The organism is Pseudomonas sp. BF-B-30 (assembly GCF_019956305.1).
Taxonomy (GTDB): Bacteria; Pseudomonadota; Gammaproteobacteria; order Pseudomonadales; family Pseudomonadaceae; genus Aquipseudomonas; species Aquipseudomonas jessenii.
Map to the genome: position 1 here is coordinate 1 of NZ_JAHBDG010000024.1, position 57,671 is coordinate 57,671.

Below are 57,671 nucleotides of genomic sequence, written 5' to 3' on the forward strand. Positions count from 1 at the left end.
GCCAGGGTGTTACCGGCAGAGCCGGCACCGATGATGATGTAGTCGAATTCTTGGGACATTGAATGCACCCTCTTTGAAGTTGGTCAGGTCTGGCCTGACGAGTGCTGCGCACTCGATTCGCGAGCAATACAGGTCTCGGTCTTAGAACACCGAGACGTAATCGCCCAGCTCGACCTGTACCGATTTGATGCGGGTGAAGTTGTTCAGCGAACTGATGCCGTTCTCACGGCCGACACCCGACTGCTTGTAGCCACCGACCGGCATCTTCGCGTCGGATTCGCCCCAGGCGTTGATCCAGCAGATACCGGCTTCCAGCTGATGAATCACGCGGTGGGCGCGGTTCAGGTCCTTGGTGACGATACCGGCGGCCAGGCCGAAGTCGGTGTCGTTGGCGCGGCGGATCACTTCTTCTTCGGTTTCGTAGGAGAGGATCGCCATCACCGGGCCAAAGATTTCTTCGCGGACGATGGTCATGTCGTCGGTGCAGTCGGTGAACACGGTCGGCGCCACGAACGCACCCTTGGCGAATTCACCGTCGGTCAGGCGCTCACCGCCGCACAGCAAGCGGGCACCTTCTTCCTTGCCCTTGGCGATGTAGCCCAGCACGCTTTCCATGTGCGCAAAGCTGACCAGCGGACCGAAGTTGGTGTTTTCGTCTTCCGGGTTGCCGATGCGGATGCGCGCAACGCGCTCAGCGATCTTGGCTTCGAAAGCGGCCTTCAGGTGAGCCGGTACGAACACGCGAGTGCCGTTGGTGCAAACCTGACCGGAGCTGTAGAAGTTGGCCATCATCGCGGTGTCGGCGGCGCGATCGAGGTCGGCGTCGTCGCAGATGATCAGCGGCGACTTGCCACCCAGTTCCATGGTCACGTCCTTGAGCGAAGAGCTCGAAGCGCTGGCCATGACTTTCTTGCCGGTATCGGTGCCGCCGGTGAACGAGACTTTCTCGATGCGCGGGTGTTCGGTCAGCCAGGTGCCGACTTCACGGCCACTGCCGGTCAGGACGTTGAACACGCCGTTTGGCACGCCGGCTTCGGTGTAGATCTCGGCCAGTTTCAGGGTGGTCAGCGAGGTGACTTCGCTTGGCTTGAAGATCATCGCGTTACCGGCCGCCAGGGCTGGTGCGGATTTCCACAGGGCGATCTGGATCGGGTAGTTCCACGCGCCGATACCGGCCACGACGCCCAGCGGCTCGCGACGGGTGTAGACGAACGAAGTGGTGCGCAGCGGAATCTGCTCGCCTTCGATGGCCGGTACCAGGCCTGCGTAGTACTCCAGCACGTCAGCGCCGGTGACGATGTCGACGTAGCGGGTTTCGGAGTAGGCCTTGCCGGTGTCCAGGGTTTCCAGGGCGGCCAGTTCGTCGTTGCGCTCGCGCAGGATTTCCACGGCACGACGCAGGATGCGCGAACGCTCCATGGCGGTCATGGCGGCCCAGATCTTCTGGCCCTTTTCGGCGCTGACGACGGCGCGTTCGACGTCTTCCTTGGTAGCACGTTGCACTTTTGCGAGGACTTCACCGTTAGCCGGGTTGATGGCTTCGAAAGTGGCGTCGCTGCTGGCGTCGCTGTACGCGCCATCGATGTAGAGTTTTTGCAGTTCGAAACGGGCCATAAAGTCCTCGCAAGAGCATTAAGTGGCTGGCGCGGTTCGGTGGTTGAGCGTTTATGTGTGCTCTAACTCACCCGCTTGGCCAGTTGGGTATCCATGTATTCGTAAGCAATCTGTTGCGCCTGCTCGGTGTCGAAAGCATCTCCCGACAACGCGCCGCGCAACCACAGGCCGTCGATCAACGCTGCCAGGCCTCGGGCGGCACTGCGCGCATCATTGAGCGGCAGCACGCGGCGAAACTGGCAGCACAGGTTGGAATACAGACGGTGATCGTTGATCCGCTGCAACCTGTGCAAAGACGGCTGGTGCATGCTGGTGGCCCAGAAGGCCAGCCAGGTTTTCATTGCCGGGCCATTGACCTGGCTGGCGTCGAAGTTGCCTTCGATGATCACCTGCAGATGAGCCCTCGGGCTGTCATCTGTCAGCGCCTGTCGGCGCAGGGTGACGTTCTCGCTCAGGACGGTCATCAGGTACCCCATGGTGGCGGCGATCAGGCCATTCTTGTCCTGAAAGTAGTGACTGATGATGCCATTCGAGACACCGGCCAAACGGGCGATCAGCGCAATGCTGGCGTCCCCCATTCCGACCTGATCGACGGCCTGCAAAGTGGCTTCGATCAATTGCTGGCGGCGGATGGGTTGCATACCGACCTTGGGCATCTTGCACATCTCCTTAGGCCTTCCCGCAGACGCAGAACGTCCATCGGCTTGAGGGCCAGTCTATTTTGTTTTGATTGAACGTTCAATCAACAAAGAATAAGATCTGCGACAAATCGTCGCTGCTTACAGATTTTTCCTACATGTAAATGGCGGCAAACTGACATCCGAAATAGCTCGAAGCCTATACGCCACGGCGTCTCAAGGGCTTCGGGCTTTTTTCGGGCTGTCTTTATATCACCCGCCGGTCGGCTGCCCACTAACCGATTGGTCGGGTAACTCGTTTGTCTTGCGTTCTTCTCTCGCACTGCCCGGAGCATCTGTGCCATGAGTTCTGCCTCGCTAATAAAGACCCCACCCGAGAAGGTGACGGTCAACGGTTGGGTGTTCTACACCTCTACCGCGTTGATTCTGTTGTTGACCGCCATTCTGATCATCGCCCCGCAAGAGGCCGGCAGAATGCTGGGTACGGCGCAAGCCTGGCTGTCCCGCAGCTTCGGCTGGTACTACATGGTGGTGATCGCCGCCTACCTGATTTTTGTCGTTGGTCTGGCGTTTTCGTCCTACGGCAAATTGAAACTGGGCAGCAAGGACGACACCCCGGACTTCAGCTACGGTGCCTGGGCGGGGATGCTGTTCTCCTCGGGTATCGGTATTTCGCTGCTGTACTTCGGCGCGTCCGAGCCGCTGGACCACTACTTCAACCCGCCGGAAGGCGTTGCTGGCAGCAACCTGGCGGCTCGTCAGGCGGTGCAGCTGACCTTCCTGCACTGGGGCTTGCATGGCTGGGCGATCTACGCGCTGGTCGGCCTGGCCGTGGCGTACTTTGCCTACCGGCACAACCAGCCGCTGGCGTTGCGTTCGGCGTTGTATCCGCTGGTGGGAGAGCGTTGGGTCAAGGGCGCGGCCGGGCACGCGGTGGACGGCTTCGGCATGTTCGTGACCCTGCTGGGGCTGGTGACGAACCTGGGGATCGGTTCGCTGCAAGTGTCGTCGGGGCTGGAAAACCTGTTCGGCATGGAGCACAGCAACACCAACCTGCTGATCGTGATCATCGTGATGAGCACCGTGGCGACCATCGCTGCCGTGTCGGGCGTGGAAAACGGCATCCGCCGTCTGTCCAACCTCAACATCGTGCTGTTCAGCGGCCTGCTGATTTTCGTCCTGTTGTTCGGCCCGACCTTGCACCTGCTCAACGGTTTCGTACAGAACGTCGGTGACTACCTGAACGGCGTGGTGCTGAAGACTTTCGATCTGTATGTGTACGAAGGCGACAGTGAGAAGTCCGACCGCTGGCTGGGCCTGTGGACCCTGTTCTACTGGGCCTGGTGGATTTCCTGGGCTCCATTCGTGGGCATGTTCATCGCGCGTATTTCCCGTGGTCGCACCGTGCGCGAACTGGTGGCCGGTGTGCTGCTGATTCCGCTGGGCTTCACCCTGGCGTGGCTGTCGATCTTCGGTAACTCTGCCCTGGACCTGGTGATGAACCATGGGGCGGTGGAGCTCGGGAAGACGGCGCTGGAACAGCCGTCCATGGCGATCTACCAGTTGCTAGAGCATTACCCGGCGTCGAAGGTTGTGATCGGCGTGTCGATCTTTGTCGGTTTCGTGCTGTTCCTGACCCCGGCGGACTCCGGCGCGGTGATGATGGCCAACCTTTCGTGCAAGGGCGGCAATGTCGACGAAGACGCGCCGCACTGGCTGCGGATCTTCTGGTCGGCGGTGATCACCCTGGTGACCATCGGCCTGCTGTTCGCCGGCAACTTCGAAGCCATGCAAACCATGGTGGTGCTGGCCGGTCTGCCGTTCTCGGTGGTGCTGGTGTTCTTCATGTTCGGCTTGCACAAGGCCATGCGCCAGGACGTGCAGATCGAACAGGAGCAAGCGGAACTGGCGGCACGTGGTCGCCGTGGTTTCACTGAGCGTTTGACCCAGTTGGACCTGCAACCGAGCCAGTCGGTGGTCCAGCGCTTCATGGACAAGCACGTGACTCCGGCGCTGGAAGATGCGACGGCGCAAATGCGTGCTCAAGGTCTGGAGGTTCAGACGCTGCTGGGCAAGTCCAAGCGTTGCATGGGCGTACGGGTCGAGATGGAAGAGGGCAACCCGTTTGTCTACGAAGTCAGCCTGGATGGCTACCTGGCCACGCCAACCGATTCGGCTCAGTCCGATGAGGCGCGTCAGCGTTACTATCGTGCCGAGGTGTATCTGCACAACGGTAGCCAGGACTACGACTTGATGGGCTTCACCCAGGATCAGATCACCCGTGACGTGCTCGATCAGTTTGAAAGCCATCGGCAGCTCCTTGGCCGCGTCTATAGCTGAGTTGTGAAGTGATGCGGTGTTTCTGTCTGAGGCACCGCATCGCATTCTTCGCGAGCAAGCCCGCTCCCACATTGGATTTGTGAACACCGCAGATCAAATGTGGGAGCGGGCTTGCTCGCGAAGGGGCAATCAGCCGCAAAGCTGAATGTCCCTATACCCCACAAACAAAAACGCCGCGATACTCTCGCGGCGTTTTTGTGTCTGTTGCCTTACCCCAGGTTCTTGCCGAGCAGTGCGTGATACAGCTCGCTGTCGCCAAGAATCCCCACTACATGGTTGTTATCGTGCAGCACCAGTTTGTTGCCGGTCTGATAACGAATCTGCAGCGCATCGCGCATGCCGATGTTCGAGTCCACCAGGGTTGGTCGACGACCCAGGCCTTCAACAGCCTGACCCGGTACCCAGTTCTGCAGATCCAGAGCAGAACCGTTTTGACGCGCCCCTTTGATAGTGTTGCCTTCCGCCAGGTCCAGCCACGAATCGCCGCCCGGATCGAGGCATACCGAACCGTTGATGCGTTTGCAGTTGTCCAGGGTGCGCATCAGGCTGCGGCCGCACAGTACGTTCAGCGGGTTGGTGTGGGCCACGAAGGTCCGCACGTAGTCGTCCGCCGGGTTCAGCACGATCTCTTCCGGCACACTGTACTGGATGATCCGGCCGTCTTTCATGATCGCGATACGGCTGCCAAGTTTCAGGGCTTCATCGAGGTCGTGGCTTACGAATACGATGGTCTTGCTCAGCTTGCGTTGCAGTTCCAGCAGCTCGTCTTGCAGACCCTGGCGGATCAGTGGGTCGAGCGCCGAGAACGGTTCGTCCATCAACAGAATGTCGGCGTCCATCGCCAAGGCACGGGCCAGGCCCACGCGTTGTTGCATACCACCGGACAGCTCGTTGGGTTTCTTGTTGCGCCACTGGGTCAGGCCCACCAGCTCCAGCTTGTCGTCCACCAGCTTGCGGCGTTCCTTCTCGGGACGACCCTGCATCTCCAGACCGAAGCTGATGTTCTCGCGAACGGTCAGCCAGGGCATCAGGGCGAACTTCTGGAACACCATCGCAATGCGCTTGGTGCGCATCATTTTCAGTTCTGCCGGGGTGCAGGAGGCAATGTCGATCTGCTTGCCTTCGTGCTCGACGAACAGCTTGCCGCGGCTGACGGTGTTGAGGCCGTTGATGCAACGCAGCAGGCTGGATTTACCGGAGCCGGACAGGCCCATCAGTACGCAGATCTCACCTTTTTCGATGTCCAGGCTGGCTTTTTCAACACCTACAATCTGCCCGGTCTTTTTCAGGATCTCGTTACGGGTCATGCCTTGATCCAGCAGCTTGAGTGCCTCGCGTGGATCCTTGGAGAAGATAACGTCAACGTTATCGAAGCGAATAATGCTCATGCGTCACCCCCTACTTTGGCGTCGGGTTGTTTGCAGATACGGTCGAGCATGATCGCCAGCAGTACGATCGCCAGACCTGCTTCGAAGCCCAGGGCGATATCAGCGGTATTCAGTGCGTTGACCACGGGTTTGCCCAAACCGTCGGCGCCAACCAGTGCCGCGATCACCACCATCGACAACGACAGCATGATGCACTGGGTGATGCCGGCCGCGATGCTTGGCATGGCATGAGGCAGTTCAATTCGCGAGAGCAATTGACGGCGCGAGCAGCCAAAGGCCTTGCCGGCGTCCATCAATTCTTCCGGGACATCGCGAATACCCAGGTAGGTCAGGCGGATGGGCGCGGCAATCGCGAACACCACCGTGGAGATCAGACCCGGGACCACACCCAGCCCGAAGAGGGTCAGGGTAGGAATGAGGTACACGAACGTCGGTACGGTCTGCATCAGATCGAGTACCGGACGCATTAAAGTATAGAACATCGGTTTGTGCGCGGCGACGATGCCCAGCGGCACGCCGATGATCACGCAGACCAGGGTGGCGAACAACACCTGGGCGAGGGTTTCCATGGTCTCCTGCCAGTACCCCAGATTGAGGATCAGCAGAAAGGAGGCAACGACAAACGCTGTCAGGCCCCATTTGCGTTGAATGAAGTGTGCCAGTAGTGCGATTACGCCGATCAGTACCAGCGGGTTGAACCAGGTCAGCGCAAACGTCACGCCGTGGATCATCGTTTCCAGTGACACGGCGATGGCGTCGAAGGTGTTGGCGCCGTGTTGCGTCAACCATTCAACGAAGCCCGCGATGTACTGGCCTAAGGGGATTTTCTGATCAATCAGCATGGTATTGAACGTCCGCATGCAAGGAAATAAACAGCCCGGACGGCCGAGGCCGCCCGGCATAAGCGATTACTTGGCCAGTTTGGCTTTCACGGCCTCCAGGCCTGGTTTACCGTCAATGGTTGTCACGCCAGCGAGCCAGGTATCGAGCACCTGTGGATTGTTTTTCAGCCAGGCCTTGGCGGCCGCGTCAGGCTTCATCTTGTCGTCCAGGATGTTGCCCATCAGTTCGCTTTCCATGTCGACGGTGAACTCCAGGTTCTTCAGCAACTGACCAACGTTGCTGCACTCCTGCGCGTAACCCTTGCGGGTGTTGGTCGCCACGGTGGCGGCACCGAAGTCGGGGCCGAAGAAGTCATCGCCACCGGTCAGGTATTGAATTTTGAAGCGCTTGTTCATCGGGTGCGGCGCCCAGCCGAGGAACACCACGGCGGTGTCGCGTTTCTGTGCGCGGTCGACCTGCGACAGCATGCCTGCTTCGGAGGATTCGACGACTTTGAAACCGGCGGTCTTCAGGCCGAAGGCATCCTTGTCGATCATGCTCTGGATCAGACGATTACCGTCGTTGCCAGGCTCGATGCCGTAGATTTTGCCGTCGAGCTCTTTCTTGAATTTGGCGATGTCGGCGAAGTCATGCAGGCCCTTGTCGTACAGCGCCTGAGGGACGGCGAGGGTGTACTTGGCGCCCTTGAGGTTGGTGCGTACGGTTTCCACGGTGCCGGCATCGCGGTAGGCCTTGATGTCGTTTTCCATGGTCGGCATCCAGTTGCCCAGAAACACGTCCATGTTCTTGCCGTCGGCCAGGGACTTGTAGGTCACGGGCACGGAAATCATGGTGGTCTTGGTTTTGTAGCCGAGGGCGTTGAGCACGACGCTGGTGGTCGCGGTAGTCGCGGTGATGTCGGTCCAGCCGACATCGGAGAAGTTTACGGTACTGCACTGCGCCGGTTCTGCGGCTTGCGCCAGAACCGGCAGACTAAGCATGGCGGCCAACAACAACGACGGGGAACCTTTCATGGATGGACTCCTTGGTGTTTTTTTTGGCAGTGTTCCGACTGGACCACCGCACTTATAGGTTGCGGTTGGATGGCGTTCTGGAGACAGCTCTACCGCAGCGCCTTGCAATCGAGTCGATATGATCATGTACCAGTGAAAATCTGACGCCTACAGGGTGCGTCGTATCCAGTACAGGGATGGTCGCATCCAGTGTCGGTGACGTCGTTTACAGATTTTTTCAGGCCCTTTTCCTCTTCTGAACCGCAAAAAAACGGCGAAAACACGGCGTAAAAGACACGCGGCGCTGGTGGGCATGAGTGCGTCGGTTAGAGACGTCGAACAACACGATAAAAGCTTGATGATGCGGTCATCTCGGCGGATTGCAGCTTGAGCGTAGCAGCTCCGTCACCGTGCGTTTTTGCGTGCGCAGTGGGCCCATCCAGGAGTTCGGCAGTAATGGCTATCAGTGTTTTCGACCTGTTCAAAATCGGCATCGGCCCATCCAGTTCGCACACCGTGGGGCCCATGCGGGCGGCGGCGTTGTTTGTGCAGGGCCTGCGCGAGCGTGGGTTGCTTGAGCAGGTGCGGCGTGTCGAAGTCCAGCTGTTTGGCTCGTTGTCAGCCACTGGTATCGGCCACGGCAGCGACAATGCAGTGATCATGGGGCTGATGGGCGAGTGGCCGGATGCGATTGATCCGTCGCAAATCGGCATCCGTATCGCCAACCTGCGCGAGACCGACACGCTGCTGCTCGACGGTCGCTTGCCGGTGCCCTTCATCTGGGGCCGGGACATGCGCCTGATCGACGAGAACCTGCCATTCCATCCCAACGCCATGACCCTGATTGTCGAGGGTGATGACGGCGAGTTGCATCGCGACACCTACTATTCGGTCGGCGGCGGTTTTGTCGTCGATGAAGCGCAGGCCTCCAGCGGTGTCGTCGACCTCGACAGCACTGTGTTGCCTTATGATTTTTCCAGCGCCGCCGAGCTGCTGGAACTGTGTAAAAAACACAACCTGCGCGTGGCTGAGTTAATGATGGCCAACGAGAGGGTGTGGCGCAGCGAGGATGAAATCCGCAGCGGCCTGATGAAGCTCTGGCGCGCCATGCAGGATTGCGTTGAGCAGGGCCTCAAACACGAAGGCATCCTGCCCGGCGGGTTGAACGTGCGCCGCCGCGCGGCCAAGCTGCATCGCAGCCTGCAGGAACTGAACAAACCCAACGTGATCGGCTCGACCTTGAGCGCCATGGAATGGGTCAACCTGTTCGCCCTGGCGGTCAACGAGGAAAACGCCGCTGGCGGGCGCATGGTCACGGCACCGACCAACGGCGCGGCGGGGATCATTCCGGCGGTGCTGCACTACTTCATGAAATTCAGCGAGGCCGTGACCGACGCCAATGTCGTCGACTACTTCCTCGGCGCGGCGGCGGTGGGAATCCTGTGCAAGAAGAACGCCTCGATCTCCGGTGCCGAAGTCGGTTGCCAGGGCGAAGTCGGTTCGGCCTGCGCCATGGCGGCGGCGGGGCTGGCGGAAATCCTTGGCGCCACGCCAGAGCAACTGTGCAACGCGGCGGAGATCGGTCTGGAGCACAACCTCGGCCTGACCTGCGACCCGGTGGGTGGGCTGGTCCAGGTGCCGTGCATCGAGCGCAACGCAATTGCCGCGGTGAAGGCGATCAACGCCGCGCAAATGGCATTGCGCGGTGATGGTCAGCACTTCATTTCGCTGGATCGGGTGATCCGCACCATGCGCGATACCGGTGCCGACATGCATGACAAATATAAGGAGACATCGCGGGGTGGGTTGGCGGTGAGTGCGGTGGAGTGTTGAGACAATAAAACCGAGTCGCCTGCTTCGCGAGCAAGCCCGCTCCCACATTTGATCTCCGTCGTTCACAAATCCAATGTGGGAGCGGGCTTGCTCGCGAAGGCGGCAGACCAGTCAAAACTGCGCACCAAGTGAACACCCGCTCGAAGTCGCGCCATCTTTTAGTGCGTCGCTCACAGATAAATCGCCTTGCCACTGATCGAGGGCCAGCCAGCCTTCGACCGCCCGTCACCCGTGCTTGCGGTGACACTCCTCTGCGATGCGGCGAAACGCCGTTCCCACAAGTGCTACCGAATTGCTCACAGCTTGTGGGCCAGGGCGCTTGCCAGCCCTGATGGCCATTTAAATCCCCACTCCCTGCGCGTCACATATAGACACATTCCGACGTCGTTTTTAGGAGTTATTGAACGCGCATTCAAATTTAGGCATGGCAATTGCTCTGTCATTACAAAGCCCGTCTCCCACGCGAGAACGATGGCAATAAAAAGAGCCTCCGCCTGAGGCCATCACCCGCTTTGTGTGAGGAGATACCGCGATGACGACGTTCAACTCCGGGGCCCAACCCCAGAACCGTGCGCCTCAATCCATCGGCTTTCTGCTGCTGGACAATTTCACGCTGATTTCTCTGGCCTCCGCAGTGGAACCGCTGCGCATGGCCAACCAGTTGTCCGGTCGCGAGCTTTATCGCTGGACCACCCTCACCGTCGATGGCGGCCAGGTCTGGGCCAGTGACGGCCTGCAAATCACCCCCGACGCTTCCATGCACAAAGCCCCGCCGATGGACACCGTCATCGTGTGCGGCGGCATCGGCATCCAGCGCACCGTTACCCGGGAACACGTGTCATGGCTGCAAAGCCAGGCTCGCCAGTCCCGCCGCCTCGGCGCGGTGTGCACCGGCAGCTGGGCCCTGGCCTGCGCCGGCCTGCTCGATGGTTTCGATTGCAGCGTGCACTGGGAATGCCTGGCGGCGATGCAGGAAGCTTTCCCGCGTGTAGCGATGAGCACCCGCTTGTTCACCCTCGACCGTAACCGTTTCACCAGCTCCGGCGGCACCGCGCCGCTGGACATGATGCTGCACCTGATCAGCCGTGATCACGGGCGTGAACTGTCGGCCGCGATCTCGGAAATGTTTGTCTACGAGCGCATCCGCAACGAGCAGGATCACCAGCGTGTGCCGCTCAAGCACATGCTCGGCACCAACCAGCCGAAGTTGCAGGAAATCGTCGCGTTGATGGAGGCCAATCTTGAAGAGCCGATCGACCTGGACGAACTGGCGGTGTATGTCGCGGTGTCCCGTCGTCAGCTCGAACGCCTGTTCCAGAAGTACCTGCACTGCTCGCCGTCGCGTTACTACCTGAAACTGCGCCTGATCCGCGCGCGTCAGCTGCTCAAGCAAACGCCGATGTCGATCATCGAAGTGGCTTCGGTGTGCGGGTTTGTGTCCACGCCGCACTTCTCCAAGTGCTACCGCGAATACTTCGGCATTCCGCCACGTGACGAGCGTGTAGGGTCCAACACCACCCAGCAGGTGGCGATGATGCCGTTGCCTCAAGCGCTGGTGCTGTCGCCGTTGTCCGGGCCGTTGTCGGCGCTGAGCCAGGCGCGTAATGAGTCTACGTTTGCCAGTGTAAGGCTCTAGACCGAGGCGCCTTCATCGCGAGCAAGCTCGCTCCCACAGGTTTTCGGATTGTTCACACATTTTGTGTTCAACCCCGATTTCCTGTGGGAGCGGGCTTGCTCGCGAAGGCTGTTTATCGGCCTGTATGGCTCTGCTGATACTCCGCCAGCGCCGGCAACAACTGCTTGTCGATCGCCTGGCGTACCGCCGGCAGGATGGTCGCGCTGCTGGTGTACATCTGTTTGACCATGGTCCGCAGGGTCATCGCCCGTACATCGTTCAAACCTCGTACCGCACACTCGCAGGCTTGCTCGGCGGTGGCGCCGGTGGGCACCTCGAAGCCCAACGACTTGAGCTGGCCCAACAGGTCTTCCTGGTCTATCAAATCGGCGTGCATCATGACGCAATCCTTCTTCAGGGAACGGTGTCTTGGTTCGATTCTGGTAGGGGTGCCGGGTGTCGGCAAGGGCGAATTGTCGCAATGGCAGCATTGGCTATGAACAGGTCGTTTTCGGGCAACTTGCCGGCCAAAGGAGGGGGCACACTGGACTCAGCTCGCTTCACGAAGGTTTGGTCACCCTCGCACGGCAGCTCCTCAACAGTACCCTCTGCCTCGATCCTGTCACGGCTTGATCGGGGTTTTTTTTGCCTGTGAATCAGTGGATTTTGTGTTGATTGATATACCGTCTTCGCGAGCAAGCCCGCTCCCACATTCGACCTAGTCCTTTCAGAGAAACGCGGTTAAATGTGGGAGCGGGCTTGCTCGCGAAGAACGATGACGCGGTCTATCGCTGTAACACGAGGATGCGCGACAACAACTCATCCCGGTCGACATAGCAGCCCTGGAAATGCCGGGCGCCGGTGGCGGGGTCGAAGGCGTTGCGGGCGTGCAGGGTGCGACGGTTGTCGAAGCACCACAGCTCACCGGGATTGAGCCGCTGCATCAACCTGAATCGAGGCTCGCGGGTCATCGCGATAAAGCGCCGGTAGGCCTGATACAACTTGGGCATCTGCTCCACCGAAGCATCGAAGGGGCCGCGCAGAAAGTTGGCCATGCGGATTTCCGACACCTGCCCCAACGTATCCAGGGCAATGATCGGTGCCAGGCAGCGGTAGTCGCTGTGACGGTCCTTGTTGCGAAACTCCACGGGGATTTCGCAGAGGCTTTTGAAAGATTCGGGGTCTTCCCGGCGCAAGGCGTCGGCAATGGCAAAGCCGTCGACAAAAATGCTCTCGCCACCCTCGGCGTCATTGACCAGGCAATGCAGGAATTGCAGCCCCGGTTGCAACTCCCGGGTTGGCAAATCGCTGTGCAGCGGCAGGTTGAACGCGGTGTAGGCGTTGCTGTCGGCGTCGGCCTTGGATTGCACGTTGAACAGCACGCCGAAATTGCTCTCGCGGATGAAGGAAATCCGTTGGGCGATCAGTTTCAGAGAGTCGGGCTCGGTGGGCATGCCACGGACTTGGGTCAATCCGACATCCCGTACCGCCAACAACCATTGCAACAAAGCGTCGGAGTCGTTCATCAGCGCCTGATACTCGAATACCGGCAACTGAACATTACTGTGCCAAAGCCTGGCTTTTGGCTTGCGTGCCTGGCGCTCGGCGCGGGACTCGTCGTCATAGGCGTGGGCGCGCAGCCAGCCGGGGTCGAAGCGGCTGCTGTGGCCGTCCTGCCAATCAACCGACAGGCAACCTTCGGTGTCGATGTGCACTTGGTCAAGGATCAAGTCTTGAGCTACATCGACGATTTCCAGCACTTGCTCGCGGGTCACGGTGTAGACGCACTGCGGGCACGGGCAATTGTCCCGTAGCCATTGATGGTGGAAGGGGCTGACGCGATCGTCGGCCCAGCTCACCAGAACACGGTCCGCCAGAGTCTGCACGCCAGCCAGCGCGCTGATCAACGGATAGGTACGAAAGTCGGCAAAGGCAGCGGCGGTGTTCATGGCGATCTCCTTGTTATTTTTTTTGGGGTAATGCGATCACTCGGCCAATGTACTCGGGCGCTGGCAGGTCTGCCTGTTCGGCGACGATGGCTTGCAGCTGGCTCAAGGACTGCTCGCTGAACGGTGCCGAACGCGGCCCGGCGAGGTCCACGTGCAGCAGCATCTGTTCATTGCCAGCCAGTTCCCGGGCATCACCCACCAGATGCAGGCTGTGATAGAGGTGCACGCGCTTGTTGTCGTGGGCGATGATTTGGGTGTGCACTTCGACCTGGGCGTCGAGCTTCACCTCGTGCAGGTAATTGAGGTGCAGTTCGAGGGTGAACAGCGAGTTGCCGCTGGCCTCGCGGCTGTTGCTGTCCAGGCCCAGGCGATCCATCAGGGCATCGGTGGCGTAGCTGAAAATCAGCAGGTAGAAGGCGTCGCGCAGGTGGCCGTTGTAGTCGACCCAGTCGGGGATGATGGTGGTTTGGTAGGTGGTGAGGGTGGGCATGGTTTAACTTCCAATATGTGTGGTGACGGTACCGTCGCTTTCGCGAGCAAGCCCGCTCCCACAGGTGACCGAGTTGTATCAGGCACCTGCGATCAAATGTGGGAGCGGGCTTGCTCGCGAAGGGGGCAGACCTGCTGGCCCATTAGCTTGAGGTTTACTCGCTGAAGGTCATCCCATGCTTCTCTTTGGTGGTCTTCACTGCCTCCAGCACCGCCAGCAGGCAGTCATCACGATAGCGCTCCAGCGCCGAAATGCTGTGTTTACCCAGTTGATCGCTGGTGCCATCGACCACATCATCGATCAGTTTGTCGGTCAGCTCCGGCGCCGGCAGGTAGGTCCACGGCAATTGCAACGCCGGGCCGAACTGCGCCATGAAGTGACGCATGCCGGCATCGCCGCCGGCCAGGGTGTAGGTCAGGAAGGTGCCCATGAACGACCAGCGCAAACCCGCGCCGAAGCGGATGGCGTCGTCGATTTCGCCGGTGGTCGCCACGCCGTCGTTGACCAGGTGCAGCGCCTCACGCCACAGTGCTTCGAGCAGGCGGTCGGCGATGAACCCCGGCACTTCCTTGCGCACGTGCAGCGGGCGCATCCCCAGGGATTCATAGACCTTCATGGCCGCTTGCACCGCTTCAGGGGCGGTGTTTTTACCGCCGACCACTTCCACCAGTGGCAGCAGGTAAACCGGGTTGAACGGGTGACCGACCACACAGCGTTCCGGGTGCATGGCGCTCTCGTAGAACTCGCTCGGCAACAGGCCAGAGGTGCTGGAACCGATCAGCGCATTGGGCTTGGCTGCCGCGCTGATTTTGCTGTGCAGGTCCAGTTTCAGCTCCAGCCGTTCCGGGGCGCTCTCCTGGATGAAATCGGCATCGCGCACGCACTCTTCGATGGTTGCGACAAATCGCAGGCGATCTTGCGATGCACCCGGCGCCAAACCTTGTTTTTCCAGTGCGCCCCAAGCGTTGGCGACACGCTTGCGCAGGGCCGCTTCGGCACCGGGGGCCGGGTCCCAGGCCACTACATCCAGGCCATGGGCGAGGGCGCGGGATACCCAGCCGCTGCCGATGACACCGCTGCCTAACGCTGCGAAGGTTTTGATTTCGGTGATAAAGCTCATGGTCACGTCCTAAAGAGTTCAGAGATTTCTTGTGGGAGCGGGCTTGCTCGCGAAAGCGGTGGTTCTACCGCTGAAGATGTGCCGGATGCACCGGCCTCTTCGCGAGCAAGCCCGCTCCCACAGGGGTATGCGTAGGTGTGATTAACCGCGCTTGGTCAGGCCCATTTTTGCTCGGCCTTCAGCCGGGGTCAGGACGCGGGCACCGAGGCGGCTGAGGATTTCCGAGGCGCGCTCGACCAGTTGGCCGTTGGTCGCCAGTACGCCCTTGTCCAGCCACAGGTTGTCTTCCAGCCCGACTCGCACGTTGCCGCCGAGCAACACTGCTTGTGCCGCCATCGGCATCTGCATGCGACCGATACCGAAACCGGCCCAGACCGCGTCGGCCGGCAGGTTGTCGACCATGGCTTTCATGGTGGTGGTGTCCGCCGGTGCGCCCCAAGGGATGCCCAGGCACAGCTGGAACAACGGGTTGTCGAGCAGGCCTTCCTTGATCATCTGCTTGGCGAACCACAGGTGGCCGGTGTCGAAGATCTCCAGCTCGGCTTTCACGCCCAGCTCCTGGATGCGTTTGGCGCCAGCGCGCAGTTGGGCCGGGGTGGAGACGTAAATGGTGTCGCCGTCGCCGAAGTTCAGGGTGCCGCAGTCGAGGGTGCAGATTTCCGGCAGCAGTTCTTCGACGTGGGCCAGGCGGGTCAGCGGGCCGACCAGATCGGTGTTCGGGCCGAATTCCATCGGGTTCTCGCCCGCGCCGATTTCCAGGTCGCCGCCCATGCCGGCGGTGAGGTTGACGATGATGTCCACGTCCGCTTCGCGGATGCGCTCCATCACTTCACGGTACAGCGCCACGTCACGGCTGAACTTGCCGGTTTGCGGGTCACGCACATGGCAGTGAACCACGGTGGCACCGGCCTTGGCGGCTTCCACGGCGGCAGCCGCGATTTGTTTCGGGGTGACCGGCACGTGTGGGCTCTTGGCGGTCGTGTCGCCAGCACCGGTGAGTGCGCAGGTGATGATGACGTCGTGGTTCATTTGGCGGTTCCTTACAGGCGAGTTTTTGGTTTTGGCCAGGCGTGGTGATCCCGTTCGCAGCCCGTTGGGGCTGCGAGTCGGTGGTTCATTCGGTTTATTTACTGGTCAGTTGCAGGTTTTCAGCGGCCGGTTTGCCATCGAAGGTGGTGACGCCTTCAAGCCAGCGTTTTTTGTCCTGCGGGTGATCCTTGAGCCATTGTTTGGCCGACTCGAAAGCGTCCTTGTGATCCAGCAGCGGCTGCATCATCCGGCTCTCGTCTTCGGCGGTGAACGTCAGGTTGCTCAGCAGGCGACCGATGTTCGGGCATTGTTCGGCGTAGGTCGGTGCGGTGACGGTCCATACGGTGGCCTTGCCTTCGTTCGGGCCGAGGGCGTTATCGCTGCCGGTGAGGTAGGTCATTTTCACGTTGACGTTCATTGGGTGCGGCGCCCAGCCGAAGAACACCACGGCTTCGTTGCGACGCACGGCGCGATCCACCGCGGCGAGCATGCCGGCTTCGCTGGATTCGACCAGCTGGAACTTGCCGAGGCCGAACTGGTTCTTGGAGATCATCGCCTTGATCTGGGTGTTGGCGCCCGAGCCAGGCTCGATGCCGTAGATTTTGCCGCCCAGTTCTTTTTCGAATTTGGCGATGTCAGCGAAGGTTTTCAGGCCCTTGTCGGCTAGGTAGGTCGGCACGGCGAGGGTCGCGCGGGCGTCCTGCAGGCTTGGCGCATCAAGCACCTTGACCTGTTTGGCGTCGACGAACGGGGTGATGGTCTGGGTCATCAGCGGGTTCCAGTAGCCGAGGAACAGGTCCAGACGCTGGTCGCGGATCCCGGCGAAGATGATTTGCTGGGAGGCGCTGGTCTGTTTGGTGCTGTAGCCGAGGCCGTCGAGCAATACCTGGGTCATGGCACTGGTGGCGATCACGTCGGTCCAGTTCACTACACCCATGCGCACGTTCTGGCACGCGGCGGGTTCGGCGGCCATGACACTGGCGCTCAGTAACGCGGTACCACTGAGTGCAAGAACACAGCTGCTGATCAGTCGTTTCATCTCAGGTTCCTCGGCAGTTCGTTATTGTGAGTTCCGGTGTCTGATGCGCCGGTGATGCCAAGTTACGCAGCAAAGCACCGATGAAAGCGCACTGCGGCGACCAGCTCTTGCACTGCAGCGACCTGTGCTCTTGAATGCCGCTCGCAACTGGCGTATCAACATCCCTACGCTGCCCGCCCTCTCGTTACCTGGCCTCTTGTTACCTGCTAAGCGAGTGCGCTCCATGTCCCAGGATTTCTACTTCTTGTTGATGCCGGGTTTCTCGGCCATCGGATTTATCTCGGCCATCGAGCCGTTACGGGTGGCCAATCGCTTTCGTGGCGAGCTATATCGCTGGCATGTGCTGAGCGCCGATGGCGGGGCGGTGCTGGCCAGCAACGGTATGTCGGTCAACGCCGATGCGGCGCTGGAGCCGCTGAAGAAAGGCGCGACGCTGCTGGTGGTCGCCGGGTTCGAGCCCCTGAAATTCACCACCCCGGCGCTGGAACACTGGCTGCGCCGCCTGGACCACGAAGGCGTGACCCTCGGCGGCATCGACACCGGCAGCTTCATCCTCGCCGAGGCGGGTTTGCTCGACGGCCATCGCCTGACCCTGCACTGGGAAGCCATCGACGCGTTCAAGGAATCTTATCCACAGCTCAGCGTCACCCAGGAACTGTTCGAGATCGACCGCCGTCGCATCACCTCTGCTGGCGGCACCGCCTCTATTGATTTAATGCTGGATCTGATCTCCCAGGCCCATGGCCCGGAGCTGGCGATCCAGGTCAGCGAGCAATTCGTGCTTGGCCGCATCCGCCCGCGCAAAGACCATCAGCGCATGGAAGTCGCCACCCGTTATGGCATCAGCAACAAGAAGCTGGTTCACGTGATCGGCGAGATGGAGCAGCACAGCGAACCGCCGCTGAGCACGCTGGAACTGGCGGAATCGATCAAGGTGACGCGGCGGCAGCTGGAGCGCCTGTTTCGCCTGCATCTGAACGACACGCCGAGCAATTTCTACCTGCGATTGAGGCTGGAGAAAGCCCGGCAGTTGCTGCGCCAGACCGACATGAGCGTGCTGGAAGTGAGCATTGCCTGCGGGTTTGAATCGCCGTCGTATTTCACCCGCAGTTATCGAGCGAAGTATGAGCGGTGCCCGCGGGAGGATCGACGCACCGCCAAGGCATAAACCCCCGAGAAACCTGTGGGAGCGGGCTTGCTCGCGAAAGCGGTGTGTCAATCGGCACAGATGTCAGCTGACAGACTGCATTCGCGAGCAAGCCCGCTCCCACATTTGATCACCAGTGTCTGGAGGGGCGGTTACTTCTTCAGTAACGCCGAACATGCCGCCTTGTACGCCTCATGCTGATACTTGTTCAGCGTCCCCGGCAGCTCGAAATTGTGCTTTTTGGCTTGGGCATTGATGGTCTGCGGCGACAGCAAGGTCACCTCGCAATTCTCCAACAACTGGAAAACCCCCTCGATCTTGAAGGTCGTTGGCCCGCCAGCGAACTCGCCTTTCTTGCTGCGTTTCTTGATCGCAATGCGGTCGATGGAATTCTCACGGACAAACGAAGCGACCTGAGCGGCAAACACTTTGACGTTGGCGGCTTCGTCATCATCGTCCAGGGCAATTTTCTTGGTGGCGAGCGCGACATGGCTCAGCGCCTGACCGTCCAGCGTGGCCACGGCGATGATCGCTTCGCTGCCTTTGATTTCGATGCCGCAGACTTTCATGTTCAATCCCATTAGTGACAGAGGGTGTGCAGCTTACAGCTCAAGCTGGCTGGGGAACGGATCACTCCTGCCCAATCGACTCCAAAAACTCCGACCGCTCGTCGCTCATCCGTGCAATGCAATCGTTCTGGGCAATGGTGAGCGCCTTGCTGCCACTGGTGGCCGGGAAGGCTTCGACGGCGCAGTCTGCGTCGCGGGTCTTCAGCCATTGCTGTTGGGCGGCTTTGATCTTGGCGGTGATGTCGGCCAGTTGCGACGGGTTTTTGCCGTACTGCGACTGCATGCGCTCGGTCAGGCCCTGGAGGTTTTCCTTGAGCAGGTCTTCGGCGGAGGTTTTGCTGAAGGCCGAGCACTCGAGGGTCTGGATGTCGTTTTCGACTTTGTCGCAGGGATTGTCGTCGGCCACCTCCGCTGCGTGTACGCCGGTCGCAATCAGTGCCATTGCCAGAATGATCGATTTCATTATCGTCGCCGCTCTTGTCCAGTGAAGCATCCAGTGATGCGGCGAATTCTGGCCCAAGCCAGGGGCCTTGAACAGGTCGATGATTGTGCCTGGCGACGACCCTTTGTCGCGGATTGACGCTTTCGGCAAACCCCCTGTCGTTTTTGCACCCGGCTGCCCCTGCACCGAGGCATATGCTGGCCCCAAAGCGCCGGCACACGATTCGGCGCATGAATCGCTAACAAGGGGACAGCCTGATGAGCCCAGCCGAATTGCACGCCGACAGCATCGTTATCGACGGGCTGATTATCGCCAAGTGGAACCGTGAACTGTTCGAAGACATGCGCAAGGGCGGTCTGACGGCGGCTAACTGCACCGTGTCGGTGTGGGAGGGCTTTCAGGCCACCGTCAACAACATCGCCGCGAGCCAGAAGCTGATTCGCGAGAACAGCGACCTGGTGATCCCGGTGCGCACCACCGCCGACATCCGTAAAGCCAAGGAGCAGGGCAAGACCGGCATCCTGTTCGGCTTCCAGAACGCTCACGCCTTCGAAGACCAGATCGGCTATGTCGAGGTCTTCAAGCAGCTGGGCGTCGGCATTGTGCAGATGTGCTACAACACCCAGAACCTGGTGGGCACCGGCTGTTACGAGCGTGACGGAGGCCTGTCGGGCTTTGGTCGCGAAATCGTCGCCGAGATGAACCGCGTTGGTGTGATGTGCGACCTGTCCCACGTCGGTTCCAAGACTTCCGAAGAAGTCATCCTCGAGTCGAAGAAACCGGTCTGCTACTCCCACTGCCTGCCATCGGGGCTCAAGGAGCACCCGCGCAACAAGTCCGATGAAGAACTGAAGTTCATCGCCGACCACGGCGGCTTTGTCGGCGTGACCATGTTCGCGCCGTTCCTGGCCAAGGGCATCGATTCGACCATCGACGACTACGCCGAAGCCATCGAGTACGTGATGAACATCGTCGGCGAAGACGCCATCGGCATCGGCACCGACTTCACCCAGGGCCATGGCCAGGACTTCTTCGAATACCTGACCCACGACAAGGGCTACGCCCGCCGCCTGACCAGCTTCGGCAAGATCATCAACCCGCTGGGCATCCGCACCGTGGGCGAGTTCCCGAACCTGACCGAGACCCTGCTCAAGCGCGGCCACTCCGAGCGCGTGGTACGCAAGATCATGGGCGAGAACTGGGTCAACGTCTTGAAAGATGTCTGGGGCGAATAAGCCGCTGCACCTCTGAATCCTTTCCCCCGGCCGCCCGCGCCGGGGGCAACACCAAAATTTTTCTGGAGTTAAGTTTCCATGGCCAAGATCGCCCCGCAATTGCCAATCGAAGTCGACAGCGAAACCGGTGTCTGGACCTCCGACGCCCTGCCGATGCTGTACGTGCCGCGCCATTTCTTCGTCAACAACCACATGGGCATCGAGGAAGTGCTGGGCGCTGAAGCCTATGCCGAAATCCTCTACAAGGCCGGCTACAAGTCCGCCTGGCACTGGTGTGAAAAAGAAGCCGAATGCCACGGCCTGGAAGGCGTCGCGGTGTTCGAGCACTACATGAAGCGCCTGTCGCAGCGCGGCTGGGGCCTGTTCAAGATCCAGGACATCGACCTCGACAAAGGCACCGCCAGCGTCAAGCTCGAACACTCGGCATTCGTCTACGTGTACGGCAAGGTCGGGCGCAAGGTCGACTACATGTTCACTGGCTGGTTTGCAGGGGCCATGGATCAGATCCTCGCCGCTCGCGGCAGCAAGATCCGCACCGTGGCCGAACAAGTCTACGGTGGCTCCGAAGAGGGCCACGAAGACGGCTTGTTCACCGTCAAGCCGTTGTAAGTCGAGGAACCCGCCATGGCTTTCGAAGCAATGTTCCAGCCGATCCAGATCGGCAAACTGACCATCCGCAACCGCGTGCTCAGCACCGCGCACGCCGAGGTCTATGCCACCGACGGCGGCATGACCACCGACCGGTACGTCAAGTATTACGAAGAGAAAGCCAAGGGCGGTATCGGCCTGGCGATTTGTGGCGGTTCGTCCGTGGTGGCCATCGACAGCCCGCAGGAATGGTGGAGTTCGGTGAACCTGTCCACCGACCGCATCATTCCGCACTTCCAGAATCTTGCCGACGCCATGCACAAGCACGGCGCCAAGATCATGATCCAGATTACCCACATGGGCCGTCGCTCGCGTTGGGACGGTTTCAACTGGCCGACGCTGATGTCGCCGTCAGGCGTGCGCGAGCCGGTGCACCGTGCCACTTGCAAAACCATCGAGCCGGAAGAGATCTGGCGGGTGATCGGCAACTACGCTCAAGCGGCCCGCCGCGCCAAGGCCGGTGGCCTGGACGGTGTCGAACTGTCGGCGGTGCATCAGCACATGATCGACCAGTTCTGGAGCCCACGGGTCAACAAGCGTACCGACGAATGGGGCGGCACCTTCGAAGGCCGCATGAAGTTCGGTCTGGAAGTGCTCAAGGCCGTGCGCGCCGAGGTTGGTGACGATTTCTGCGTGGGCATGCGCATCTGCGGTGACGAGTTCCACCCGGATGGTCTTTCCCACGAAGACATGAAGCAGATCGCCAAGTATTACGACGATACCGGCATGCTCGACTTCATTGGCGTCGTGGGTTCGGGTTGCGACACCCACAACACCCTGGCCAACGTGATTCCGAACATGAGTTATCCGCCGGAGCCGTTCCTGCATCTGGCTGCCGGCATCAAGGAAGTGGTCAAGGTTCCAGTGCTGCACGCGCAGAACATCAAGGACCCTAACCAGGCCACACGTATCCTGGAAGGCGGTTACGTCGACATGGTCGGCATGACCCGCGCGCACATCGCCGACCCGCACCTGATCGCCAAGATCAAAATGGGCCAGATCGACCAGATCAAACAATGCGTCGGTGCCAACTACTGCATCGACCGTCAGTATCAGGGTCTGGATGTGCTGTGCATTCAGAACGCCGCGACTTCTCGTGAATACATGGGCTTGCCGCACATCATCGAAAAAACCACTGGCGTGAAACGCAAGGTGGTGGTGGTCGGCGCCGGTCCCGCCGGGATGGAAGCCGCCCGCGTGGCCGCCGAGCGTGGCCACGACGTGACCCTGTTCGAGAAAAAGGAATTCATCGGCGGGCAGATCACCACCGCATCGAAAGCCCCGCAACGGGACCAGATCGCCGGTATCACCCGCTGGTATCAACTGGAACTGGCGCGGTTGAAAGTCGACCTGCGCCTGGGCACCGCGGCTGACGCGCCAACCATCATGGACCTGCGTCCGGACGTGGTGGTGCTGGCCGTCGGCGGTCATCCGTTCATCGAGCAGAACGAACACTGGGGCGCGGCTGAAGGCCTGGTGGTCAGCAGCTGGGACATCCTCGACGGCAAGGTGGCACCGGGCAAGAACGTGCTGGTCTACGACACCATTTGCGAGTTCACCGGCATGTCGACCGCCGACTTCCTCGCCGACAAGGGCAGTCAGGTCGAGATCGTCACCGACGACATCAAGCCTGGTGTGGCGATTGGCGGTACGTCGTTCCCGACTTACTACCGCAGCATGTACCCGAAAGAAGTGATCATGACCGGCGACATGATGCTGGAGAAGGTCTACCGCGAAGGCGACAAGCTCGTAGCGGTACTGGAAAACGAATACACCGGCGCCAAAGAGGAGCGGGTGGTTGACCAGGTGGTCGTGGAAAACGGCGTGCGTCCGGACGAAGAAATCTACTACGCGCTGAAGGAAGGCTCGCGCAACAAAGGCCAGATCGACGTCGAAGCCTTGTTCGCGATCAAGCCGCAACCTTGCCTGGAACAGAGCGGCGACGGCTACCTTCTGTTCCGCATCGGCGACTGCGTGGCCCAGCGTAACGTGCACGCGGCGATCTACGACGCGTTGCGGCTGTGCAAGGATTTCTAAAACCACACCGAACCAATGTGGGAGCGGGCTTGCTCGCGAAGAACGATAACGCGGTACACCTGATACACCGCGTCGCCTGATTCGCGAGCAAGCCCGCTCCCACATGAGACCCCGAGGTCTTTGGGAGCTTCACCATGTTGAACACCCTTCTTCCAATCCTGTTGTTCGCCGCCCTGGGCCTTGGTGTCCTGGGCGCGTTGCGGCGGGTGGCCATGTGGCGCCGGGGCCGAGCCTCCAAGGTCGACCTGATCGGCGGCCTGTTCGCCATGCCCAAGCGCTACATGGTCGACTTGCACCATGTGGTAGCGCGGGACAAATACATTGCCAACACCCACGTCGCCACGGCTGGCGGTGCGGTGGCGTCCATCGTGCTGGCGATTCTGGTGCATGGTTTCGGCCTGCATAACCGCTTCCTCGGCTATGCGTTGCTGCTGATGTCGGCGGTGATGTTCGTCGGCGCGATCTTCGTTTACCTGCGTCGGCGCAATCCGCCGGCGCGCCTGTCGAAAGGCCCGTGGATGCGTCTGCCGAAAAGCCTGCTGGCGTTCTCGGCCTCGTTCTTCCTGTTGACCCTGCCGGTGGCGGGCATCCTGCCGGAAAATTTCGGTGGCTGGCTGTTGGCGGCGATTCTCGGGGTTGGCGTGTTGTGGGGTGTGTCGGAACTGTTCTTCGGCATGACCTGGGGCGGGCCGATGAAACACGCCTTTGCCGGTGCCCTGCACCTGGCCTGGCACCGCCGCGCCGAACGCTTTGGTGGTGGTCGTTCCACGGGGTTGAAACCGCTGGATCTTAGCGACTTGACCGCGCCACTGGGTGTGGAAAAACCCAAGGATTTCACCTGGAACCAGTTGCTCGGCTTCGACGCCTGCGTGCAGTGCGGTAAATGCGAAGCAGCGTGCCCGGCCTTCGCCGCCGGTCAGCCGCTGAACCCGAAAAAACTGATTCAGGACATGGTCGTCGGCCTGGCCGGTGGCACCGATGCCAAGTTCGCCGGCAGCCCGTACCCAGGCAAAGCCATTGGCGAGCACGCGGGCAATCCGCATCAGCCGATCGTCAACGGTCTGGTAGATGCCGAGACGCTGTGGTCGTGCACCACTTGCCGCGCTTGCGTCGAGGAATGCCCGATGATGATCGAGCACGTCGATGCCATCGTCGACATGCGCCGTCATCTGACCCTGGAAAAAGGCGCGACCCCGAACAAGGGTGCCGAAGTCCTGGAAAACCTGATCGCCACCGACAACCCTGGCGGTTTCGCGCCGGGCGGGCGGATGAACTGGGCAGCGGACCTGAACCTCAACCTGCTTAGCGAAAAGAAATCCACCGACGTGCTGTTCTGGGTCGGCGATGGCGCCTTCGACATGCGTAACCAGCGCACCCTGCGCGCCTTCGTCAAAGTGCTCAAGGCGGCGAAAATCGACTTCGCCGTGCTCGGCCTCGAAGAGCGCGACAGCGGTGACGTGGCCCGGCGCCTGGGCGACGAAGCAACCTTCCAGCTGTTGGCCAAGCGCAACATCCAGACCCTGGCCAAATACAGTTTCAACCGTATCGTCACCTGCGATCCGCACAGTTTCCACGTGCTGAAAAACGAGTACGGCGCCTTCGATGGTAACTACCTGGTGCAGCACCACAGCACCTACATGGCGGAAATCATCGATGCTGGCGCGCTCAATCTTGGCCAGCACAAAGGCGATAGCGTGACCTATCACGATCCGTGCTACCTCGGCCGTTACAACGGCGAATACGAGGCACCGCGCCAGGTTCTGCGCGCGCTCGGGATTGAAGTGAAAGAAATGCAGCGTTCCGGCTTCCGCTCCCGCTGCTGCGGCGGTGGCGGCGGCGCGCCGATCACCGACATTCCCGGCAAGCAGCGCATTCCCGACATGCGCATGGAAGACATCCGCGAAACCGGCGCCGAACTGGTGGCCGTGGGTTGTCCACAGTGCACCGCGATGCTTGAAGGCGTGGTCGAACCACGTCCGCTGATCAAGGACATCGCCGAACTGGTGGCTGATGCGTTGCTCGAAGACGCCGCGCCGGGAAAGCCTTCGGCACCGGCCAAACGTGAACCTGCGGAGGTGCATTGATGAGTGACATTATCCGCCGCGACCCTCGCGCCGAATGGATCGCCCGCAACCGTCTGCACCCGCTGCACGCGGCCATGCAGCCAGCGCAACACAGCTGGATGGGGCCTAACGGCGTCATCCGCAAGAATCCTCACGGGATCGGTTTTATCGGTCCCAATGGGATCAAACGGATCGACCGCAGTGGCGCTCAGCAAGGCGGGACGACTAAACGTTCGGCCGCGGTTGAAGTGCAGTTGCCGCTGCATCAAGTGACTGCGCCCGCGTTTTACATCAGCGTGGTGCCGGACATGGTCGGCGGTCGCTTGAGCAGTCACGACCGCGATCTGCTGGGCCTGGCCCATCAACTGGCCGGCAAGGACGGCGCTGTATTGGCCGTGGTGTTCGGCGAGCACAAGGAAAGCGCTTTCGCCACGGCGGGCGTTGACCGCTTGCTGGTACTGGAAGGTGACGAATTCAGCGGTTATGCACCGGAACAACGGGTCCAGGGCCTGCGGGCTGTGGATAACCAGTTCAGCCCGCGTCACTGGTTGCTGCCGGACAGCCGCAGCGGTGGCGGCGAGCTGGGGCGGCGCTTTGCTGCTGCACTGGGCGAACGCCCGGCCACGCGGGTCTGGCAGGTCAAGGATCAGGAGTGCATCGGCCGCGCCGGCGCGGGTCTGCAAGACCTTGCCCGTCCACTGGCGCGACTGATCCTGGCGGCTGCCGAGTGCGCCGAACCGGTCAGCGAAACCCGTCACGAAGCGCTGCCCGTGGAGTTATCCACAACCGTGGCCCGCAGCCTGTCGCGGATCGAAGACCTGGGTGCGGTGGCAGTCGATCCGGCGGCCATCCCCATGGCCGAAGCCGAATTCATTTTCTCCGGCGGCAACGGGGTCAAGGACTGGGGACTTTTCCACCGGACCGCAGAGGCCCTCGGCGCGACCGAAGGCGCATCGCGGGTGGCGGTGGACGATGGGTTCATGGCCCGCGACCGTCAGGTCGGGGCATCCGGCACCTGGGTCACCGCGCGGGTCTATGTGGCGGTGGGGATTTCCGGAGCGATCCAGCACCTGCAAGGCATTGGTGCCTGCGACAAGGTGGTGGCGATCAACCTCGACCCTGGTTGCGACATGATCAAACGGGCCGACCTGTCGGTGATTGGCGAAAGTGCCGAGATTCTTCAAGCCTTGATCGAGGCGGTAGAGGCTTACCGCAACGACGCCAAGCGCGATGCGGCTTAAGGGAAGGAAAGGGTTATGAGCACGAAAATCATCAGCCTGGTGTCCATCGGCGCCCACCCGACATCCGGTCGGCCGCGTCGCGCGGAACAGGATGCGCGGGCGGTGGAACTGGGCCTGCAATTGGCTGGGGATAACTTGCAGGTGCTGCATGCCGGCGACATCACCGAGCCTGCATTGCGCGCGTATCTGGGCATGGGCCTGGAACAACTGCACGTGCTGGAACAACCACAAGGCGCCGACGCGCTGCCGGCGCTGACCGATTATCTGCGCGATGCCGGGGCCCAGGTGGTGTTGACCGGCAGCCAGGCGGAAACCGGCGAAGGATCGGGCATGTTGCCATTCCTCCTCGCTGAAAACCTGGGCTGGCCGCTGGTGGTGGGGTTGGCGCAAGTCGAGTCCATCGATGGCGGTTCGGCGCTGGTGCTGCAAGCGTTGCCGCGTGGTCAGCGTCGTCGCTTGAAGGTTCGCTTGCCGTTCCTGGCAACTGTGGATAACGCCGCGCCCAAGCCACGGCAGAGTGCCTACGGCCCGGCCCGACGCGGCGTGCTGCAAGCACAGGACGTCGAGGTCATCGACGATGAACTGCTCGCGGTCGCCACCCTGCAGCCGGCCAAGCCACGGCCCAAGCGCCTGAAGGTGATCAAGGCCAAGAGCGGCGCCGATCGCATGAAAGCCGCGACGGCCAAGGCCAGCGGTGGCGGTGGGCAAGTGCTCAAGGGCGTTACGGCGCAAGCGGGGGCAGAAGCGATCCTCAAGCTGCTGATTGAAGAGGGTGTGGTCCGCTAATCACATAGTCACCGCAAGTCCACTGTGGGAGCGGGCTTGCTCGCGAAGGCGTCGTGTCAGTCGAGATTCTGATTGCCTGACACACCGCTTTCGCGAGCAAGCCCGCTCCCACATTGGGTTGTGTTAACCCCCCAGATTGTGAGGAAACGATGGCTGTTGAATTTCGTTCGGCGGTCCGCGCGGATGCGCGTGAGATTGCGCGGTTGTTCCAGATTTCATCCGAAGGCGCTTCAGACTACATCTGGAGCCAGATCGCGGAGCCCGGCCAGGATCTGTTGGACGTCGGCACCATTCGGTATGCCCGGGACGACGTGGATTTCTCCTACCAGAATTGCCTGATTGCCGAGGCCGGTGGCCAGGTCATTGGCATGATGCACAGCTACGTGATGCGCCACGATCCACTGGCGGAGCCGACGACTGACCCGGTACTGGCGCCTTACGCCGACATGGAAGTGCCCGACACGCTCTATATCTCCAGCCTTGCCCTGCACGAGGGCTGGCGCAACAGGGGCCTGGGCGTGCAGTTTCTCGCCCATGCTCAAGAGCGTGCCGACCAACTGGGGCTCAATGGCCTGAGCCTGATCGACTATGCCGCCAACACTGGCGCCCGGCGCTTTTACGAGCGGCACGGTTTCGAGATCATCAAAACCTGCCAGGTCACCCCTCATCCCATGATCCGCGTCACCGGTGACGCCTATCTTATGCACAGGCCCTGAGTCTGCGGGGGTTCTAACCAGCGAAGGTTATCCACAACGCCACGCGCCCTCGTCCCACGTTGACGAGGGCGATGAGCTACAGTTTTCTATGCGCTGATCAAGAGTGCGACACGCTTTCGGGAGTTTTCAGACGTTCAGCGCTGACTCATGAAATCCGGTTTTTATGACTGGCTTGAACATGAAGACTTTCGCTCTTCCGGCGCTTTTTGCATCGACCCTGTGGATATCCACCGGCTTGCTGTCTGCTGTCCCGGCAAACGTGCCCGTGGCTGATCAGGACTTTTATCAATGGCTGGAGACCGGGCAGGGGCGCGACGCGTCCCTGGCGCAGCTACGGCAGCAGTGCGACAAGGTACTGGATGCCGATAAGCACCTCAGCTGTTCAGTGACGGTCCTGGCCAGAATGCTCGAAGCCAAGGCCGCCAACCAAATCCCCGAATACTATCTGGCCATCAAGGGTAAGCATGCCCGGGCGATTGCGGTCGATGCCGACCTGAATGCCCTGTTCTCCATGTTTGGCAGCGAATCATTGGCTATTCTGACGAGGGCTGGCAATTTCTCGGTCAAGGGATCTGCCCGACATGAGGTGCTGCAGCTCCATCCGTATGCCAATGACTTCTACATCGCTGAACAATCGCTGCCATTTATCGAGGTCGGAACGGCCAACGGTGTCTCGGCGCGTTTTGTACTGGACACGGGGGCACCGCAAACCCGGGTCAACATTGAAACTGCGAAACAGATGGGGATCAGGATGTTGCCCGATGCTCATTATCGCTACAGCACGTTTTATGGCGAAAGGGGCCTGGCCGCGAGGTTGGGAATTCTCGGGTCACTGAGAGTCGGCACCCGTGAGTTCAGGAACGTCCTGGTCTTTGTCAGCGACCGGGATAATTTGTTGGGGCTGGATCTGATCAGCAAGCTGGGGCGCTTGAAGATAACCAGGAGAACACTGGAACTTAATCCGCCGCCTGCCCGGCGCTGTGATGCGCCAATTGTCTTGAGCCGCCTGGATCTCAACCAACGGCTGGTAGTTGCCGCACAGCTGGATCGTCGGACAACGCAAGCCATCATCGATACGGGAAATGTCGACTACCTGACGGCCGCGTCGCCCGGCAGGCAAGTCAGCGTGGCGCAGGCGCTGACACCGGGAGGCTCGAACGTTTACACCGGCGACAATAAGCACTTTCAACGCTTCACCGGCGTATTGGCCCTGCAAGGCGACACCTTGGTGGTCAGCTACAAATACTACCCGGGCTTTACCATCCCGCCGTCGTTGGTGGACGGACAATACGTGCCGTCGATATTACTCGGATGGCGCGCCTTCAAAGACTTTGAATTGAACCTGGATCTCGATTCAGGTCGCTCATGCCTCAATAGAGTCTGAACAGCTTGGACGGTTACCCACAATCCCTGTTGGTGGTTCTGTGGATAACATGTTCGCCCCTCGCTACACCCCATACAAATCAAGCCTTGCATGGTGTCGATCAAAAAACACCCAGTCTGGTTCGTGGTTTTTCCATGCATTTTCAAGAGGATATGTGCTGCTGTCGATGCAAAATTGCCCCCAATCTCTGTTGGCGCTTCTGTGGATAAGATGTTTGCTATCGGCTGCAGGCCTTATAAACAGCGGCGTGTAGGCTTTTGATTATAAAATGATCAAAAGCCCGTTTAGCGCCGTGAACCTCCGCGCAAACGCCGAGTTCCTGCGGGTTTTAGCGGTTTTCCACAGCCCCTGCGAAGTTAACCCCAAAGTCTGTTGGCGCTTCTGTGGATAAGGTGTTTGCCATCCTCTGAAAGCCTTGCAGTCCGTGACTTTCAGGCTTCTGGTTAAAAAATGACCAGCGCGCCAGTGGAAGCATGCTTCTGGATAAGTCACGTTTTTTCTTTGGTTTTTGTGAAGATATTTTGCAGTCTTTCCACAGTTGTCCCCAATAGCTGTGGGTGGAGATGTGGATAACTTGTTTGCGGAAGGCTGGGAGGCGTGCGCAGCATAGCTCTGAACGAAATAGATCATATTTCGTACAGTTCTAAAGATAGAGGAATGTGTAGCGGGGAGAAAACCTGTTGCGAGCAAGCCCCTTGTAGGAGCGAGCTTGCTCGCGATGGTCGTGAACGATGACGCGAAAAGACAGATGACCCGCGGTGCCCCTGGATTTTTCGCGAGCAAGCTCGCTCCTACAGGGACATGCTTCAGCCTTGAACCGGAACCCCTTTGAGGTAAGGCGCAGGCTCGGCACCCAAGTTGCTCAGCAGGCGCTCGCTGTACCAGTCCACAAAGTTCACCACACCGAACTCATAGGTCTTGGAGTACGGACCAGGCTGGTACGCGGTGGAGTTGATGCCGCGCTGGTTTTCTTCGGCCAGGCGACGGTCCTGGTCGTTGGTGGCGTCCCAGACCTGGCGCATGCGCTCCACGTCGTAGTCCACGCCTTCGACCGCGTCCTTGTGCACGATCCACTTGGTGGTGACCATGGTTTCCTGGGCGCTGATCGGCCACACGGTGAACACGATGATGTGGTCGCCCATGCAGTGGTTCCAGGAGTGCGGCAGGTGCAGGATGCGCATCGAGCCCAGGTCCGGGTTCTTGATGCGACCCATCAGCTTGGCGCAGCCCTGCTTGCCGTCCATGGTCATCGACACGGTGCCCTTGAGCAGCGGCATGCGCACGATGCGGTTGCGCAGGCCGAAGCTGGCGTGGGCGTAAGGGATCTTCTCGGCTTCCCAGGCAGCGGCGGAGGCGGCTACGTGGTCCTTGAAGGCCTGGTCGGCGCGCGGGTCGGTGACGTCGTCCCACTCCAGCAGGGTTTTCAACAGTTCCGGGTGCGACGCGTTGCAGTGGTAGCACTCGCGGTTGTTTTCCAGCACCAGTTTCCAGTTGGCCTTTTCCATCAAGGTGGTTTGCACCGCCACCTTGGTGTTCTCCATGTCGTACGGTTCCATGTAGTGGTTGAGCGTCGACAGGAAGTCATCGATGGCCGGCGGGTTCTCCGCCAGGCTGATGAAGATGTAGCCGCCGGCGGTCTTCACGTTCACCGGCTTGAGGCCGTACTGGTTCATGTCGAAGTCGGCGCCCATTTCGGTGCCGGCGAACAGCAGGCGGCCGTCGAGTTCGTAGGTCCACTGGTGATAGTGGCAAACCAGCTTGGCGACCTTGCCCTTGTCGCTGGTGCACAGGCGCGAGCCACGGTGGCGGCAGACGTTGTGGAACGCGTGCACCACGCCTTCGGCGCCACGGATCACGATGATCGGGTTCTTGCCGATCTGCAGGGTCAGGTAGTTGCCCTTGGTAGGGATCTCGCAGGTCATGCCGGCGATCAACCACTCTTTCTGAAAGATTTCCTGCATGTCGATATCAAACAGGCGCTCGTCGGAGTAAAACGGCTGCGGCAGCGAGAACGTGCGCTCGCGCTCTTGCAGCATCTGCGCGGTGGCCTTGCGTGCGGGTTCCAGCGGATCGCCCAGGCTCAGGGTAGTAGTGACGTCCATCGTGTATTTCCTCAAGGCCATCTGCGTGGCCGCGAAAGTGGCTGATCAGGGTTGCTACGCAAGGTGTAAAGAATGTGTCTTGGTATGGGGCGAGTGTGGGGCCGGCGCAGGCCAGAACCTTATCCATGGGCGACATGGTGCAATCTGTTCCCGACGCGCAAGCCCCAGTCGTTGGGGGCTGGTCGCGATAAGCATGTCAATGTCGCAGATAGGTAAATGGGTGATCTGCGCTATACGCAGAATCGCCAACATGAAGGCCGGCAGTCGGCCGTGGAGATCAGCATGTCCAATAGTTTCCTGAATCCGGTAACCACCCAGACCTGGGCCAATGGTCGGCACATCGTCCGTTGCGTCAAAGTCATCCAGGAAACCTGGGATGTGCGCACCTTCTGCTTCATGGCCGATCAGCCGATCATGTTCTTCTTCAAACCGGGGCAGTTTGTCACCCTGGAGCTGGAGATTGAAGGCCAGCCGATCATGCGTTCGTACACCATTTCCAGCTCGCCATCGGTGCCGTACAGCTTTTCGGTGACCATCAAGCGCGTACCGGGTGGCAAGGTCTCCAACTGGCTGCACGACACTCTGCACGAAGGCCAGGAGCTGGCGGTGCACGGACCGGTCGGGCTGTTCAATGCCATGGACTTCACCGCGCCAAAGGTGCTTTACCTCAGCGGCGGCGTCGGTATCACGCCGGTCATGTCCATGGCGCGCTGGTTCTACGACACCAACGGCAATGTCGACATGGTGTTTATCCACAGCGCCCGTTCGCCCAAGGACATCATTTACCACCGTGAGCTGGAACACATGGCGTCGCGGATCGACAACTTCAGCCTGCACCTGATCTGCGAGAAGCACGGTATGGGTGAGCCCTGGGCCGGTTATCGCGGTTACCTGAACCACAGAATGCTTGAATTGATGGCGCCGGACTTCCTTGAGCGCGAAGTGTTCTGCTGCGGCCCGACACCGTATATGAATGCGGTCAAGCGCTTGCTGGAAGCCGCTGGCTTCGACATGTCGCGTTATCACGAAGAATCCTTCGGTGCGACCCCGCCAGAGGCGCGCGCCGACGCCGTGGAACACGCCGAGCAAGCGGCCGAGGCACCGGAAGTCGACGTGGCGGATCTGCACGAGGTGGAGTTCACGGCGTCCGGCAAGAGCATCCGCGTGGCCCCGGGCGAGACCGTGCATGCGGCGGCGGCCAAGGTCGGCCTGATGATTCCGAAAGCGTGCGGCATGGGTATCTGCGGCACCTGCAAGGTGTTGAAGCTGGGTGGTGAAGTGGAAATGGACCACAACGGCGGGATCACCGAGGAAGATGAAGCTGAAGGGTTCATTCTTTCGTGCTGCAGCGTGCCTAAAGGCGACGTGCGCATCGAATTCTAATGGTTGCGCAATAGTCCCTGTAGGAGCGAGCCTGCTCGCGATGGACGTCAACGATAACGCTGACAACCTGACCCCCGCGGTGTTCTCAGGTTCATCGCGAGCAGGCTCGCTCCTACAGGGGAGGGTGTTTAGTCGATAAACAAGTCGGTCATCAGCTTGTCGTTGCTGTCCGGCGCGAACCGATAGTGTTCGAACTCCGTCACACCGCTTTCCCGCAGAATCTCCTCATCAATCAACAAGCGCCCGGTCAGGCTGCGGTTTGCGCTGCTCAGAATCACATGCGCCGCATCCGCCATGATCGCAGGCAGGCGCGCATGCTTGAACGATTCCCTCGACCCCAACTGAAACTCGATGGCAGCGGTGGCGATCATCGTCTGTGGCCATAGCGAGTTGACGCTGATCCCGTAATTCCTGAATTCCTCGCTCATGCCCAGGGTCAGCATGCTCATGCCGTACTTGGTCACGGTATAGGGGCTGTATTGGGCGAACCACTTGGCGGCCAGGTTCAGCGGCGGCGAGAGGTTGAGGATATGGCCGCTGGACTTCTTCAGGTACGGCAACGCTGCCTGGCTGCACAGCAATACGGCGCGGGTGTTGATCTGGTGCATCAGGTCAAAGCGCTTGAGTTCGAGATGTTGAACCCCGGTGAGCTTGATCGCCCCGGCATTGTTGATCAGTGCATCGATGCCACCGAAATGTTCGTTGGCCTGGGCCAGGGCCTGATGCACGGCATCTTCATCGCGCACATCCACTTGCAGGGCCAGTGCCTTGCCGCCTGCGGCTTCGACTTCCTGGGCCACGCTGAAAATCGTGCCGGGTAATTTGGGGTGTGGCGACGCACTTTTCGCCGCAATCACAATGTTGGCCCCGTCGCGTGCGGCCCGCAGCGCGATCTCGCGACCAATGCCGCGGCTGGCGCCGGTGATGAACAGGGTTTTGCCTTGCAATGACATGCGTACGCTCCTGATTGTTGTTATCTGTACGGATCGACAGACAATGTAGACCAAGACTTCAGGTGCGAACGGTCAGGCTGTGGGGCTTTTTGTAGGAGCGAGCTTGCTCGCGATGGACTTGAAGGCGCTGCGTTTATCCAGAAAGCACGCGTTTTCGTTAGCGCCCATCGCGAGCAGGCTCGCTCCTACAGGGGGAGGTTAGTGAGACATCACTTCGCGAATGTCCTTCGCCAATTCACGCACGCGCTCTTGCTCGGTGTCCCACGAGCACATGAAGCGTGCGCCGCCGTTGCCGATGAAGGTGTAGAAGCGCCAGCCCTTGGCGGTCAGTGCGGCGATGGCCGGTTCCGACAGTTGCAGGAACACGCCGTTTGCCTGTACCGGGAACATCAGCTCCACGCCGGGGATGTCGCTGACCAGTTCGGCCAGCAACTGCGCGCAGTGGTTGGCGTGGTTGGCGTATTTGAGCCAGGCGTCGTTTTCCAGGATCCCGACCCACGGCGCCGACAGGAAGCGCATTTTTGAAGCAAGCTGTCCGGCCTGTTTGCAGCGGTAATCGAAGTCTTCGGCCAGTTTGTGGTTGAAGAACAGAATCGCCTCGCCCACGGCCATGCCGTTCTTCGTGCCGCCGAAGCACAGCACGTCGACGCCGGCCTTCCAGGTCAGGTCAGCCGGGGTGCAGCCGAGGAAGGCGCAGGCGTTGGAGAATCGTGCGCCGTCCATGTGCAGGTTCAGGCCCAGTTCCTTGCAGGTGGCGCTGATGGCGCTGATTTCGTCCGGGGTGTAGACGCTGCCGACTTCGGTGGCCTGGGTCAGGGTCACCACACGGGGTTTCGGGTAGTGGATGTCCTGGCGCTTGAGCGCGACCTCGCGGATCGATTCCGGGGTCAACTTGCCGTTTTCAGTACGGGCGATCAGCAGTTTGGAGCCGTTGGAGAAGAATTCCGGGGCGCCGCATTCGTCGGTTTCGACGTGGGCAGTTTCCGAGCAGATCACGCTGTGGTAACTCTGGCACAACGACGACAGCGCCAACGAGTTGGCGGCGGTGCCGTTGAAGGCAAAAAACACTTCGCAGTCGGTTTCGAACAGTTTGCGGAATCCGTCGGAGGCGCGGGCGGTCCACTCGTCGTCGCCGTATGCGCGCTGGTGGCCGTGGTTGGCCTGCTCCATGGCGGCCCAGGCTTCAGGGCAGATGCCGGAATAGTTGTCGCTGGCGAATTGTTGGCTCTTGTCGGTCATGGCCTGCTTCCGTGGTCGAGATGCCTATGGTGAAGCGTCCCGTGGTCAATGAGGGTGCGCACTGTACCCAAGATCGTCAGGTGGAGCGCACAGGATGTCGCTGTCGGGAACATACACAGTCGAAGGGCAATTATGCACGTGACGATGCACAAGGCCATGCACTTAAAGCAGCGCGACGGGGCACTGGATCTGCTCAAGTGGCTGGCGCTTTTAAGCATGGTGCTCGATCACCTGCGATATGTCGGTTATTCCGCCGATCTGTTGTATGTGCCGGGGCGGCTGGCATTCCCGTGGTTCTGCCTGGCGATGGCGGCCAATCTGTCACGAAAGCCTGTTGTGGTGGACGGTGGGCAATGGCGCTATCTGGGCTGGTTGTTGCTGTTTAGCGCGGTGAGTGAAATTCCTTACCGGATGTATATTCACAATCCCGACACCTTGAACGTGTTGCCCACCCTTGCGCTGGGCTTGCTGGTGATTCGTGGCTGGCAGCAGCCGGTGCTTGCGCCGCGCCTGCTGGCCGTCGGTGCGTTGCTGCTGGCGGGGTTTTTCTCCCAGCGATTGATGTTCGGTTTCTTTGGCGTTCTGTTGCCGCTGGCCTTGCTGCTGGTACTTCAACGACCCTGGTATTTCGCGCTATTGGCGGGGCTGGTCTGTCTGGCGGCCAATCAATGGCAGGTGCTGTATCACGCCGCTCGCCTGGGCAATGTCGCGGCGTTTCCGGCCATCGTCACGTGCCTGATTGCGCCATGGCTCGGGCTGTTCTTGTTGCGACACGCAAAGGGCGTAAATCCACCACCGATGCGGCGTTGGGCGTATGCCCTGTATCCCGCGCATTTCGTCGCTTTGCTGACTTTGCGTCAGGTGCTCGCATAACCCTGTGGCAGCGGGCTTGCTCGCGAAAGCGGGGTGTCAGTCACTTCAATACTTACTGATACGCAGAATTCGCGAGCAAGCCCGCTCCCACAAGGGATCCAGGCTGATTTGAGGTTTGCTTGCGGCTTGCCATTTCCCGCCATGTCGTAAACGCACCTTTGCGTGGCGCCCGTAGGCATTTGACGACTCCAAGCCAGTCATACCATCGCTACCAAAGGGCACTGCCGAAAAGCCAGTGCCTCACCGAGACGAATGGCGCACCGCCGCCGCTGGGAGAGACGCGATGTTCAGCAAGCAAGACAAGATCCAGGGTTACGACGATGCACTGCTGGCGGCGATGAATGCCGAGGAGCAACGTCAGGAAGATCACATCGAGCTGATCGCGTCAGAGAACTACACCAGCAAGCGCGTCATGGAAGCGCAAGGCAGTGGCCTGACCAACAAATACGCCGAAGGTTATCCGGGCAAGCGCTACTACGGTGGCTGCGAACATGTCGACAAGGTTGAGGCGCTGGCCATCGAGCGCGCCAAGCAACTGTTCGGTGCCGATTACGCCAACGTCCAGCCGCACTCCGGCTCCTCGGCCAACAGCGCCGTGTACCTGGCCCTGCTGCAAGCCGGCGACACCATTCTCGGCATGAGCCTGGCCCACGGCGGTCACCTGACCCACGGCGCCAAAGTGTCGTCCTCGGGCAAGTTGTACAACGCCGTGCAGTACGGCATCGACACCAACACCGGCCTGATCGATTACGACGAAGTCGAGCGCCTGGCCGTCGAGCACAAGCCGAAGATGATCGTCGCCGGCTTCTCGGCCTACTCCAAGACCCTCGACTTCCCGCGCTTCCGCCAGATCGCCGACAAGGTCGGTGCGCTGCTGTTCGTCGACATGGCCCACGTGGCCGGTCTGGTTGCCGCTGGTCTGTACCCGAACCCGCTGCCTTACGCCGATGTGGTCACCACCACTACCCACAAGACCCTGCGCGGTCCGCGTGGCGGCCTGATCCTGGCCAAGTCCAACGAAGAAATCGAGAAGAAGCTCAACGCAGCAGTTTTCCCCGGTGCCCAGGGCGGCCCGCTGATGCACGTGATCGCCGGTAAGGCGGTGTGCTTCAAGGAAGCGCTGGAGCCTGGCTTCAAGGCTTATCAGCAGCAAGTGATCGACAACGCCCAGGCCATGGCCGGCGTGTTTATCAAACGCGGCTACGATGTAGTGTCCGGCGGTACCGACAACCACCTGTTCCTGGTCAGCCTGATCCGTCAGGGCCTCACCGGCAAAGAGGCGGATGCAGCACTCGGTCGCGCCCACATCACTGTGAACAAGAACGCTGTCCCGAACGATCCACAGTCGCCGTTCGTGACCTCTGGCCTGCGCATCGGCACCCCGGCGGTCACCACTCGCGGCTTCAAGGTGACCCAGTGCGTCACGCTGGCCGGCTGGATCTGCGACATCCTCGACAACCTCGGCGACGCCGATGTCGAGGCCAATGTCGCCGAGCAAGTGGCAGCCCTGTGCGCGGACTTCCCGGTTTATCGCTGAGTGCGGTTTTGGAGTAAATGACTATGCAACGCTACTCGGGCTTCGGCCTCTTCAAACACTCTCTCAGCCATCATGAAAACTGGCAGAAAATGTGGCGCACGCCGACCCCTAAAAAGGTCTACGACGTGGTCATCGTCGGTGGTGGCGGGCATGGTCTGGCCACGGCCTACTACCTGGCCAAGGAACACGGCATCACCAACGTGGCCGTGGTCGAGAAAGGCTGGCTGGGCGGCGGTAACACCGCGCGCAACACCACCATCGTTCGCTCCAACTACCTGTGGGACGAGTCGGCGCACCTGTACGAACACGCGATGAAACTGTGGGAAGGTCTGTCCCAGGACCTCAACTACAACGTGATGTTCTCCCAGCGTGGCGTCTACAACCTGTGCCACACCCTGCAGGACATTCGTGATTCCGAGCGTCGGGTCAGCGCCAACCGCCTCAACGGCGTGGACGGTGAACTGCTCGATGCCAAGCAGGTTGCCGACGAGATTCCGTACCTCGACTGCTCCAAGAACACCCGCTACCCGGTGATGGGCGCCACCGTCCAGCGTCGCGGCGGCGTGGCCCGTCACGATGCCGTGGCCTGGGGCTTTGCCCGGGCCGCCGATGCATTGGGCGTGGACCTGATCCAGCAGACCGAAGTGATCGGTTTCCGCAAGGAAAACGGCGTGTGCATCGGCGTTGAAACCAACAAGGGCTTCATCGGCGCCAAGCGCGTCGGCGTCGTGACCGCCGGTAACTCCGGGCACATGGCCAAGCTCGCCGGTTTCCGCCTGCCGATCGAATCCCACCCGCTGCAAGCGCTGGTGTCCGAGCCGATCAAGCCGATTATCGACAGCGTGATCATGTCCAACGCCGTACACGGTTACATCAGCCAGTCCGACAAGGGCGACCTGGTGATCGGCGCCGGTATCGACGGCTACAACGGCTACGGCCAGCGTGGTTCGTACCCGGTGATCGAACACACCATCCAGGCCATCGTCGAGATGTTCCCGGTGCTGTCGCGGGTACGCATGAACCGTCAGTGGGGCGGCATCGTCGACACCACGCCGGATGCCTGCCCGATCATTTCGAAAACCCCGGTACCGAACATGTTCTTCAACTGCGGTTGGGGCACCGGTGGCTTCAAGGCTACACCTGGCTCGGGCAACGTATTTGCCGCAAGCCTGGCCAAGGGTGAAATGCACCCACTGGCCGCACCTTTCTCCATCGACCGTTTCCACAGCGGTGCGTTGATCGACGAACACGGCGCTGCAGCAGTCGCCCACTAACAGGAGAAATCCCTATGTTGCATATCTTCTGTCCTCACTGCGGCGAACTGCGCTCCGAAGAGGAATTCCATGCATCCGGCCAGGCGCACATCCCGCGCCCACTGGACCCGAGCAGTTGCACCGACGAGGAGTGGGGCGACTACATGTTCTTCCGCGATAACCCGCGCGGTCTGCACCACGAGCTGTGGGATCACGTTGCCGGTTGCCGTCAGTACTTCAACGTCACCCGCGACACCGTGACCTACGAGATTCTCGAAACCTACAAGATCGGCACCAAGCCACAATTCACCGACAAGACCGATAGCCCGAAAGCGGCCAGCACGGCTCTGGGAGAGAAGGTATGAGCCAGATCAATCGCCTGTCCAACGGCGGACGGATCGACCGCAACAAAGTCTTGACCTTCACCTTCAACGGCCAGAACTACAAAGGCTTCGAAGGCGATTCCCTGGCCGCTGCACTGCTGGCCAACGGCGTCGATATCATCGGTCGCAGCTTCAAGTATTCTCGTCCGCGCGGCATCTTCGCCGCCGGTGCCGAAGAGCCGAACGCGGTGCTGCAGATCGGCGCCACCGAAGCCACGCAGATCCCGAACGTGCGTGCTACGCAACAGGCGCTGTATCAGGGCCTGGTCGCCACCAGCACCAACGGCTGGCCGAGCGTGAACAACGACATGATGGGGATTCTCGGCAAGGTCGGCGGCAAGCTGATGCCACCGGGCTTCTACTACAAAACCTTCATGTACCCGCAATCGTTCTGGATGACCTACGAGAAGTACATTCGTAAGGCCGCCGGTCTTGGTCGCTCGCCGACCGAAAACGATCCGGACACCTACGACTACATGAACCAGCACTGCGACGTGCTGATCGTCGGTGCCGGCCCTGCTGGCCTGGCGGCTGCCCTGGCGGCTGCGCGCAGCGGTGCCCGGGTGATCCTCGCCGATGAACAGGAAGAGTTCGGCGGCAGCCTGCTCGATTCCCGCGAAAGCCTCGACGGCAAGCCTGCGATGGAGTGGGTGGCCAGCGTCATCGACGAGCTGAAGAACACCCCGGACGTGCTGCTGTTGCCGCGCGCCACCGTCAACGGCTACCACGACCACAACTTCCTGACCATTCACGAGCGCCTGACCGATCACCTCGGCGACCGCGCACCGATTGGCCAGGTGCGTCAGCGCATTCACCGGGTCCGCGCCAATCGCGTGGTACTGGCAACCGGCGCTCACGAGCGTCCATTGGTCTACGGCAACAACGACGTGCCGGGCAACATGCTCGCCGGCGCCATCTCGACCTACGTGCGTCGTTACGGCGTGGCACCGGGCAAGAAGCTGGTGCTGTCGACCAACAACGACCACGCCTACCGCGTTGCCCTGGATTGGCTCGATGCCAGCCTGCAAGTGGTGGCCATCGCCGACGCCCGCAGCAATCCGCGTGGTGCGCTGGTGGAAGAAGCCCGCGCCAAAGGCATCCGCATCCTCACCGGCAGTGCCGTGATCGAGGCTCGTGGCAGCAAGCACGTGACCGCTGCCCGTGTGGCCGCCATCGACGTCAAAGCCCACACCGTGACCAGCCCTGGCGAATGGCTCGACTGCGACGTCGTCGCCAGCTCCGGTGGCTACAGCCCGGTGGTTCACTTGGCTTCGCACCTGGGTGGCAAGCCGATCTGGCGTGAAGACATCCTCGGTTTCGTACCGGGCGAAGCACCGCAGAAACGCGTGTGTGTCGGCGGCATCAACGGCGTCTACGGCCTTGGCGATTCCCTGGCCGACGGTTTTGAAGGTGGCGCTCGCGCCGCTGCTGAAGCCGGATTCCAGACGGTTGAAGGCGTACTGCCGAAAGCCCTGAGCCGTCTCGAAGAGCCGACCCTGGCGCTGTTCCAGGTGCCCCATGAAAAGAGCACCGCACGGGCACCGAAGCAATTCGTCGACTTGCAAAACGATGTCACCGCCGCCGCCATCGAACTGGCGACCCGCGAGGGCTTCGAGTCGGTCGAGCACGTCAAGCGCTACACCGCACTGGGCTTCGGCACCGATCAGGGCAAGCTCGGCAACGTCAACGGTCTGGCCATCGCTGCCCGCTCGCTGAACGTGACCATCCCGCAGATGGGCACCACCATGTTCCGTCCGAACTACACGCCGGTGACTTTCGGCGCCGTGGCCGGTCGTCACTGCGGACACATCTTCGAGCCGGTGCGTTACACCGCACTGCATCAATGGCACCTGAAAAACGGCGCCGAGTTCGAAGACGTCGGCCAGTGGAAGCGTCCTTGGTACTTCCCGAAATCCGGTGAAGACCTGCATGCCGCGGTGAAGCGCGAATGCAAAGCCGTGCGCGACAGCGTCGGCCTGCTCGATGCTTCGACCCTGGGCAAGATCGACATCCAGGGCCCGGATGCGCGTGAGTTCCTCAACCGCGTCTACACCAACGCCTGGACCAAGCTCGATGTGGGCAAGGCCCGTTACGGCCTGATGTGCAAAGAAGACGGCATGGTCTTCGACGACGGCGTGACGGCTTGCCTGGCCGACAACCATTTCGTCATGACCACCACCACCGGCGGCGCGGCTCGTGTGCTGCAGTGGCTGGAGCTGTACCACCAGACCGAATGGCCGGACATGAAGGTGTACTTCACCTCCGTCACCGACCACTGGGCGACCATGACCCTGTCCGGGCCGAACAGCCGCAAGCTGCTTGCTGAAGTCACCGACATCGACCTGAGCAGCGAAGCCTTCCCGTTCATGACCTGGAAAGAAGGTCTGGTCGGTGGTGTGCCGGCGCGGGTGTTCCGGATTTCGTTTACCGGTGAACTGTCGTACGAAGTCAACGTGCAAGCCGACTACGCCATGGGCGTGCTGGAAAAAATCGTCGACGCCGGCAAGAAGTACAACCTGACGCCGTACGGCACAGAAACCATGCACGTGCTGCGGGCCGAGAAGGGCTTCATCATCGTCGGTCAGGACACTGACAGCTCGATGACCCCGGACGACCTGAACATGGGCTGGTGTGTCGGTCGCACCAAACCGTTCTCGTGGATCGGCTGGCGTGGCATGAACCGTGAAGACTGCGTGCGTGATCAGCGCAAACAGCTGGTTGGCCTGAAGCCGATCGATCCGACCAAGTGGCTGCCGGAAGGTGCGCAACTGGTGTTCAACACCAAGCAAGCCATCCCGATGACCATGGTGGGTCACGTGACTTCCAGTTACCTGCACAACTCCCTGGGCTATTCGTTTGCCATGGGCGTGGTCAAGGGCGGGTTGCAGCGGATGGGCGAGCGAGTGTTCGCACCGCTGGCCGACGGCAGCGTGATCGAGGCGGAAATCGTTTCTTCGGTGTTCTTTGATCCGAAGGGTGAGCGCCAGAACGTTTAATGGCCTTGGATCCTGTGGTGAGCCTGCTGCCGCTTTCGCGAGCAAGCCCGCTCCCACAGGACCGAAGTCGACAAGGGAATATGAGTCAGGCATCAATCAATGTGGGAGCGGGCTTGCTCGCGAAGGCGGCAGAACAGTCTCCACAGAAGCCAACAGAATTTAGAGCAGGTGCTTTATGACCGCAGCCAATGTTTACCAACAACGCCCAACCTCCGGGGCCAAGGCCGAGTCGTCGCTGCATCACGCCGACCTCGCCAGCCTGGTGGGCAAGGGTCGCAAGAACGCCGGCGTGACCGTGCGCGAGAAAAAACTCCTCGGCCACCTGACCATCCGCGGCGATGGCCACGATGCCGCGTTTGCCGCGGGCGTGCACAAGGCCCTGGGCATCGAGTTGCCGGGCGCGCTGAGCGTCATCGTCAAAGGCGAAACCAGTCTGCAATGGATGGGGCCGGATGAGTGGCTGCTGATCGTGCCGACCGGTGAAGAACTTGCCGCCGAGCAAAAACTGCGTGCAGCACTGGGCGATTTGCACATTGCAATCGTCAACGTCAGCGGCGGCCAGCAACTCCTCGAACTGAGCGGCCCGAACGTGCGCCAGGTACTGATGAAGTCCACCAGCTACGACGTGCACCCGAACAACTTCCCGGTGGGCAAAGCCGTCGGCACGGTGTTCGCCAAGTCGCAATTGATGATCCGTCACACCGCCGAAGACACCTGGGAACTGCTGATTCGTCGCAGCTTCTCGGATTACTGGTGGCTGTGGTTGCAGGATGCTTCTGCCGAATTCGGCCTCAGCGTTCAAGCTTGATCACCACCCGCCATGGAGGCGATCACTTGTGGGAGCGAGCTTGCTCGCGATGGACTTGAGGGCGACGCGTTGATCCAGTAAGTACGCGTTATCGTTGACGCCCATCGCGAGCAAGCTCGCTCCCACAAGATGCAGCGTCATCTTTAGATATCACAGGAGTCACCGCACCATGAGCCGCGCCCCAGACACATGGATTCTGACCGCCGACTGCCCCAGCGTCCTCGGCACCGTGGACGCGGTGACCCGCTTTCTGTTCGAGCAGGGCTGCTACGTCACCGAGCACCATTCCTTCGATGACCGACTCTCGGGCCGTTTCTTCATTCGTGTGGAATTCCGCCAGCCTGACGGTTTCGATGAGCAGTCCTTCCGCGCGGGCCTCGCCGAGCGCGGTGAAGCCTTCGGCATGATCTTCGAACTGACCGCGCCGAACTACCGGCCGAAAGTGGTGATCATGGTTTCCAAGGCCGATCACTGCCTCAACGATTTGCTCTATCGCCAGCGCATCGGCCAGTTGTCGATGGACGTGGCCGCCGTGGTCTCCAACCACCCGGACCTCAAGCCACTGGCTGACTGGCACCAGATTCCGTACTACCACTTCCCGCTGGATCCGAACGACAAGCCGGCGCAGGAGCGTCAGGTTTGGCAGATCATTGAAGAGTCCGGTGCGGAACTGGTGATCCTTGCGCGCTACATGCAAGTGCTGTCGCCGGAGCTATGCCGCAAGCTCGATGGCAAGGCGATCAACATCCACCACTCCCTGCTGCCCGGTTTCAAGGGCGCCAAGCCCTACCACCAGGCCTACAACAAGGGCGTGAAACTGGTGGGCGCCACCGCGCATTACATTAACAACGACCTGGATGAAGGCCCGATCATTGCCCAGGGTGTGGAGGCAGTGGACCACAGCCATTATCCGGAAGACCTGATCGCCAAGGGGCGGGATATCGAAGGGCTGACACTGGCGCGGGCCGTCGGGTATCACATTGAGAGAAGGGTGTTTTTGAACGCCAATCGTACGGTCGTTCTTTAAATCGCCATCGCGAGCAAGCTCGCTCCCACAGTGGATCGGGGGCGGACACAAGATTTGTGAACGACACAAAAACCTGTGGGAGCGAGCTTGCTCGCGATGAGGCCCTTATAAGCAACACAAATGACAACGGCAATAACCCGAGCATTTAACGCGCTGCCTGCCTGGGCAACGCGGTTCCATAAAAACAACAGCGAGGTGAAAGCATGTCTGGCAATCGTGGTGTGGTGTATCTCGGCGCTGGCAAGGTCGAAGTGCAGAGTATTGATTATCCGAAAATGCAGGACCCGCGTGGCAGGAAAATTAACCACGCGGTCATCCTGCGCGTGGTTTCCACCAATATCTGTGGTTCCGACCAGCACATGGTGCGCGGCCGTACCACCGCTCAAACCGGCCTGGTCCTGGGTCACGAGATCACCGGTGAAGTGATCGAAAAGGGCAGCGACGTCGAGAACCTGCAGATCGGTGATCTGGTGTCCGTACCGTTCAACGTGGCTTGCGGGCGCTGCCGTTCCTGCAAAGAAATGCACACAGGCGTCTGCCTGAGCGTCAACCCGGCGCGTCCGGGCGGTGCTTATGGTTACGTCGACATGGGCGACTGGACCGGTGGCCAGGCCGAATACGCCATGGTGCCGTACGCCGACTTCAACCTGCTGAAACTGCCGGATCGCGACCGGGCGATGGAAAAAATCCGCGACCTGACCTGCCTCTCCGACATCCTGCCGACCGGCTATCACGGCGCCGTGACCGCTGGCGTCGGCCCGGGCAGCACCGTGTACATCGCCGGTGCCGGTCCGGTCGGCCTCGCGGCGGCTGCTTCGGCCCGTCTGTTGGGCGCGGCTGTGGTGATCATCGGTGACGTCAACACCGTGCGCCTGGCCCACGCCAAGGCTCAGGGCTTCGAGATCGCCGACTTGTCCCTGGACACACCGCTGCACGAACAGATCGCTGCACTGCTGGGCGAGCCGGAAGTGGATTGCGCCATCGACGCCGTTGGTTTCGAAGCCCGTGGCCATGGCCATGATGGTGTGAAACACGAAGCACCTGCCACCGTACTCAACTCGCTGATGGGCGTGGTGCGTGTGGCAGGCAAGATCGGCATCCCCGGCCTCTACGTGACCGAAGACCCGGGCGCTGTCGACGCTGCCGCGAAAATGGGCAGCCTGAGCATCCGCTTCGGCCTGGGATGGGCCAAGTCCCACAGCTTCCACACCGGCCAGACCCCGGTGATGAAGTACAACCGCGCGCTTATGCAAGCGATCATGTGGGACCGTATCAACATCGCCGAAGTGGTGGGCGTTCAGGTGATCAGCCTGGATCAGGCTCCGCAGGGTTATGGCGAGTTTGACGCGGGCGTGCCGAAGAAGTTTGTGATTGATCCGCATAAGATGTTTAGTGCGGCGTAAGGGTCTTTAAGAAAAGGAAAAGGGTGACTTAATGTCACCCTTTTTCGTTGCGAATAATGTCTCTTGTTTGGGCGGATATCTGGGGGTTGGGGGTGGTTCTTAAAGTGTGTTCTAGTTTCAATATTCTCTGGTCTATTACGCCGATTGCAATGAGATTAAGTTCTGATTGATTGGCGTTTTTTGAGGCTGCATTCGAGCTGATCAGCTGTTTAATTGCTCTTTGTTCACTTGTTATTAATTCTTGAACGGCCGATTTGAAGGAGGCATCAGCCTGATCGGTTGCTGAAGAGGTGTGAAGGGTAGTTGAACTTGTATCATCGAAGAGATCGTCGATGCTTTTTAATGTACGTTGTTTATCGAGTCGCAGATGCGCTGGGCTCCTTCGATCGGCTGTGATTTGTTCGGTTCTTTTATACGTCCCTACAAGCGAGTCTACCGTCGCAGGTGTATTTCTGGATTTTTTGATCGTCTGAGCTGACTTCCAGAACTTAAATTTCTTAATGGTAAATAAATTAAATGCATGCCCGCTCGGATCGTTTCTGCTTACCGGATCTCCCGCGCAATACCCATACGCATTAATCCCCCCCTCCCCAAACGGGCTCCAACTATCCGGGCTGGTAAACCGCATCATCACCGGGTTAAACGCCCGATAACCATTCCCCAATAAATAGCACCCCGTCACCGGATCCGGTCTTTCACCATTGAAGCCAAGCAGGCTGAGTAAGCCGTTCCCCGCCGGGCGATGGCCATAAGGTGAGTAGGCGAGGGGATGTGGCCGAACTACATCAAGTACATTCAAAACCGAACGCTGTTGATCAGTGGCAAGCAAATGCGCCGCCACTGCCCCACTCTGACGCTGCTGCTGCGCCAGCAGTTGATCCTCGTGCTGCATGATCGAACGCTGCACCGCGTCTTGAATCTCGGTGGCCAGACGATCTTTCAGGTAAAAGCGTCGGGTGGGGGGCTGCGCAGAGGGCGTGCAATCAACCAGACGATCCAGCGGGTCGTAGCGGTAACTGCAGAGCCGCGTTTCTCGATTGGGGAGCATGGCCGGGTTCCTGAATGAGTTTGTCGATCCAGGGTTTTACTGTGGTGCATTCGAACAGAGCCGCCTACTGGCAGCTCTGATAGAGCTGCAGACTGATGATGGTTTGTGAGGTAGTAAGCTTTGTTAAAGGTTCTTAAGGTTCGCTTGCCAAAATAGCCTGTCGAAAAATTTCAGGCGTCGCGGATGATGCTTCTTACTTTTTCAGGAAGATCTTCTAAATTTATACTTTGGATACTATTGTTCTTAAGTTCTTCAATGAAGCTTGGAAAGTATTGTTTGGAATTAAGCTGCTTGTGGAGGCTTTCTATGGATTTTGTTTGCTGCGTCGGATTTAATTTAATTGCCTGTCCGGTAGTGATGGATCTATATAGGTGCGAGTTTGTGGCCAAAGGTGCTTTTATTGAGTGTCCAATATTTTTGTGTTGGTCAAGTACGAGTTGAGATAGATTGATTTGGCTATTTTTAATCGCTGTTAGCAGTTTTTGTTGAACGTCAAATTTGAAGTCGGTGGGTGTTGGGGAAAACGCAGGTCTGTTTTCTACTGGGACTGCACTTTCATAGCTGGGAGGGAAAGTATCGGCGTAACTTGGAGGAGGGGGGGTGCTAGCGCGGGGTGTATTCTCAATTGCTCCGCTTGTATTGATACCGTTTCTAGAGGTCCTGGTCTTCCGAGAAATCAATTTTTTGAGCGAACCCATAAATGGAATTTTATCACTTTTCAAAATGCTGATTAGCTTTCGTGCAACATGCCCAGTCTGATCGCTTTGATTGATGGGGTCTCCACTGCAATACGCATACCCATTCAACCCACCCTTCCCAAACGGACTCCAACTATCCGGACTGTTAAACCGCATCAACACAGGGTTAAACGCCCGATACCCGTTCCCCAACAAATAACACCCCGTCACCGGGTCAAGCCGTTCGCCGTTGAAACCCAGCAGGCTGAGCAAGCCACTTTCCGCAGGGCGATGACCATAGGGTGAGTAGGCGAGGGGGTGTTGCCGAGCGACATCAAGTACATTCAAAACCGAACGCTGTTGATCAGTGGCAAGCAAGCGCGCTTCCACGGCCCCGCTCTGACGCTGCTGCTGCGCCAGCAGTTGATCCTCATGCTGCATGATCGAACGCTGCACCGCGTCTTGAATCTCTGTGGCCAGACGATCTTTCAAGTAAAAGCGTCGGGTGGGGGGACTGCGCAGAGGGAGTGCAATCAACCAGACGATCCAGCGGGTCGTAGCGGTAACTGCAGAGCGTTTCTCGAGTGGGGAGCATGGCCGGGTTCCTGAATGAGTTTGTCGATCCAGGGTTTTACTGTGTCGCATTCGAACAGATCCGCCTACTGGCAGATCTGATAGTGCCGCAGACTTCGGGGCTGCTTTGTGACGAGCGGATAGGAAATGGGTGGAAACCTGAGGAACATGCCCGCGTCTGCCCGGTCAAATCGGCAGCATTGCGCCCGTAAGCCGGGCGTTTTTCATGACGCAGAGGATGTCTGAATGAAGATTTCACGCGGTTTTGCACTGGCATCACTCCTGACCCTGGCAGCCAGCCCGGTCTTCGCACAGTTCAATTTGGGCGATGCGGTCAATGCCATTGCCGGCATGAAGGGCGATGACGCGGCCGCGACTGCTGCACCGACACCGCAGACCGCCAACCTGCTGAGCACCCTCAGTGAATTGGACATCACCCCAGAGCAAGCCGTTGGCGGTGCCGGGGCGATGCTGGGGCTGGCGAAGAACCAGTTGAGCTCGACCGACTACTCGGAATTGGCCAAAAGCGTGCCGGGCATCGACATGCTCTCGGGCGGCGGGGAATTGGGGGCACTGGCCGGTCTGCTCGGCTCCAGCGGCAAAGCAGCAGGGCTGGACAACGCCTTGGGCAACGTCAAGGACACCAACGACCTGAACAACGCCTTCAGCGCCCTGGGCATGGACAGCGGCATGATCGGCCAGTTTGCCCCGGTACTCCTGCAATACTTCGGTCAGCAGGGCGTCGGCGGTTCGCTGCTGAGCAGCCTGGGCAGCATCTGGGGCACCGACACCGGTAGCTGATTCAGCGGCTCCCGGCGCGTAACGCCTCGATGCGCCGATCCTTCTCGATCCAGAGCCGGTTGACCCAGTTCTGGACCTTCTCGCGAAACGCAGGGTCGTTTTCGTAATCGCCCTGCCACAGCGCCGGGTCGAGTTCGCGAGTCTTGATGTCGATGATGACCCGCGGAACATTGCCGCTGATCAAGTCCCAGAACCCCGGAATCGTCTGCTGCGGGAAAACCACTGTCACATCGAGGATCGCGTCCAGCTGCTCACCCATCGCCGCCAGCACAAAGGCCACCCCGCCGGCCTTGGGCTTGAGCAGGTGATTGAACGGTGACTGTTGCTGGGCACATTTAGCCGCCGTGAAGCGGGTGCCTTCGAGGTAGTTGACCACCGTCACCGGTTGGCGCTTGAACAATTCGCAGGCCTGTTTGGTGATTTCCAGATCCTTGCCGGCCAGTTCCGGGTATTTGGCCAGGAACGCCTTGCTGTAGCGCTTCATGAACGGGTAATCCAGCGCCCACCACGCCAGGCCCAGGAAGGGCACCCAGATCAGCTCTTTCTTGAGGAAGAATTTGAAGAACGGCGTGCGCCGGTTCAGCGTCTGGATCAGCGCCGGGATGTCGACCCAGGATTGATGGTTGCTGATCACCAGGTATGAAGTGTCGCGACGCAGATCGTCACCGCCACGGATGTCCCATTGGGTAGGGATGCAGACACGGAAGATCAGCTTGTCGATCTCGGACCAGGTCTCGGCGATCCACATCACCGACCATGAGGCGTAATCGCGAAAACGGCCGGGCAGGATCAGTTTGAGCAGGGCAAACACCATCAACGGTCCGATCAGGATCAGGGTGTTGAGCAGGAGCAGCAGGGTCACGAAACAGCCGGTGAGCAGGCGGCGCATAAGTCACTCGTGGAAGCGGTTGGGCGCGCAATGATAAGCAGCTTCGGGCGACAGGCCAAATCGGTGCTGACGAATGTTTCACCATTGGATGGGTAGGCTGGGTTGGAGTATCCGGTCACATTACTGTGGCGATTGTACCGGCCTCTTCGCGGGCAAGCCCGCTCCCACAGTGGATTGGGGGTGTACACAAGATGTGTGAACGACACAAAACCCTGTGGGAGCGTGGCTTGCCCGCGAAGCGATTCCAAGAACGAACGAATTGCCAACTGACTGTCTAAAATTTCGCTGCCCATTGCTCAAGGAAGCCCCATACGTGAAATCGCTCCTCGCACTGCTTTCTCTTCTGGCTCTGCCGGTCATGGCCGCCGAGCCCACGCTGTACGGACGTTACGAATACATCGCGCTGCCGGAAATCGGCGGCGAAGTGCTAAAGGCCAAGATGGACACCGGTGCCCTGACCGCGTCGCTGTCGGCCAAGGACATCGAAACCTTCAAGCGAGACGGTGAAGACTGGGTACGTTTCCGCCTCGCGACCAAGGATGCGAGCAACAAGGTCTACGAGCATAAAGTCTCGCGGATCAGCAAAATCAAGACCCGTTCCGAAGAGGACGAAGAAGAAGACACTGCCGCGCCCAGCAAGCGTCCGGTGGTCGATCTGGAATTGTGCCTGGGCAACGTCAAGCGCACGGTCGAGGTCAACCTGACGGACCGCAGCAGCTTCAACTACCCGTTGTTGATTGGGGCCAAGGCATTGCGTGAGTTTGGCGCGGCGGTGAATCCGGCTCGGCGTTTTACGGCGGATAAGCCGGACTGTTGATTCACTTCTCACGAATCACTACAACTAATCAACCGCAAGTGTTGCCTTGCCTAGTTAGGTAGAGCTACTTGAGCCCGTCCGAATGAGTTCGGTTTTCTTATTTTGATCGATTATTTCGTCGATCGATTTTTCCCTCAGATTGGATGGGAGCACTACATGCGTCAAGGAGGGGGGAGAGGTATCAGGTGGGCGATTTTTTTCAAACCTCTCCTTAGCTTGAGCAATTAGCTCATCTGGTCTTTTACCGGTTTTTTGTATTTCCGTTTTCCAATAACGGTCTTCTCGTTTTTGTACTTTCTCGGCTGGCGGTTTACCTTTTCTGAAGTCTCTATCGATTTGTTTAGCTACTTTTTTATCAAACGACGTCTTTGGTTTTTCGATGAAGGCGTAATTTTCCATTTCTTTGGGGATTCTGGTTTTCTTCTTGAGGATATTAATCCGTCTCAGCGCTTTCAAAAGTCCCCAGGCGTGCCCCGTTGGATCTGCCCGATTCACGGGATCTCCGTCGCAATACCCATACGCATTCAACCCACCCTCCCCAAACGGACTCCAGCTATCCGGGCTATTAAACCGCATCAACACAGGAATGAACTGCCGATATCCGTTACCCAAATGATAATGCCCGGTCAGCGGGTCCGGCCGTTCGCCGTTGAAACCCAGCAGGCTGAGCAAGCCGTTTTCGGCTGGGCGATGACCATAGGGTGTGTAGGCGATGGGTTGTCGCCGATTTTCGACCAGGGCGTTTATTACCGAGCGCTGATGATCGGTTGCCAGCAGAATCGTTTTGCGAGAGTGCGAAGGCATTGACTGGTCTCCGTGTCAGTACCAAAAAGACGGGCTATCAGAATCAGCTTGTTTTCATCCATTGCCTACTAGCAGAACTGCTAGGTACTACAGACCTGAGCGACAATCAGCTCAGCCTGATTGACGCCGATTCCCCCTTGAGTCACCGTGCGCCCACATCACTGCCGGGCTCGGATGCCATGCCTCATATCCTGATTGTCGAAGACGAAGCGGCCATTGCCGACACCCTGGTTTTCGCCCTGCAAGGCGAGGGCTTCACCACCACATGGCTGAGCCTGGGCGCGGCGGCGCTGGAGCACCAGCGCCAGACCCCGGCGGATCTGATCATTCTCGATATCGGCCTGCCGGACATCAGCGGCTTCGAAACCTGCAAGCGACTGCGGCGCTTCAGTGAAGTGCCGGTGATGTTCCTCAGCGCCCGGGATGGCGAAATCGATCGCGTCGTGGGCTTGGAAATCGGCGCCGACGATTACGTGGTCAAACCGTTCAGCCCTCGGGAGGTGGCGGCGCGGGTCCGGGCGATTCTCAAGCGCATGGTGCCCCGCACAGTGAGCGAACCGTCGGCGACGCTGTTTCGCATCGATAGTGAGCGTGTGCAAATCAGTTATCGCGGTCAACTGCTGACCCTGACCCGCCATGAATTCCGTCTGCTGCAATGCCTGCTGGAGCAGCCCGAGCGAGTCTTCAGCCGCGAACAGTTGCTCGATGCCCTGGGCGTGGCCGCCGACGCCGGTTACGAGCGCAGCATCGACAGCCACATCAAGAGCGTGCGCGCCAAGTTGCGATTGGTGAAGGCTGACGCCGAACCGATCCAGACCCACCGCGGCCTCGGCTACAGTTACAACCCGGGACACAGCTGATGCCGCTGGGAATCCGGATTTTCCTGGTCTACGCACTGTTCATCGGCCTGACCGGCTACTTTGTGCTCAACACGGTCATGCAGGAGATCCGCCCCGGCGTGCGCCAGTCCACTGAAGAAACCCTGGTCGATACTGCCAACCTGATGGCCGAGATCCTGCGCGACGACTTCAAGGCCGGCAGCCTCAACCAGAACCGCTGGCCGGAACTGCTCAAGGCCTATGGTGAGCGACAGCCCGGAGCGAAAATCTGGGGCTTGCCAAAGAATCAGGTCAACCACCGCATCTACGTCACCGACGCCAAGGGCTTCGTCGTGCTGGACTCCAGCGGGACGGCGGTGGGGCAGGATTACTCGCGCTGGAACGACGTCTACCTGACCCTGCGTGGCGAATACGGCGCACGCTCCACGCGCAATGACCCGAACGATCCGGGGTCTTCGGTGATGCACGTCGGCGCGCCGATTCGCGACAACGGCCAGATCATCGGCGTGGTCACTGTAGCCAAGCCCAACAGCTCGTTGCAGCCTTATGTGGATCGCACGGAACGCCGGTTGCTGGCGTACGGCGCCGGGCTGATCGGCCTCGGTCTGCTGTTAGGTGCATTGTTATCCTGGTGGCTCAGCCGAGCCCTGCGAAGATTGACGGCGTACGCCCAAGGCGTCAGTGAAGGCCGGCGGGTTGAAGTGCCGCATTATCGCGGCGGTGAGCTGGAGCAATTGGCCACGGCAGTGGAGCAGATGCGCACGCAGCTTGAAGGCAAGGCCTACGTCGAACGTTACGTGCACACCTTGACCCATGAGCTGAAGAGTCCGTTGGCGGCGATTCGTGGCGCGGCGGAACTGTTACAGGGCGAAATGCCTCCGGCACAGCGGCAACGTTTCGTCGGCAATATCGACAGTGAAAGTGCGCGCATGCAGCAGCTGATCGAGCGGCTTTTGAACCTGGCGCAGGTCGAGCAACGCCAAGGGCTGGAGCAGCGGGTGGCGGTGCCATTGGCGGCTTTGGTGGATGGCCTGCTGAACGCGCAATCTGCGCGAATCGAAGGTAAACAGTTGCGCGTAGAGCAAACGATTCCATCGGACCTGGTGCTGATCGGCGAGCCATTTCTGCTGCGTCAGGCGTTGGGTAATCTGCTGGACAATGCGCTGGATTTCACCCCTGTTGAAGGTGTGCTGCGATTCACCGCCGAACGGACAGGCGAGCAGGTCGGGTTCAAGCTTTTCAATCAGGCAGAGCCGATTCCCGACTACGCGCTGCCGCGTTTGAGCGAGCGTTTTTACTCGTTGCCGCGTCCCGACAGTGGGCGCAAAAGCACCGGGCTCGGGCTCAACTTTGTCGAGGAAGTGGTCAAGCTGCATGGCGGTACGATGAGTATTGGTAATGTCGACGACGGTGTGGAGGTGAAGTTACACCTGCCTTAAGAGCGAGTTACGGCCAATCGCGAGCAGGCTGAATCTCCACACAATCTCCACATTCCCCCCATGGCTCCACCACATACCGAATCCAGACTCTCCCCATCCAAAACAGGGAGAGTCCCATGAACCGTAGCCTGATCCTAAAACTCGGGGCAATTGCCCTGTTGATTCTGTTGTTGCTGATTCCACTGTTGATGATCAACGGCGTGATCCAGGAGCGCCAGCAACTGCGCGACGGTGTGCTCGAAGACATTGCCCGCAGCTCCAGTTACAGCCAGCAATTGAGCGGCCCGCTGATGGTGGTGCCGTATCGTAAAGTCGTGCGCACCTGGAAGACCCACGAAAAAACCAACGAGCGTTATCAGGAGATCGGTGAAGAGCGCGGTCGTTTGTATTTTCTGCCGGAGCGCTTCGAACTCGACGCAGACGTTCAGACCGAACTGCGTTCCCGAGGTATTTACCAGGCGCGGTTGTTCCATGCAGACAACCGCATCAGCGGCCACTTTTCCCTGCCGGTTCAACTGGGCATCAAGGAAGATTTCGCCGATTACCAGTTCGATCAGCCGTTCCTCGCTGTTGGCATCAGCGACATTCGTGGTATCGAAAACGCTTTGAAGCTTGAACTCAACGGCCAAAACCTGGACTTCATTCCGGGCAGCCAAGTGAGCTGGCTGGGTGAAGGTGTCCACGTGACCCTGCCGGCGTTGGAAACAAAGCAGGCCACGGAGCTGGCCTTCGGTTTTGACCTGAAGCTGCAAGGTACCGGCCAGTTACAAATCCTGCCGGTGGGTAAAACCAGTAAAGTTTCGTTGAATGCCAACTGGCCGCATCCAAGCTTCATCGGCAACTACCTGCCTGCCCAGCGCGAGATCACTGATCAAGGTTTTACCGCCCATTGGCAGACTTCGTTTTTCTCCACCAACCTGCAAGAAACGCTGAACAGCTGCGTGTCCCGCGGTGGCTGTGAGGCGTTGTTCGGTCGCAGCTTCGGCGTGAGCTTCATCGAACCCGTGGACCAGTACCTGAAAAGCGACCGGGCGATCAAATATGCGCTGCTGTTCATCGTCCTGACCTTTGCCGGTTTCTTCCTGTTCGAAGTGCTGAAAAGCCTCGCGGTGCACCCGGTGCAATATGCGTTGGTAGGTGTGGCGCTGGCGTTCTTCTACCTGTTGTTGCTGTCGTTGTCCGAGCACATCGGCTTTGCCCTGGCGTACCTGTTGTCCGCCAGCGGTTGTGTGTTGTTGATCGGGTTCTACGTTTGCCACGTGTTGCGCAGCGTGCGCCACGGGTTGAGTTTTTCTGTGGGATTGGCGGCGTTGTATGGGCTGCTCTACGGGCTGTTGAGTGCAGAGGATTACGCGCTTTTGATGGGCTCGCTGCTGCTTTTCGGTTTGCTCGGCGTGTTCATGGTGCTGACGCGGAAGCTGGATTGGTATGGGGTTGGGCAGAAAACGGGGAAACAGCTGAACTTCGATATTGGAGCGGTGCAATGAGCCGGTCGTTGGGGTTGCGGGAGGATCAGCGGGAGGCTCGGCTATTGGCGATGCGGATCGTGAAGTTGTTTTCCGCTTGGCAGGCAGTCAAAAAAGGTAGGGTATAGCGCGAGTCAGGGACGGATTCATTTAAATGAATCCGCCCCTATTTTTCCGGTCCCTATTTTTTCCTGAAACAACGAGCGAATGACTTGTTTAAATTTAAGTCAGTCGCCTTTTTTATCTCTCCACCTTTGTGGTCTATTGGGCGCGCCTAACTAAGGAGGTAGGATTATGTACATTGTCAGCTCCTACATTGGACTTTCCTGAGGAAATGGGGTTGGAAAGTTCTCTGGTATTTTTTAACTTGACTCTGGGGATACTAATATTATTGAAATTATGCAAATGCCACGGACGCGATGGGAGTGCACCACTGGTGAGACTTGAGCCAGATAAACCTGAAACAGGAGTAGTTGGCGCATTAGGTGAGTGTGTAGGAATATTGAATGATTTAGGCGAAGGAAGTTGAGGAGGGGAGGGTGTAGCGGGTAACTGGAGGGACGATAAACGACGGCGAGTCAATGAACCGTATGCACTTGTCGTCATGCTCCCCATCCCTACTCCTATAACGCCAACACCCAGCACCATCAGCGCCAAACCACCAAAAAAAGCTGCAGATCCTTCTTTTTTTGCAAGAATGTAGCCTCCAACAATACTAGCGACTCCCCCAACAACCATTAAAAAACCACCAAAGGCATGCCCATTAGGATCCACTTTATTGACTGGATCTCCCGAGCAATACGCATATGCATTCAACCCACCCTCCCCAAACGGACTCCAATTATCCGTGCTGTTAAACCGCATCAACACCGGATTGAACTGCCGATACCCGTTGCCCAAATGATAATGCCCGGTCACCGAGTCCGGCCGTTCGCCGTTGAACCCGAGCAAACTGAGTAAACTGTTCTTCGCCGGGCGATGACCGTAGGGCGTGTAGGCGAGGGGATTAGGTTGAGTCGCCTCTAGTGCGTTGAGCACGGATCGTTGTTGGTCAGTAGCCAGTAGTGTGGTGCTCACCTTGGCGTCGAGGCGATTTTGCTGGGCCAGCAACTGGTCGTCGTGCTGAAGGATGCTCCACCGAGCGGAGCCCTGAATCTCGGTTGCCAGTCGACTTTTGCAATGAAAACGCTGAATGTCGGGCTGCTGAAGTGCCGTACAGCCATTCTGGCGGTCCAGCGGATCGTAATGGTAGCGGCACAGTACGGTTTCACGGGTTGAATTGGGCATCGACTGAACTCCGTTCAAGGTCCGGATAGCAGGACCTTGAGCATCGGAGCTTTTTCAGTTTTTGCCTACTAGCAGAACTGATAGTGCGTTGGCATCTCCAGGCTAAACCTTCGGCATCGTCGCAATCATCGAAGGCCGCTGGCTCACCTCGAAATACCACGCCGCCAACTGCGGATTCGCTGTGCGCCAGTCCAGATCCGGATGGCGCAGGTCCAGGTAACCCAATGCACAGGCCACGCTGATCGCGGCCACGTCGAAATGGCAGGTCAGCTCGGCAATCGCGTCTTTTTCCAGCAGCGCCAAGGCTCGGCGGATCTTGTCGCGCTGGCCGTCGAGCCATTCGTCCCAGTGTTTCTCCGGGGCGCGCAGGGCGACTTCGTAGCGCACCAGCACGGCCGCGTCCATGATCCCGTCGGCCAGCGAAGCGAGGGTCAGGCGTCGCCAGCGGGCCGAACCTTCGCGGGGGATCAGCGGGTTACCGACGTGCTGGTGGTCGAGGTAGTCGAGGATGACCCGGCTGTCGTGAATGATGTTGCCATCGGCCAGGCGCAGGGCCGGGATTTTGCTCAGGGGGTTGTCGTCGATCAGGGTCAGGTCCGGGTTGACCGGGGTGAGCACGCTGGTCTGTAACGCCACGCGGTTCTGTTGTCCGGTTTCGTGCAGCAGCACCATGACTTTGCGAACGAAGGGGGAAAGCGGGTTGTGGTACAGGGTCATGCTCGGGGCGGACATGGCAGCGTCTCGGTCGGTGGCAGTGTCGGGCAGCATAGCGCGTTGGTCTGATTGCTCAAGCATCATGGCTTGACCCCTTGTGGGAGCGAGCTTGCTCGCGATGGTCGTCAACGATGACGTTGGAAGACTGACACCCCGGGGAGTTCTCGGGTGCATCGCGAGCAAGCTCGCTCCTACAGGGGGGATGTCGCTTCAGCGGCGTTGCAGGAGGCCCCGCAGGGCAACAGCGGCGGGGATGCCCAAGCCTAGCCAGCTCAGCGAATCCCACACACCATCCCCGAGCAACGCGGCAAACAACCCTGCCGCGCTGAACAAGGCGATGACGATTGGAGTGCTAAACACTTTCCAGAAGTTCGACTGCCGGGGCTTCATGCCATGCTCTCCGCTTTTTCCAGCACAGGCCTGGCAGCCTTGCGCCGCACCACCCACAGGTAGACCCCGCTGCCGAGCACGATGATGGTCAGCACATCGAGGGTCGCCCAGAGTATCTGCATCGGCATGCCGCCGTAGTCACCGAAGTGCAGCGGTTGTGACATGCCCATGACGTCCATGTACCACGGGCGTTCGACCACTGCGGTGACTTGCAGGGTGCTGGCATCGATCAGAACCGGCGTCAGCAGGTGCGAGGTCAGGTGCGTGCTGCCCTTCATGAACACTGCGTAATGATGCTCACTGGAAAAGCGTGTGCCGGGGAAGGCGATGAAGTCCGGCTGCATGCCCGGTGCGACTTCCTTGGCGATGTCGAGCAAACGGTTGGCCGGCGCCAGTTGAGTCAGCGGTGGTGCATCGCGATACGGCGCGATCATCGCGGCCAGTGTGTCGTTGCGCCATGCGGCAATCAGTAGGTCTGCGCAGGCACTGACGACGCCGGTTACGCCGACCACCAGCGCCCAGGTCAACGTCACGACGCCGATCAGGTTATGCAGGTCGAGCCAGCGCAGGCGAGTGGATTTGTCCTGGCGCACGGTGGCGAATTTCAAGCGGCGCATGAACGGCAAGTACAGCACCGTGCCGGAAACGATCGCTGCCACGAACGCAATTCCCATGAACGCCAGCAGCAACTTGCCCGGCAAGCCGGCGAACATGTCCACGTGCAGGCGCAACATGACCATCATGAAGCCGCCGTTGGCCGATGGCGTTTCCAGCGCTTCGCCAGTACGGGCGTCGAGCATGAAGGTGTGGGA

Annotated in this window: 49 protein-coding genes and 1 pseudogene (1 of these 50 running past the window's edge); 26 read left to right on the forward strand and 24 right to left on the reverse strand. The window is 59.7% G+C overall.

All coding sequences use genetic code 11. From position 1 onward, the window contains the following. Positions 1-141: 141 nt before the first annotated feature. Both betB and betI read right to left on the reverse strand, forming a co-directional pair. Positions 142-1,614 carry a betaine-aldehyde dehydrogenase gene (betB, locus tag KGB29_RS14590; RefSeq protein ID WP_057712979.1) on the reverse strand — a complete coding sequence of 491 codons (1,473 nt, stop codon included), beginning with the start codon at positions 1,612-1,614 and terminating at the stop codon, positions 142-144. Positions 1,615-1,676: 62 nt separating this feature from the next. Then, the gene (gene betI / locus KGB29_RS14595) at positions 1,677-2,270 is read right to left on the reverse strand and encodes a transcriptional regulator BetI (RefSeq protein WP_007985937.1); all 594 of its coding nucleotides are present in this window, start codon (positions 2,268-2,270) and stop codon (positions 1,677-1,679) included. 381 nt (positions 2,271-2,651) lie between these two features. Between betI and KGB29_RS14600 the strand changes: the two genes are divergently transcribed. After that, positions 2,652-4,592, forward strand: coding sequence for a BCCT family transporter (locus tag KGB29_RS14600; RefSeq protein ID WP_223543857.1), 1,941 nt, complete (start codon positions 2,652-2,654; stop codon positions 4,590-4,592). A 209-nt stretch (positions 4,593-4,801) separates the two neighbouring features. Here KGB29_RS14600 and choV read toward each other — a convergent pair whose 3' ends face one another. The 3 genes from choV to KGB29_RS14615 form a co-directional block, all read right to left on the reverse strand. After that, positions 4,802-5,980 carry a choline ABC transporter ATP-binding protein gene (choV, locus tag KGB29_RS14605; protein ID WP_047534342.1) on the reverse strand — a complete coding sequence of 393 codons (1,179 nt, stop codon included), beginning with the start codon at positions 5,978-5,980 and terminating at the stop codon, positions 4,802-4,804. Further along, positions 5,977-6,822: a choline ABC transporter permease subunit gene (choW, locus tag KGB29_RS14610; RefSeq protein ID WP_057716544.1), complete on the reverse strand. Its 846-nt coding sequence runs from the start codon at positions 6,820-6,822 to the stop codon at positions 5,977-5,979. Before choW ends, choV begins: the two co-directional genes overlap by 4 nt. Before the next feature lie 66 nt (positions 6,823-6,888). Beyond that, positions 6,889-7,836: a choline ABC transporter substrate-binding protein gene (locus tag KGB29_RS14615; RefSeq protein ID WP_057712981.1), complete on the reverse strand. Its 948-nt coding sequence runs from the start codon at positions 7,834-7,836 to the stop codon at positions 6,889-6,891. A gap of 435 nt (positions 7,837-8,271) precedes the next feature. On the opposite strand from KGB29_RS14615, the gene KGB29_RS14620 reads away from it, so the two are divergent. After that, complete coding sequence (locus KGB29_RS14620; RefSeq protein ID WP_102672293.1) at positions 8,272-9,648, forward strand: L-serine ammonia-lyase; 1,377 nt, start codon at positions 8,272-8,274, stop codon at positions 9,646-9,648. A 532-nt stretch (positions 9,649-10,180) separates the two neighbouring features. After that, entirely contained in the window at positions 10,181-11,284 is a 1,104-nt protein-coding gene (locus KGB29_RS14625; RefSeq protein WP_007975492.1) for a GlxA family transcriptional regulator, read from the forward strand. A 112-nt stretch (positions 11,285-11,396) separates the two neighbouring features. Here the strand turns inward: KGB29_RS14625 and KGB29_RS14630 are convergent, their stop codons facing one another. The 6 genes from KGB29_RS14630 to KGB29_RS14655 all read right to left on the reverse strand — a co-directional run bounded on the left by KGB29_RS14630 (position 11,397) and on the right by KGB29_RS14655 (position 16,890). Beyond that, positions 11,397-11,663, reverse strand: coding sequence for a hypothetical protein (locus KGB29_RS14630; protein ID WP_007995656.1), 267 nt, complete (start codon positions 11,661-11,663; stop codon positions 11,397-11,399). 385 nt (positions 11,664-12,048) lie between these two features. Continuing rightward, positions 12,049-13,212: a gamma-butyrobetaine dioxygenase gene (locus KGB29_RS14635; RefSeq protein ID WP_223616448.1), complete on the reverse strand. Its 1,164-nt coding sequence runs from the start codon at positions 13,210-13,212 to the stop codon at positions 12,049-12,051. Between the two features lie 13 nt (positions 13,213-13,225). Next, complete coding sequence (locus tag KGB29_RS14640) at positions 13,226-13,702, reverse strand: thioesterase family protein (protein ID WP_090451849.1); 477 nt, start codon at positions 13,700-13,702, stop codon at positions 13,226-13,228. A gap of 154 nt (positions 13,703-13,856) precedes the next feature. Next, positions 13,857-14,822, reverse strand: a complete 966-nt coding sequence (locus KGB29_RS14645; RefSeq protein WP_150813787.1) for an L-carnitine dehydrogenase — start codon at positions 14,820-14,822, stop codon at positions 13,857-13,859. 141 nt (positions 14,823-14,963) lie between these two features. Further along, positions 14,964-15,851: a 3-keto-5-aminohexanoate cleavage protein gene (locus KGB29_RS14650; RefSeq protein WP_057712986.1), complete on the reverse strand. Its 888-nt coding sequence runs from the start codon at positions 15,849-15,851 to the stop codon at positions 14,964-14,966. A gap of 94 nt (positions 15,852-15,945) precedes the next feature. Further along, positions 15,946-16,890: a choline ABC transporter substrate-binding protein gene (locus KGB29_RS14655; protein ID WP_102672502.1), complete on the reverse strand. Its 945-nt coding sequence runs from the start codon at positions 16,888-16,890 to the stop codon at positions 15,946-15,948. A 223-nt stretch (positions 16,891-17,113) separates the two neighbouring features. Between KGB29_RS14655 and KGB29_RS14660 the strand changes: the two genes are divergently transcribed. Next, complete coding sequence (locus tag KGB29_RS14660; RefSeq protein WP_150813788.1) at positions 17,114-18,058, forward strand: GlxA family transcriptional regulator; 945 nt, start codon at positions 17,114-17,116, stop codon at positions 18,056-18,058. 131 nt (positions 18,059-18,189) lie between these two features. Here the strand turns inward: KGB29_RS14660 and KGB29_RS14665 are convergent, their stop codons facing one another. Next, complete coding sequence (locus KGB29_RS14665) at positions 18,190-18,606, reverse strand: DUF3010 family protein (protein ID WP_150813789.1); 417 nt, start codon at positions 18,604-18,606, stop codon at positions 18,190-18,192. A 61-nt stretch (positions 18,607-18,667) separates the two neighbouring features. Continuing rightward, the gene (locus KGB29_RS14670; protein ID WP_057712989.1) at positions 18,668-19,069 is read right to left on the reverse strand and encodes a lysozyme inhibitor LprI family protein; all 402 of its coding nucleotides are present in this window, start codon (positions 19,067-19,069) and stop codon (positions 18,668-18,670) included. 236 nt (positions 19,070-19,305) lie between these two features. Here KGB29_RS14670 and KGB29_RS14675 point away from each other — a divergent pair, with 236 nt between their 5' ends. The 8 genes from KGB29_RS14675 (at position 19,306) to KGB29_RS14710 (ending at position 29,158) form a co-directional block, all read left to right on the forward strand. Next, positions 19,306-20,283, forward strand: a complete 978-nt coding sequence (locus tag KGB29_RS14675) for a dipeptidase (RefSeq protein WP_032829497.1) — start codon at positions 19,306-19,308, stop codon at positions 20,281-20,283. A gap of 78 nt (positions 20,284-20,361) precedes the next feature. Next, entirely contained in the window at positions 20,362-20,892 is a 531-nt protein-coding gene (locus KGB29_RS14680) for a DUF5943 domain-containing protein (RefSeq protein ID WP_008048169.1), read from the forward strand. Between the two features lie 15 nt (positions 20,893-20,907). Next, positions 20,908-22,968: a dimethylglycine demethylation protein DgcA gene (dgcA, locus tag KGB29_RS14685; protein ID WP_057712990.1), complete on the forward strand. Its 2,061-nt coding sequence runs from the start codon at positions 20,908-20,910 to the stop codon at positions 22,966-22,968. Positions 22,969-23,102: 134 nt separating this feature from the next. Further along, complete coding sequence (gene dgcB / locus KGB29_RS14690) at positions 23,103-25,052, forward strand: dimethylglycine demethylation protein DgcB (protein ID WP_223616449.1); 1,950 nt, start codon at positions 23,103-23,105, stop codon at positions 25,050-25,052. Further along, complete coding sequence (locus KGB29_RS14695; RefSeq protein ID WP_150813790.1) at positions 25,052-26,272, forward strand: electron transfer flavoprotein subunit alpha/FixB family protein; 1,221 nt, start codon at positions 25,052-25,054, stop codon at positions 26,270-26,272. Before dgcB ends, KGB29_RS14695 begins: the two co-directional genes overlap by 1 nt. 15 nt (positions 26,273-26,287) lie before the next feature. Then, positions 26,288-27,058, forward strand: coding sequence for an electron transfer flavoprotein subunit beta (locus KGB29_RS14700; protein WP_090451839.1), 771 nt, complete (start codon positions 26,288-26,290; stop codon positions 27,056-27,058). Between the two features lie 149 nt (positions 27,059-27,207). Continuing rightward, the gene (locus tag KGB29_RS14705) at positions 27,208-27,774 is read left to right on the forward strand and encodes a GNAT family N-acetyltransferase (RefSeq protein ID WP_150813791.1); all 567 of its coding nucleotides are present in this window, start codon (positions 27,208-27,210) and stop codon (positions 27,772-27,774) included. Positions 27,775-27,952: 178 nt separating this feature from the next. Then, positions 27,953-29,158 carry a retropepsin-like aspartic protease gene (locus tag KGB29_RS14710; RefSeq protein ID WP_223508016.1) on the forward strand — a complete coding sequence of 402 codons (1,206 nt, stop codon included), beginning with the start codon at positions 27,953-27,955 and terminating at the stop codon, positions 29,156-29,158. A gap of 806 nt (positions 29,159-29,964) precedes the next feature. On the opposite strand, the gene gbcA is transcribed toward KGB29_RS14710, so the two are convergent. After that, positions 29,965-31,260, reverse strand: a complete 1,296-nt coding sequence (gene gbcA / locus KGB29_RS14720; protein ID WP_057712996.1) for a glycine-betaine demethylase subunit GbcA — start codon at positions 31,258-31,260, stop codon at positions 29,965-29,967. A gap of 282 nt (positions 31,261-31,542) precedes the next feature. Here gbcA and gbcB point away from each other — a divergent pair, with 282 nt between their 5' ends. Then, the gene (gene gbcB, locus KGB29_RS14725) at positions 31,543-32,643 is read left to right on the forward strand and encodes a glycine-betaine demethylase subunit GbcB (RefSeq protein ID WP_102672494.1); all 1,101 of its coding nucleotides are present in this window, start codon (positions 31,543-31,545) and stop codon (positions 32,641-32,643) included. A 128-nt stretch (positions 32,644-32,771) separates the two neighbouring features. On the opposite strand, the gene KGB29_RS14730 is transcribed toward gbcB, so the two are convergent. Next, the gene (locus KGB29_RS14730) at positions 32,772-33,596 is read right to left on the reverse strand and encodes an SDR family oxidoreductase (protein WP_150813793.1); all 825 of its coding nucleotides are present in this window, start codon (positions 33,594-33,596) and stop codon (positions 32,772-32,774) included. 198 nt (positions 33,597-33,794) lie between these two features. Next, positions 33,795-34,835: a low specificity L-threonine aldolase gene (locus KGB29_RS14735; protein WP_150813794.1), complete on the reverse strand. Its 1,041-nt coding sequence runs from the start codon at positions 34,833-34,835 to the stop codon at positions 33,795-33,797. Between the two features lie 156 nt (positions 34,836-34,991). Here KGB29_RS14735 and KGB29_RS14740 point away from each other — a divergent pair, with 156 nt between their 5' ends. The 8 genes from KGB29_RS14740 to fdhA all read left to right on the forward strand — a co-directional run bounded on the left by KGB29_RS14740 (position 34,992) and on the right by fdhA (position 45,115). Then, the gene (locus KGB29_RS14740; RefSeq protein ID WP_223508015.1) at positions 34,992-35,708 is read left to right on the forward strand and encodes a TraX family protein; all 717 of its coding nucleotides are present in this window, start codon (positions 34,992-34,994) and stop codon (positions 35,706-35,708) included. Between the two features lie 283 nt (positions 35,709-35,991). Next, positions 35,992-37,245 carry a serine hydroxymethyltransferase gene (gene glyA, locus KGB29_RS14745; protein ID WP_102672492.1) on the forward strand — a complete coding sequence of 418 codons (1,254 nt, stop codon included), beginning with the start codon at positions 35,992-35,994 and terminating at the stop codon, positions 37,243-37,245. A 23-nt stretch (positions 37,246-37,268) separates the two neighbouring features. Further along, complete coding sequence (locus KGB29_RS14750; protein ID WP_007907561.1) at positions 37,269-38,519, forward strand: sarcosine oxidase subunit beta; 1,251 nt, start codon at positions 37,269-37,271, stop codon at positions 38,517-38,519. Positions 38,520-38,533: 14 nt separating this feature from the next. After that, the gene (locus KGB29_RS14755) at positions 38,534-38,863 is read left to right on the forward strand and encodes a sarcosine oxidase subunit delta (protein ID WP_057713000.1); all 330 of its coding nucleotides are present in this window, start codon (positions 38,534-38,536) and stop codon (positions 38,861-38,863) included. Further along, a complete protein-coding gene (locus tag KGB29_RS14760) occupies positions 38,860-41,877 on the forward strand; it encodes a sarcosine oxidase subunit alpha (protein WP_102672491.1) in 3,018 nt (1,005 codons plus the stop codon). The genes KGB29_RS14755 and KGB29_RS14760 overlap by 4 nt, the downstream gene beginning before the upstream one ends. Positions 41,878-42,052: 175 nt before the next feature. Beyond that, positions 42,053-42,685 carry a sarcosine oxidase subunit gamma gene (locus tag KGB29_RS14765; RefSeq protein ID WP_150813795.1) on the forward strand — a complete coding sequence of 211 codons (633 nt, stop codon included), beginning with the start codon at positions 42,053-42,055 and terminating at the stop codon, positions 42,683-42,685. Positions 42,686-42,854: 169 nt separating this feature from the next. Then, positions 42,855-43,712, forward strand: coding sequence for a formyltetrahydrofolate deformylase (purU, locus tag KGB29_RS14770; protein ID WP_150813796.1), 858 nt, complete (start codon positions 42,855-42,857; stop codon positions 43,710-43,712). A gap of 203 nt (positions 43,713-43,915) precedes the next feature. Next, the gene (gene fdhA, locus KGB29_RS14775; RefSeq protein WP_090451825.1) at positions 43,916-45,115 is read left to right on the forward strand and encodes a formaldehyde dehydrogenase, glutathione-independent; all 1,200 of its coding nucleotides are present in this window, start codon (positions 43,916-43,918) and stop codon (positions 45,113-45,115) included. Between the two features lie 34 nt (positions 45,116-45,149). Here the strand turns inward: fdhA and KGB29_RS14780 are convergent, their stop codons facing one another. Further along, on the reverse strand, positions 45,150-46,163 hold the full coding sequence (locus KGB29_RS14780; RefSeq protein ID WP_150813797.1) for an RHS repeat-associated core domain-containing protein: 1,014 nt from the start codon (positions 46,161-46,163) through the stop codon (positions 45,150-45,152). A 170-nt stretch (positions 46,164-46,333) separates the two neighbouring features. Next, positions 46,334-47,332: an RHS repeat-associated core domain-containing protein gene (locus KGB29_RS28895; protein ID WP_371319478.1), complete on the reverse strand. Its 999-nt coding sequence runs from the start codon at positions 47,330-47,332 to the stop codon at positions 46,334-46,336. Positions 47,333-47,659: 327 nt separating this feature from the next. Between KGB29_RS28895 and KGB29_RS14790 the strand changes: the two genes are divergently transcribed. Next, the gene (locus tag KGB29_RS14790) at positions 47,660-48,214 is read left to right on the forward strand and encodes a DUF2780 domain-containing protein (protein ID WP_150813798.1); all 555 of its coding nucleotides are present in this window, start codon (positions 47,660-47,662) and stop codon (positions 48,212-48,214) included. Position 48,215: 1 nt separating this feature from the next. On the opposite strand, the gene KGB29_RS14795 is transcribed toward KGB29_RS14790, so the two are convergent. Continuing rightward, on the reverse strand, positions 48,216-49,103 hold the full coding sequence (locus KGB29_RS14795; protein WP_150813799.1) for an acyltransferase: 888 nt from the start codon (positions 49,101-49,103) through the stop codon (positions 48,216-48,218). A gap of 313 nt (positions 49,104-49,416) precedes the next feature. Here KGB29_RS14795 and KGB29_RS14800 point away from each other — a divergent pair, with 313 nt between their 5' ends. After that, positions 49,417-49,920: an ATP-dependent zinc protease gene (locus KGB29_RS14800; RefSeq protein ID WP_150813800.1), complete on the forward strand. Its 504-nt coding sequence runs from the start codon at positions 49,417-49,419 to the stop codon at positions 49,918-49,920. 465 nt (positions 49,921-50,385) lie between these two features. Here KGB29_RS14800 and KGB29_RS14805 read toward each other — a convergent pair. After that, positions 50,386-50,703: pseudogene (locus KGB29_RS14805) on the reverse strand (RHS repeat-associated core domain-containing protein); the annotation flags it as partial. 200 nt (positions 50,704-50,903) lie between these two features. Here KGB29_RS14805 and creB point away from each other — a divergent pair. The 3 genes from creB (at position 50,904) to creD (ending at position 54,489) form a co-directional block, all read left to right on the forward strand. Beyond that, on the forward strand, positions 50,904-51,584 hold the full coding sequence (gene creB, locus KGB29_RS14810) for a two-component system response regulator CreB (protein WP_090451814.1): 681 nt from the start codon (positions 50,904-50,906) through the stop codon (positions 51,582-51,584). Next, a complete protein-coding gene (gene creC / locus KGB29_RS14815; RefSeq protein WP_150813801.1) occupies positions 51,584-53,002 on the forward strand; it encodes a two-component system sensor histidine kinase CreC in 1,419 nt (472 codons plus the stop codon). The genes creB and creC overlap by 1 nt, the downstream gene beginning before the upstream one ends. 116 nt (positions 53,003-53,118) lie before the next feature. Further along, positions 53,119-54,489 (forward strand): cell envelope integrity protein CreD, encoded by a 1,371-nt coding sequence (gene creD, locus KGB29_RS14820; protein WP_150813802.1) that lies wholly within the window; start codon positions 53,119-53,121, stop codon positions 54,487-54,489. Positions 54,490-54,729: 240 nt separating this feature from the next. Here the strand turns inward: creD and KGB29_RS14825 are convergent, their stop codons facing one another. The 4 genes from KGB29_RS14825 to KGB29_RS14840 form a co-directional block, all read right to left on the reverse strand. Continuing rightward, on the reverse strand, positions 54,730-55,755 hold the full coding sequence (locus KGB29_RS14825) for an RHS repeat-associated core domain-containing protein (protein WP_150813803.1): 1,026 nt from the start codon (positions 55,753-55,755) through the stop codon (positions 54,730-54,732). A 102-nt stretch (positions 55,756-55,857) separates the two neighbouring features. Continuing rightward, positions 55,858-56,487: a glutathione S-transferase family protein gene (locus KGB29_RS14830; RefSeq protein ID WP_057716548.1), complete on the reverse strand. Its 630-nt coding sequence runs from the start codon at positions 56,485-56,487 to the stop codon at positions 55,858-55,860. 192 nt (positions 56,488-56,679) lie between these two features. Then, positions 56,680-56,859, reverse strand: coding sequence for a hypothetical protein (locus KGB29_RS14835; RefSeq protein ID WP_085716476.1), 180 nt, complete (start codon positions 56,857-56,859; stop codon positions 56,680-56,682). Then, a protein-coding gene (locus tag KGB29_RS14840; RefSeq protein WP_150813804.1) for a PepSY-associated TM helix domain-containing protein crosses the window boundary here: on the reverse strand, positions 56,856-57,671 show its 3' portion. It continues 315 nt past the right edge of the window; only the last 816 of its 1,131 coding nucleotides appear in the window; its start codon lies off the right edge, out of view; it ends in the stop codon at positions 56,856-56,858. Before KGB29_RS14840 ends, KGB29_RS14835 begins: the two co-directional genes overlap by 4 nt.

Excerpts from the sequence above, each read along its gene's own strand:
- betB (WP_057712979.1), bottom strand. The coding sequence starts at position 1,614 with ATGGCCCGTTTCGAACTGCAAAAACTCTACATCGATGGCGCGTACAGC.
- betI (WP_007985937.1), bottom strand. The coding sequence starts at position 2,270 with ATGCCCAAGGTCGGTATGCAACCCATCCGCCGCCAGCAATTGATCGAA.
- choV (WP_047534342.1), bottom strand. The coding sequence starts at position 5,980 with ATGAGCATTATTCGCTTCGATAACGTTGACGTTATCTTCTCCAAGGAT.
- choW (WP_057716544.1), bottom strand. The coding sequence starts at position 6,822 with ATGCTGATTGATCAGAAAATCCCCTTAGGCCAGTACATCGCGGGCTTC.
- KGB29_RS14615 (WP_057712981.1), bottom strand. The coding sequence starts at position 7,836 with ATGAAAGGTTCCCCGTCGTTGTTGTTGGCCGCCATGCTTAGTCTGCCG.
- KGB29_RS14620 (WP_102672293.1), top strand. The coding sequence starts at position 8,272 with ATGGCTATCAGTGTTTTCGACCTGTTCAAAATCGGCATCGGCCCATCC.
- KGB29_RS14625 (WP_007975492.1), top strand. The coding sequence starts at position 10,181 with ATGACGACGTTCAACTCCGGGGCCCAACCCCAGAACCGTGCGCCTCAA.
- KGB29_RS14630 (WP_007995656.1), bottom strand. The coding sequence starts at position 11,663 with ATGATGCACGCCGATTTGATAGACCAGGAAGACCTGTTGGGCCAGCTC.
- KGB29_RS14635 (WP_223616448.1), bottom strand. The coding sequence starts at position 13,212 with ATGAACACCGCCGCTGCCTTTGCCGACTTTCGTACCTATCCGTTGATC.
- KGB29_RS14640 (WP_090451849.1), bottom strand. The coding sequence starts at position 13,702 with ATGCCCACCCTCACCACCTACCAAACCACCATCATCCCCGACTGGGTC.
- KGB29_RS14645 (WP_150813787.1), bottom strand. The coding sequence starts at position 14,822 with ATGAGCTTTATCACCGAAATCAAAACCTTCGCAGCGTTAGGCAGCGGT.
- KGB29_RS14650 (WP_057712986.1), bottom strand. The coding sequence starts at position 15,851 with ATGAACCACGACGTCATCATCACCTGCGCACTCACCGGTGCTGGCGAC.
- KGB29_RS14655 (WP_102672502.1), bottom strand. The coding sequence starts at position 16,890 with ATGAAACGACTGATCAGCAGCTGTGTTCTTGCACTCAGTGGTACCGCG.
- KGB29_RS14660 (WP_150813788.1), top strand. The coding sequence starts at position 17,114 with ATGTCCCAGGATTTCTACTTCTTGTTGATGCCGGGTTTCTCGGCCATC.
- KGB29_RS14665 (WP_150813789.1), bottom strand. The coding sequence starts at position 18,606 with ATGAAAGTCTGCGGCATCGAAATCAAAGGCAGCGAAGCGATCATCGCC.
- KGB29_RS14670 (WP_057712989.1), bottom strand. The coding sequence starts at position 19,069 with ATGAAATCGATCATTCTGGCAATGGCACTGATTGCGACCGGCGTACAC.
- KGB29_RS14675 (WP_032829497.1), top strand. The coding sequence starts at position 19,306 with ATGAGCCCAGCCGAATTGCACGCCGACAGCATCGTTATCGACGGGCTG.
- KGB29_RS14680 (WP_008048169.1), top strand. The coding sequence starts at position 20,362 with ATGGCCAAGATCGCCCCGCAATTGCCAATCGAAGTCGACAGCGAAACC.
- dgcA (WP_057712990.1), top strand. The coding sequence starts at position 20,908 with ATGGCTTTCGAAGCAATGTTCCAGCCGATCCAGATCGGCAAACTGACC.
- dgcB (WP_223616449.1), top strand. The coding sequence starts at position 23,103 with ATGTTGAACACCCTTCTTCCAATCCTGTTGTTCGCCGCCCTGGGCCTT.
- KGB29_RS14695 (WP_150813790.1), top strand. The coding sequence starts at position 25,052 with ATGAGTGACATTATCCGCCGCGACCCTCGCGCCGAATGGATCGCCCGC.
- KGB29_RS14700 (WP_090451839.1), top strand. The coding sequence starts at position 26,288 with ATGAGCACGAAAATCATCAGCCTGGTGTCCATCGGCGCCCACCCGACA.
- KGB29_RS14705 (WP_150813791.1), top strand. The coding sequence starts at position 27,208 with ATGGCTGTTGAATTTCGTTCGGCGGTCCGCGCGGATGCGCGTGAGATT.
- KGB29_RS14710 (WP_223508016.1), top strand. The coding sequence starts at position 27,953 with ATGAAGACTTTCGCTCTTCCGGCGCTTTTTGCATCGACCCTGTGGATA.
- gbcA (WP_057712996.1), bottom strand. The coding sequence starts at position 31,260 with ATGGACGTCACTACTACCCTGAGCCTGGGCGATCCGCTGGAACCCGCA.
- gbcB (WP_102672494.1), top strand. The coding sequence starts at position 31,543 with ATGTCCAATAGTTTCCTGAATCCGGTAACCACCCAGACCTGGGCCAAT.
- KGB29_RS14730 (WP_150813793.1), bottom strand. The coding sequence starts at position 33,596 with ATGTCATTGCAAGGCAAAACCCTGTTCATCACCGGCGCCAGCCGCGGC.
- KGB29_RS14735 (WP_150813794.1), bottom strand. The coding sequence starts at position 34,835 with ATGACCGACAAGAGCCAACAATTCGCCAGCGACAACTATTCCGGCATC.
- KGB29_RS14740 (WP_223508015.1), top strand. The coding sequence starts at position 34,992 with ATGCACTTAAAGCAGCGCGACGGGGCACTGGATCTGCTCAAGTGGCTG.
- glyA (WP_102672492.1), top strand. The coding sequence starts at position 35,992 with ATGTTCAGCAAGCAAGACAAGATCCAGGGTTACGACGATGCACTGCTG.
- KGB29_RS14750 (WP_007907561.1), top strand. The coding sequence starts at position 37,269 with ATGCAACGCTACTCGGGCTTCGGCCTCTTCAAACACTCTCTCAGCCAT.
- KGB29_RS14755 (WP_057713000.1), top strand. The coding sequence starts at position 38,534 with ATGTTGCATATCTTCTGTCCTCACTGCGGCGAACTGCGCTCCGAAGAG.
- KGB29_RS14760 (WP_102672491.1), top strand. The coding sequence starts at position 38,860 with ATGAGCCAGATCAATCGCCTGTCCAACGGCGGACGGATCGACCGCAAC.
- KGB29_RS14765 (WP_150813795.1), top strand. The coding sequence starts at position 42,053 with ATGACCGCAGCCAATGTTTACCAACAACGCCCAACCTCCGGGGCCAAG.
- purU (WP_150813796.1), top strand. The coding sequence starts at position 42,855 with ATGAGCCGCGCCCCAGACACATGGATTCTGACCGCCGACTGCCCCAGC.
- fdhA (WP_090451825.1), top strand. The coding sequence starts at position 43,916 with ATGTCTGGCAATCGTGGTGTGGTGTATCTCGGCGCTGGCAAGGTCGAA.
- KGB29_RS14780 (WP_150813797.1), bottom strand. The coding sequence starts at position 46,163 with ATGCTCCCCAATCGAGAAACGCGGCTCTGCAGTTACCGCTACGACCCG.
- KGB29_RS14790 (WP_150813798.1), top strand. The coding sequence starts at position 47,660 with ATGAAGATTTCACGCGGTTTTGCACTGGCATCACTCCTGACCCTGGCA.
- KGB29_RS14795 (WP_150813799.1), bottom strand. The coding sequence starts at position 49,103 with ATGCGCCGCCTGCTCACCGGCTGTTTCGTGACCCTGCTGCTCCTGCTC.
- creB (WP_090451814.1), top strand. The coding sequence starts at position 50,904 with ATGCCTCATATCCTGATTGTCGAAGACGAAGCGGCCATTGCCGACACC.
- creC (WP_150813801.1), top strand. The coding sequence starts at position 51,584 with ATGCCGCTGGGAATCCGGATTTTCCTGGTCTACGCACTGTTCATCGGC.
- creD (WP_150813802.1), top strand. The coding sequence starts at position 53,119 with ATGAACCGTAGCCTGATCCTAAAACTCGGGGCAATTGCCCTGTTGATT.
- KGB29_RS14825 (WP_150813803.1), bottom strand. The coding sequence starts at position 55,755 with ATGCCCAATTCAACCCGTGAAACCGTACTGTGCCGCTACCATTACGAT.
- KGB29_RS14830 (WP_057716548.1), bottom strand. The coding sequence starts at position 56,487 with ATGTCCGCCCCGAGCATGACCCTGTACCACAACCCGCTTTCCCCCTTC.
- KGB29_RS14835 (WP_085716476.1), bottom strand. The coding sequence starts at position 56,859 with ATGAAGCCCCGGCAGTCGAACTTCTGGAAAGTGTTTAGCACTCCAATC.